Annotated in this window: 54 protein-coding genes, 1 tRNA gene and 1 pseudogene (2 of these 56 running past the window's edge); 15 read left to right on the forward strand and 41 right to left on the reverse strand. The window is 69.6% G+C overall.

From position 1 onward, the window contains the following. The 4 genes from modB to N5079_RS11930 form a co-directional block, all read right to left on the reverse strand. A protein-coding gene (gene modB, locus N5079_RS11915; protein ID WP_261583696.1) for a molybdate ABC transporter permease subunit crosses the window boundary here: on the reverse strand, positions 1-286 show its 5' portion. The gene continues 509 nt to the left of window position 1, outside the view; 286 of the gene's 795 nt are visible here — the first part of the coding sequence; it begins with the start codon at positions 284-286; its stop codon lies beyond the left edge, outside the window. Positions 287-293: 7 nt separating this feature from the next. Continuing rightward, positions 294-1,043: a molybdate ABC transporter substrate-binding protein gene (gene modA, locus N5079_RS11920; protein ID WP_410007774.1), complete on the reverse strand. Its 750-nt coding sequence runs from the start codon at positions 1,041-1,043 to the stop codon at positions 294-296. 176 nt (positions 1,044-1,219) lie between these two features. Next, positions 1,220-1,606, reverse strand: coding sequence for a molybdopterin-binding protein (locus N5079_RS11925; RefSeq protein WP_261583697.1), 387 nt, complete (start codon positions 1,604-1,606; stop codon positions 1,220-1,222). Between the two features lie 123 nt (positions 1,607-1,729). Continuing rightward, a complete protein-coding gene (locus N5079_RS11930; protein ID WP_261583698.1) occupies positions 1,730-1,879 on the reverse strand; it encodes a hypothetical protein in 150 nt (49 codons plus the stop codon). A 272-nt stretch (positions 1,880-2,151) separates the two neighbouring features. On the opposite strand from N5079_RS11930, the gene N5079_RS11935 reads away from it, so the two are divergent. Then, on the forward strand, positions 2,152-2,742 hold the full coding sequence (locus N5079_RS11935) for a Dps family protein (protein WP_261583699.1): 591 nt from the start codon (positions 2,152-2,154) through the stop codon (positions 2,740-2,742). Positions 2,743-2,862: 120 nt separating this feature from the next. On the opposite strand, the gene N5079_RS11940 is transcribed toward N5079_RS11935, so the two are convergent. From N5079_RS11940 to N5079_RS11975, 8 genes are all read right to left on the reverse strand, one after another. After that, entirely contained in the window at positions 2,863-3,108 is a 246-nt protein-coding gene (locus N5079_RS11940) for a type B 50S ribosomal protein L31 (RefSeq protein ID WP_261583700.1), read from the reverse strand. Beyond that, positions 3,105-3,269, reverse strand: a complete 165-nt coding sequence (gene rpmG / locus N5079_RS11945; protein ID WP_261583701.1) for a 50S ribosomal protein L33 — start codon at positions 3,267-3,269, stop codon at positions 3,105-3,107. Before rpmG ends, N5079_RS11940 begins: the two co-directional genes overlap by 4 nt. 257 nt (positions 3,270-3,526) lie before the next feature. Next, a complete protein-coding gene (locus N5079_RS11950; RefSeq protein ID WP_261583702.1) occupies positions 3,527-4,120 on the reverse strand; it encodes a DinB family protein in 594 nt (197 codons plus the stop codon). Positions 4,121-4,482: 362 nt separating this feature from the next. Beyond that, the gene (locus N5079_RS11955; protein WP_261583703.1) at positions 4,483-5,451 is read right to left on the reverse strand and encodes a CapA family protein; all 969 of its coding nucleotides are present in this window, start codon (positions 5,449-5,451) and stop codon (positions 4,483-4,485) included. 369 nt (positions 5,452-5,820) lie between these two features. Next, a complete protein-coding gene (locus tag N5079_RS11960; RefSeq protein WP_261583704.1) occupies positions 5,821-7,923 on the reverse strand; it encodes a phosphocholine-specific phospholipase C in 2,103 nt (700 codons plus the stop codon). Between the two features lie 252 nt (positions 7,924-8,175). Further along, positions 8,176-9,408, reverse strand: coding sequence for a YncE family protein (locus N5079_RS11965; RefSeq protein WP_261583705.1), 1,233 nt, complete (start codon positions 9,406-9,408; stop codon positions 8,176-8,178). Between the two features lie 111 nt (positions 9,409-9,519). Further along, a complete protein-coding gene (locus N5079_RS11970; RefSeq protein WP_261583706.1) occupies positions 9,520-10,041 on the reverse strand; it encodes a hypothetical protein in 522 nt (173 codons plus the stop codon). Between the two features lie 150 nt (positions 10,042-10,191). Further along, on the reverse strand, positions 10,192-11,394 hold the full coding sequence (locus N5079_RS11975; RefSeq protein ID WP_261583707.1) for a hypothetical protein: 1,203 nt from the start codon (positions 11,392-11,394) through the stop codon (positions 10,192-10,194). A 138-nt stretch (positions 11,395-11,532) separates the two neighbouring features. Here N5079_RS11975 and N5079_RS11980 point away from each other — a divergent pair, with 138 nt between their 5' ends. From N5079_RS11980 to N5079_RS11995, 4 genes are all read left to right on the forward strand, one after another. After that, positions 11,533-12,609, forward strand: a complete 1,077-nt coding sequence (locus tag N5079_RS11980) for a winged helix DNA-binding domain-containing protein (RefSeq protein ID WP_261583708.1) — start codon at positions 11,533-11,535, stop codon at positions 12,607-12,609. Positions 12,610-12,735: 126 nt separating this feature from the next. Beyond that, on the forward strand, positions 12,736-13,635 hold the full coding sequence (locus N5079_RS11985) for an NAD-dependent protein deacetylase (protein WP_261583709.1): 900 nt from the start codon (positions 12,736-12,738) through the stop codon (positions 13,633-13,635). Positions 13,636-13,859: 224 nt separating this feature from the next. Then, the gene (locus tag N5079_RS11990) at positions 13,860-14,330 is read left to right on the forward strand and encodes an SRPBCC family protein (protein ID WP_261583710.1); all 471 of its coding nucleotides are present in this window, start codon (positions 13,860-13,862) and stop codon (positions 14,328-14,330) included. A 333-nt stretch (positions 14,331-14,663) separates the two neighbouring features. Continuing rightward, entirely contained in the window at positions 14,664-15,935 is a 1,272-nt protein-coding gene (locus N5079_RS11995) for an MFS transporter (RefSeq protein ID WP_261583711.1), read from the forward strand. Between the two features lie 22 nt (positions 15,936-15,957). Here N5079_RS11995 and N5079_RS12000 read toward each other — a convergent pair whose 3' ends face one another. The 18 genes from N5079_RS12000 to N5079_RS12085 all read right to left on the reverse strand — a co-directional run bounded on the left by N5079_RS12000 (position 15,958) and on the right by N5079_RS12085 (position 33,279). Next, positions 15,958-16,152 carry a hypothetical protein gene (locus N5079_RS12000; RefSeq protein ID WP_261583712.1) on the reverse strand — a complete coding sequence of 65 codons (195 nt, stop codon included), beginning with the start codon at positions 16,150-16,152 and terminating at the stop codon, positions 15,958-15,960. After that, positions 16,152-16,574 carry an HIT family protein gene (locus tag N5079_RS12005; protein ID WP_261583713.1) on the reverse strand — a complete coding sequence of 141 codons (423 nt, stop codon included), beginning with the start codon at positions 16,572-16,574 and terminating at the stop codon, positions 16,152-16,154. Before N5079_RS12005 ends, N5079_RS12000 begins: the two co-directional genes overlap by 1 nt. Beyond that, positions 16,567-18,093: a glycoside hydrolase family 3 protein gene (locus N5079_RS12010; protein ID WP_261583714.1), complete on the reverse strand. Its 1,527-nt coding sequence runs from the start codon at positions 18,091-18,093 to the stop codon at positions 16,567-16,569. The genes N5079_RS12005 and N5079_RS12010 overlap by 8 nt, the downstream gene beginning before the upstream one ends. A gap of 117 nt (positions 18,094-18,210) precedes the next feature. Further along, a complete protein-coding gene (locus N5079_RS12015; protein WP_261583715.1) occupies positions 18,211-19,347 on the reverse strand; it encodes a glycosyltransferase family 4 protein in 1,137 nt (378 codons plus the stop codon). After that, complete coding sequence (locus N5079_RS12020) at positions 19,344-19,868, reverse strand: dCTP deaminase domain-containing protein (RefSeq protein ID WP_261583716.1); 525 nt, start codon at positions 19,866-19,868, stop codon at positions 19,344-19,346. The genes N5079_RS12015 and N5079_RS12020 overlap by 4 nt, the downstream gene beginning before the upstream one ends. Further along, positions 19,865-20,392, reverse strand: a complete 528-nt coding sequence (dcd, locus tag N5079_RS12025; protein ID WP_261583717.1) for a dCTP deaminase — start codon at positions 20,390-20,392, stop codon at positions 19,865-19,867. Before dcd ends, N5079_RS12020 begins: the two co-directional genes overlap by 4 nt. Positions 20,393-20,413: 21 nt before the next feature. Continuing rightward, complete coding sequence (locus tag N5079_RS12030) at positions 20,414-21,382, reverse strand: diiron oxygenase (RefSeq protein ID WP_261583718.1); 969 nt, start codon at positions 21,380-21,382, stop codon at positions 20,414-20,416. 157 nt (positions 21,383-21,539) lie between these two features. Further along, positions 21,540-22,598 (reverse strand): polysaccharide deacetylase family protein, encoded by a 1,059-nt coding sequence (locus N5079_RS12035; RefSeq protein WP_261583719.1) that lies wholly within the window; start codon positions 22,596-22,598, stop codon positions 21,540-21,542. 1,024 nt (positions 22,599-23,622) lie between these two features. Next, a complete protein-coding gene (locus N5079_RS12040) occupies positions 23,623-24,504 on the reverse strand; it encodes an ABC transporter substrate-binding protein (protein ID WP_261583720.1) in 882 nt (293 codons plus the stop codon). Further along, positions 24,501-25,676, reverse strand: coding sequence for an LLM class flavin-dependent oxidoreductase (locus N5079_RS12045; protein ID WP_261583721.1), 1,176 nt, complete (start codon positions 25,674-25,676; stop codon positions 24,501-24,503). Before N5079_RS12045 ends, N5079_RS12040 begins: the two co-directional genes overlap by 4 nt. Further along, on the reverse strand, positions 25,666-26,526 hold the full coding sequence (locus N5079_RS12050) for an LLM class flavin-dependent oxidoreductase (protein ID WP_261583722.1): 861 nt from the start codon (positions 26,524-26,526) through the stop codon (positions 25,666-25,668). The genes N5079_RS12045 and N5079_RS12050 overlap by 11 nt, the downstream gene beginning before the upstream one ends. Further along, positions 26,523-27,530, reverse strand: coding sequence for an ABC transporter substrate-binding protein (locus tag N5079_RS12055; protein ID WP_261583723.1), 1,008 nt, complete (start codon positions 27,528-27,530; stop codon positions 26,523-26,525). Before N5079_RS12055 ends, N5079_RS12050 begins: the two co-directional genes overlap by 4 nt. A gap of 47 nt (positions 27,531-27,577) precedes the next feature. Continuing rightward, positions 27,578-28,363, reverse strand: a complete 786-nt coding sequence (locus N5079_RS12060) for an ABC transporter ATP-binding protein (RefSeq protein WP_261583724.1) — start codon at positions 28,361-28,363, stop codon at positions 27,578-27,580. Further along, a complete protein-coding gene (locus N5079_RS12065) occupies positions 28,360-29,196 on the reverse strand; it encodes an ABC transporter permease (protein WP_261583725.1) in 837 nt (278 codons plus the stop codon). The genes N5079_RS12060 and N5079_RS12065 overlap by 4 nt, the downstream gene beginning before the upstream one ends. After that, positions 29,193-30,176: an ABC transporter substrate-binding protein gene (locus N5079_RS12070; protein ID WP_261583726.1), complete on the reverse strand. Its 984-nt coding sequence runs from the start codon at positions 30,174-30,176 to the stop codon at positions 29,193-29,195. Before N5079_RS12070 ends, N5079_RS12065 begins: the two co-directional genes overlap by 4 nt. Positions 30,177-30,807: 631 nt before the next feature. Then, positions 30,808-31,554 (reverse strand): SDR family NAD(P)-dependent oxidoreductase, encoded by a 747-nt coding sequence (locus tag N5079_RS12075; RefSeq protein WP_261583727.1) that lies wholly within the window; start codon positions 31,552-31,554, stop codon positions 30,808-30,810. A 156-nt stretch (positions 31,555-31,710) separates the two neighbouring features. Further along, positions 31,711-32,070 (reverse strand): DUF4276 family protein, encoded by a 360-nt coding sequence (locus N5079_RS12080; RefSeq protein WP_261583728.1) that lies wholly within the window; start codon positions 32,068-32,070, stop codon positions 31,711-31,713. 105 nt (positions 32,071-32,175) lie between these two features. Then, entirely contained in the window at positions 32,176-33,279 is a 1,104-nt protein-coding gene (locus N5079_RS12085; RefSeq protein WP_261583729.1) for an AAA family ATPase, read from the reverse strand. A 319-nt stretch (positions 33,280-33,598) separates the two neighbouring features. Between N5079_RS12085 and N5079_RS12090 the strand changes: the two genes are divergently transcribed. Further along, complete coding sequence (locus N5079_RS12090) at positions 33,599-34,411, forward strand: DUF1707 domain-containing protein (protein ID WP_261583763.1); 813 nt, start codon at positions 33,599-33,601, stop codon at positions 34,409-34,411. Between the two features lie 268 nt (positions 34,412-34,679). Here N5079_RS12090 and N5079_RS12095 read toward each other — a convergent pair. After that, positions 34,680-34,756, reverse strand: a tRNA-Lys gene (locus tag N5079_RS12095). A gap of 85 nt (positions 34,757-34,841) precedes the next feature. On the opposite strand from N5079_RS12095, the gene N5079_RS12100 reads away from it, so the two are divergent. Continuing rightward, entirely contained in the window at positions 34,842-35,690 is an 849-nt protein-coding gene (locus N5079_RS12100) for an AAA family ATPase (RefSeq protein ID WP_261583730.1), read from the forward strand. Beyond that, positions 35,687-37,090, forward strand: a complete 1,404-nt coding sequence (locus tag N5079_RS12105; RefSeq protein WP_261583731.1) for a vWA domain-containing protein — start codon at positions 35,687-35,689, stop codon at positions 37,088-37,090. The genes N5079_RS12100 and N5079_RS12105 overlap by 4 nt, the downstream gene beginning before the upstream one ends. A gap of 259 nt (positions 37,091-37,349) precedes the next feature. Here the strand turns inward: N5079_RS12105 and N5079_RS12110 are convergent, their stop codons facing one another. Next, on the reverse strand, positions 37,350-38,111 hold the full coding sequence (locus tag N5079_RS12110; RefSeq protein ID WP_261583732.1) for an NERD domain-containing protein: 762 nt from the start codon (positions 38,109-38,111) through the stop codon (positions 37,350-37,352). 203 nt (positions 38,112-38,314) lie between these two features. On the opposite strand from N5079_RS12110, the gene N5079_RS12115 reads away from it, so the two are divergent. Continuing rightward, on the forward strand, positions 38,315-38,926 hold the full coding sequence (locus N5079_RS12115) for a TetR/AcrR family transcriptional regulator (RefSeq protein ID WP_315967819.1): 612 nt from the start codon (positions 38,315-38,317) through the stop codon (positions 38,924-38,926). Here N5079_RS12115 and N5079_RS12120 read toward each other — a convergent pair. From N5079_RS12120 to N5079_RS12135, 4 genes are all read right to left on the reverse strand, one after another. Beyond that, positions 38,889-40,106 carry an acyl-CoA dehydrogenase family protein gene (locus N5079_RS12120; RefSeq protein ID WP_261583733.1) on the reverse strand — a complete coding sequence of 406 codons (1,218 nt, stop codon included), beginning with the start codon at positions 40,104-40,106 and terminating at the stop codon, positions 38,889-38,891. The two genes, N5079_RS12115 and N5079_RS12120, sit on opposite strands and share 38 nt — an antisense overlap. 106 nt (positions 40,107-40,212) lie before the next feature. After that, on the reverse strand, positions 40,213-41,385 hold the full coding sequence (locus N5079_RS12125) for an acyl-CoA dehydrogenase family protein (protein WP_261583734.1): 1,173 nt from the start codon (positions 41,383-41,385) through the stop codon (positions 40,213-40,215). Between the two features lie 102 nt (positions 41,386-41,487). Beyond that, positions 41,488-42,693, reverse strand: coding sequence for an acyl-CoA dehydrogenase family protein (locus N5079_RS12130; protein ID WP_261583735.1), 1,206 nt, complete (start codon positions 42,691-42,693; stop codon positions 41,488-41,490). After that, the gene (locus tag N5079_RS12135) at positions 42,694-43,686 is read right to left on the reverse strand and encodes a phosphotransferase family protein (RefSeq protein ID WP_261583736.1); all 993 of its coding nucleotides are present in this window, start codon (positions 43,684-43,686) and stop codon (positions 42,694-42,696) included. Between the two features lie 52 nt (positions 43,687-43,738). On the opposite strand from N5079_RS12135, the gene N5079_RS12140 reads away from it, so the two are divergent. The 3 genes from N5079_RS12140 (at position 43,739) to N5079_RS12150 (ending at position 46,397) form a co-directional block, all read left to right on the forward strand. Beyond that, positions 43,739-44,320, forward strand: coding sequence for a YdeI/OmpD-associated family protein (locus N5079_RS12140; RefSeq protein ID WP_261583737.1), 582 nt, complete (start codon positions 43,739-43,741; stop codon positions 44,318-44,320). A gap of 167 nt (positions 44,321-44,487) precedes the next feature. Further along, positions 44,488-45,081: a GNAT family N-acetyltransferase gene (locus N5079_RS12145; RefSeq protein ID WP_261583738.1), complete on the forward strand. Its 594-nt coding sequence runs from the start codon at positions 44,488-44,490 to the stop codon at positions 45,079-45,081. 134 nt (positions 45,082-45,215) lie between these two features. Further along, positions 45,216-46,397, forward strand: a complete 1,182-nt coding sequence (locus N5079_RS12150; RefSeq protein ID WP_261583739.1) for an FAD-dependent monooxygenase — start codon at positions 45,216-45,218, stop codon at positions 46,395-46,397. On the opposite strand, the gene N5079_RS12155 is transcribed toward N5079_RS12150, so the two are convergent. Further along, complete coding sequence (locus N5079_RS12155; protein ID WP_261583740.1) at positions 46,375-47,811, reverse strand: DUF2079 domain-containing protein; 1,437 nt, start codon at positions 47,809-47,811, stop codon at positions 46,375-46,377. The genes N5079_RS12150 and N5079_RS12155 overlap by 23 nt on opposite strands. A 964-nt stretch (positions 47,812-48,775) precedes the next feature. Here N5079_RS12155 and N5079_RS12160 point away from each other — a divergent pair. Further along, positions 48,776-49,132, forward strand: a complete 357-nt coding sequence (locus tag N5079_RS12160) for a MerR family transcriptional regulator (protein ID WP_261583741.1) — start codon at positions 48,776-48,778, stop codon at positions 49,130-49,132. A 100-nt stretch (positions 49,133-49,232) separates the two neighbouring features. Next, positions 49,233-49,391, forward strand: coding sequence for a hypothetical protein (locus N5079_RS12165; RefSeq protein WP_261583742.1), 159 nt, complete (start codon positions 49,233-49,235; stop codon positions 49,389-49,391). A gap of 83 nt (positions 49,392-49,474) precedes the next feature. On the opposite strand, the gene N5079_RS12170 is transcribed toward N5079_RS12165, so the two are convergent. After that, complete coding sequence (locus N5079_RS12170; RefSeq protein WP_261583743.1) at positions 49,475-50,353, reverse strand: DMT family transporter; 879 nt, start codon at positions 50,351-50,353, stop codon at positions 49,475-49,477. 99 nt (positions 50,354-50,452) lie between these two features. Further along, positions 50,453-50,812 (reverse strand): VOC family protein, encoded by a 360-nt coding sequence (locus N5079_RS12175; protein WP_261583744.1) that lies wholly within the window; start codon positions 50,810-50,812, stop codon positions 50,453-50,455. Positions 50,813-50,950: 138 nt separating this feature from the next. Here N5079_RS12175 and N5079_RS12180 point away from each other — a divergent pair, with 138 nt between their 5' ends. After that, a complete protein-coding gene (locus tag N5079_RS12180; RefSeq protein ID WP_261583745.1) occupies positions 50,951-53,386 on the forward strand; it encodes an accessory Sec system translocase SecA2 in 2,436 nt (811 codons plus the stop codon). A gap of 551 nt (positions 53,387-53,937) precedes the next feature. Here the strand turns inward: N5079_RS12180 and N5079_RS12185 are convergent. Continuing rightward, positions 53,938-54,324, reverse strand: a pseudogene (locus N5079_RS12185) (hypothetical protein); the annotation flags it as partial. A gap of 412 nt (positions 54,325-54,736) precedes the next feature. After that, positions 54,737-56,291: the 3' portion of a hypothetical protein gene (locus N5079_RS12190; protein WP_261583746.1), read on the reverse strand. 5 nt of this gene lie beyond the right edge of the window; the window shows 1,555 of its 1,560 coding nt (coding positions 6-1,560); its start codon lies beyond the right edge, outside the window; the stop codon is at positions 54,737-54,739.

Below are 56,291 nucleotides of genomic sequence, written 5' to 3' on the forward strand. Positions count from 1 at the left end.
CCAGCGCCCGCACAAGCCCGCGCCCCCGAAAACGGGCCCGCGCGAGGAGCCAGGCCAGCGGGACCCCGAGCGCCAGACACACGACGGTCGCCGTCGTGGCCGTGATCAGCGACAACCGCAGGGCCTCCAGCACCCTCGGCTCCGTCAGCCGTGCGGGCAGCGTCGTCCAGGGCGCCCGTACGGCGAGGCCGACGAGCGGCAGCACAAGGAACGCCATCCCGGCCACGGCCGGAACCGCCAGCCCCCACGGCGCCGCGCCTCTCACACCTGGCCCCTCCACCCCCATGACTGGATCAGACCGCGGTGAAGCCCGCGTCGGTCAGCACGCGGCGGCCCTGGTCGGACAGGACGAGGTCGATGAACTCCCTCGCGAGGACCAGGTGGGCGGTCTTCGGCACGGCCGCGATGGGGTAGTCGTTGATGGCCTTGTCCGCTTCGGGGAACTCGATCCCCTCCACCGCGCCCGCCGCCGCCTTGACGTCCGTACGGTAGACCAGCGCGGCGTCCACCTCGCCCAGCCTGACCTTGGACAGCGCCGCCTTGACGTCCTGCTCCTGCGTCACGGGCTTGACCGTCACGCCCCCGGCGGCGAGAGCCTTGACGGCGGCGGCGCCGCAGGGCACCTGCTCGGCGCAGAGAGCGACCTTGACGGCGGGGTTGGCGAGATCCTTCAGCGCGGCCACGTGCGCCGGATTGCCCTTCGGCACGGCGATCTCCAGCCTGTTGCGGGCGAAGATTCTCGGCGAGGGCGCACCTGACTGCTTCATGGTTGCCGGGCTCGCGGCGGCGAAGACGTCGGCCGGAGCGCCCTGGACGATCTGCTGGGCCAGCGTCGAACTGCCGCCGAAGTTGAACTTCACGGTCACGCCCGGATGGGACTTCTCGAACGCCTTGCCCAGCGTGCCGAACGACTCGGTCAGCGAGGCCGCCGCGAAGACCGTGAGCGTCTCCGGCTCCTTCTTCCCGCCGGCGCATCCCGCCGCGGCGAGCAGCACCATCAACAGCAGCGCGGAGACGAGGCTCCTGACCGCCGAACCGCTCATTACGGGGCCCCTGACAACCGGGCTTCCGACCGCCGAGCCGCCGACCAGCCAGCCCCTGCGACCTCGGGTCCTGGCGTCCGGCCTCCCGAGAATCGGACGCTTAGTCGCCGGCTTCACCCTGCCTCGCACCTTCACCCTGGCCCCACCTTCACATCGATCTCCTCGGAGCGGCCGCGTCAGGCGCTGGGAATCTCGACGACCACGTTCGTGGACTTCACCACGGCGACCGCCACGACGCCGGGCTCCAGGCCCAGCTCCTCGGCGGACTCCCGGCTCATCAGCGAGACGACCCGGAACGGCCCCGCGGCGATCTCCACCTGGGCCATGACGCCGTCTCTGACCACCTCGGTCACGATGCCGCGGAACCGGTTGCGGGCCGACGACGTGGCGCCGTGCTCGTCGCGGACCGCCTGTGATCTGGCGAACGCGGCCAGGTCGGCGCCGGAGATAATCCGGTGCCCGTTGGCGTCCCGCTCGGCGGCCAGCCGCCCCGCGTCCACCCACCGACGGACGGTGTCGGCGCTGACTCCCAGCAACGCCGCCGACTCGCTGATCCGGAACATGGCTCCACCCTAGACATGGTGAGATCAAGGGGCAAGCCCGGTATTGGTTTGGTAATGCGAGGGTTGCTCTCGTACAAGGCTCGCAAACGCGATGCCATCGTCACCCTTCTCCCTGGGCCCGCGTCACCGGGGAGCGGGGCTCTTCGTGCTGTGGTCCTTGAGGTGCAGGTCTCCCCCGATCCTTTGCCGCAGCCGATCCAGCACGGCGCGAGGGGCGAGGGCGGTCCACAGGTTCCCGACGAGGTGCGGGCTGTACTCCGGAGCCTGGTCCATCCACTCGCCCTTCCCCTGCTGGGTGGCGAACGTGCGGCGGGGGCAGCGACCCGGACGGCGAGCGTCCGGCGGCCCCGGAGGGTGAGCCCCCTCTGGCGTGAAAGTCGCACCTTCGAGGTACGCGGCTTTCGCCGCTCCGGTTCATCGCCAGGTCTTTACCAGAAATGAACACATAAGGGCATGTTCGGGGGTCCGGTAGGCGTGGCCTGCGGGAACACTCAGCAGGGTGGCTCTGAAGCCACCGCCAGCCCCCGAGAGTGAGGAGAGACGCCTTGGGTGTCAAGCCTTCCGCCAAAGCACAGCACCGTGGAAGCAGCCAGCCGTGGCTGCACCAGAAGGGGATCGAGATCCAGGAGTTCGGGACGGTACGGCAGTTTCCCATCGGCCTCTCCATGGAGACCCGGGCATACTCCTGCCAGCGGCTCAACCAGATCCTGGCCGACACCCAGATCCTCTACAGCCTCTACAAGAAGCATCACTGGCTGATGCGTGGCCCGACGTTCTACCAGCTGCATCTGCTCCTGGACAAGCACGCCACCGAGCAGCTGCCGCTGATCGACATGATCGCCGAGAGGGTGCAGACCCTCGGCGGGGTAGCGATCGGAGATCCCCGGCAGGTCGCCGAGGTCACCGTGATCCCGCGTCCTCCGGATGGCGTGGAAGAGGTTCCCGCCATGCTGTCGCGCCTGCTGGAGGCGCACGAGACGATCCTCGTCGCCGCGCACGACGCCGCCGCGCGGACCGCCGAGATGGGCGACGACGGAACCAACGACCTGCTCGTCTCCGAGGTCATCCGGACCGGCGAGCTTCAGGCGTGGTTCCTCGCCGAGCATCTCGTCGACACTCCGCTCGTCCACGCCTGACAGCCGCCGACGCCGCCGACGCCGCCTGGACGGCGACGGCGTTGGCAGCGCCAACGATCCGGTGTCTGCCCGGTCACCAGAAGCGTCCCATCCTGAACGCGCCCAGGCCGGCCGTGGTCGTCAACGACGTCCGTACCGCTGGTTGAAGCGCTCGACCCGTCCGGCGCTGTCTAGCACCCGGTTGCGGCCGGTGTAGAAGGGGTGGCTCGCCGAGGACACGTCGACGTCGACCACCGGATACGTCCTGCCGTCCTGCCACTCGATTGTCTTCCCACTGGTCATGGTGGACCTCGTCAGGAAGGCGAAGCCGGCGCTGGCGTCGCGGAACACCACGGAGTGATAGGCCGGGTGGATGTTCTTCCTCATCGCGCCTCCTTGAAGACGACGTGCTGGCGGACGATCGGGTCGTACTTGCGCAGGCTCAGCCGGTCGGCGTCGTTCCTGCGGTTCTTGCGGGTGATGTAAGTGAAACCGGTGCCCGCCGTCGATCGCAGCTTGACCACCGGTCGCAGCTCGTTCCTGGCCAATCCAGCTCCCTCCGGGACGATAGGCCGTTCGACGGGAGCGATAACCGTTTTCACCCAAGAAATAATCCCGCTCCGGCCGCGACATCCCACGCAGGTGGAGCCACGAAGGCCATGCAGGCGCCCGTTCGCGGTGCGGGCCCGGTCGAACGTCGTTGGACGCCATGCAGGCGGCCGCGACGCCTACCGCTGAGGCTGAGGCTTCGGCTGCCGCTGAGGCTGCGGCTTCGCTGAGGCTTCGGCTGCCGCTGAGGCTGAGGTCAGCGCGCCGGGGGAGGCGACGGCTTCCAGGGCTGGAGCCAGGGAGTGGCGGGCCAGCCCTCCGCCGCGGCCATCAGCGGGAAGGCGGTTGCGCCGTCGACCGCTTCGCGGATGATGTCGGCATGCCCGGCGTGACGGGCGGTCTCCTCGATGAGGTGGAGCAGGACCCAGCGCACCGACCATGCCTCGACGTCGTCAGGGAACCACGGCACGCCCTTCGGAACGGGGACCGCCTGACCGAGATCGGGGATGCCCGCGACGATCTCCTCCGTCTCCGCCGCCACCTCGGCGTAGAGATCGAGCACCCCGGCAAGGGTCTCTCCGGGCTCCAGCCGGAAAGCGGCGTGGTAGTTCTTCTCCCGCTCCGACCGGGAGAGCCTCTCGCGCCCCAGCACGGTGTCCATCCAGCTTCTCTCCGTCGTGGCGACGTGCTTGATGAGGCCGCCGACGCTCAGCTCACTGGCGGTCGGCGTGGCCCTGGCCTGCTCGTCGGTAAGCCCATGGGCGGTGACGCGTAGCGTGTGACGCTGCTGGGCGAGGTAGCCGAGCAGCCCCTCGCGCTCGTCCGCGACTGGAGGGACATATGCGGGCATGTGATCAACCCCCGGTTCGAAGCCATCGAGAACGTCGATGCCGGCACGTGCCCATCCTGTCGAACCCCTGCTGCCGGCACCTGCTCGATGCTGACATCCGGCACCGACAAGTTTCGGAACCATCACGCGTGCCATACCGTTCCCGCCGCGGTCTCACCCCGTACCCCCGGCTGCGGCACCTGAGCCGCCCGTTCCGGTGTCACGATCACACGTTCAACGAGATGCATGATCGCGATGGAGGTCTTCCCACTTCATAGGGCAAGTGCCGGAGCCTGTGCATGATCACGACGGGCGTGTTTCCAGCTCGCGCGGCATACCGGGGAAGCTGTGCATGATCACGCGCATGGGGGCGGAGGCGGGGGTCACCTCATCTCGACCACCAGCAGGCCGTCCTCCTCCGTGGAGGAGCTTCCCAGACCCGTGCAGGCCGCGCTGAACCGGTCGCGGATCCAGCGCCAGTCCTCATCGCGGGCCAGCCGCGTCCGGCAGTACCGCAGCTCGATCGGCACCGCCCGCAGCCGGATCGGCCCATGCTCGTCGAGCGTCACGAGGAACAGCAGCCCCAGGTCGTTGCGGAGCCGGGCGTCCACGATGTAGTCATCGAGGAAGTCCCCGAGGTCGTAGAGCACGGGCGGGGCGACCCCGTGGAACACATGGGCCGAATGACCCGCGACGAGCGTCGCCCCGGCAGTGGTCAGAGCCCGCGCGGCGGACCGGATGTAGGCCCGCGGCCGGTCCCTCATGTTGGGCCCCCAGTGCGGCGTCACCAGCACGACATCGGACCGGTCCCGCAGCCGCCGGACCTGCGCGACCAGCCAGGGCGGCACACCCGTGACCAGATCGGCATAGGCCACGCCGGGCCGTACGGCTGACGCCGCGAAGTCGGCGGGATGGTCGGTCACTCCGAGCACCCCGACGCGGACGCCGTCGACCGTGATCACCTCCGGTCGGCGTGCCTCGGCCTCGTCGGCGCCGGCGCCGACGCTGCGGATTCCAGCACGGAGCAGATGCTCGCGGGTGTCTAGCAGCGCTTCGGGGCCGTAGTCCAGCGCGTGGTTGTTGGCCAGGGTCACACACCCCACACCGAGCTGCGCGAGCAGGTCGGCGGCCTCCGGCGGCGCGCGGAAGTGGAATGGCTTCCCCGGCGCGTCCCATTTGTAACCCCGATCCGAGATACAGCATTCGAGGTTGAGGACGAAAAGGTCAGCCTCCGCGAGCCGTTCGCGAAGGTCGGCGGAGAAGAACCGGGCGGGGTCCGCCGACTCGGCCAGGACATCGGCCACGCCACGTCCCAGCATCGTGTCCCCCGCCATCGCCAGAGTCACCGGCATCGCACATCACCTACCAGCCCGATCGCCCCCTACCCGGCCATCGGCCTGCGAATCGGGATGTCCCGGGCACGCCGGAGGACCGACCTCAAGGATCAGACGAGGGAGCGCAGCACGCCGGGACGAGGACCGCAGCGGCCGGCCAAGCGAAGCGACCGACGCGAGGACCGCACGTTCCGGTGAGGCGCGGCGACCGACGCGAGGACCGCACGTTCCAGCGAGGCGCGGCGACCGCCCGCCCCGCAACGCGGTTCGCGTGACCTCCAAGGCGCTCCTCCGGCCCCGCGACGAAAAACGATCATGACGATAGTGCTGCAATACGGCCGGACAGCTTTGAGACAGCACTTTCGCCATGATCGATCGCGGTGCCGGTCAGCCTGTGACGCTCGGCCTGCCGTTCTCGATGTGGCCCATCAGCCGGCGGGCGAACGTGGTGTTCCCGGCGACGATGACCTTCAGGTCGTACCAGCCGGTCTCGGTCTTCCATGGGAAGTGCCCAGTGGTCCCCGACGCCACTTGAATGGCCTCGGGAGCCCCGCCGTACGCCAGGGGTGAGATCGTGACGTGCGCCGGCGAGTCGCCGGTGTTGCGGACGTGGAAAGTGATCGTGCGCGTGGCGGCGTCGATCTCGCTGGTGACCTCGACGGGGTCCTCGACCACGCCGCGGAACTCCCGGCGGAAGCCGTTCGGCCCGGTGAGGACCAGGTCGTACGCGTCGGTCGGGAAGTAGACCACCTCCCGGAGGTCGCCGAGCACATCGAAGTGCTGGGGACGGACGAGCTCGCCGAGGTAGCTGTACAGCGTCAGGTGCGCGCTCGCCGCACCGCCGTTGCTCATGGTGATCTCGACCGCACGGCCGGTGGTCCGCGCGGAGGCGTCCGGCTGGTACGGCAGAGCGCGGGCCCGCCTGGTGCCCGGCTCCTGGACGGGCATCCGCTGCTCGGCCGGGACGGCGGGATACCACCGCTCACCCGAGGGAGTCGCCGCCCGGGAAGCCGCGCCCCCCAATGCCACCACGCTCGAAGCCACCACGCCGGGGTCCGCCGCGCCGGATGCGGGAACACCGGAGGCGGCCACCTCAGACGCGGGAAGGTCGGCTGCAGGGCTCTGCGGGGCCGGTGTCTTCCCGACCGGGTGCGCCGGCGGCGCGTCGAAGTCGAAGGCGGAGGTGAGGTCGCCGACGACCGTACGCCGCCAGGCGCTGATGTCGGGCGCCTTGATGCCCAGCCAGGACTCCAGGAAGCGCACGGTCGAGCTGTGGTCGAACGTCTCGGAGCAGACGTTGCCTCCCACGGTCCACGGCGACACCACGATCATGGGCACGCGGACGCCGAGCCCCAGGGGACGCCCGTTGACGAACTCGCCGGGAGTCCCGTCCGGCGGGACGGGCGGAGGAACGTGATCGAAGAAGCCGTCGTTCTCGTCGTACGTGATGAAGACGGCCGTGCTCCCCCACACCTCGGGCTGCGAGGCGATCGCGTCGAGGACCTGATAGATGATCTTCCCGCTCTCGACTGCCGACGACCCCTCCGGGTGCTCGGAGTCCGCGAGCGAGGTCACGATGTAGGACACGGCGGGAAGGCGTCCGGCCGCCACGTCGGCGGAGAACCACTCCCCCAGGCCGCCCGTGCGCGTACGGCGGAGCGCCCGGTCGTAGAGCTCCCGGTCGGCGGGGTCGAGCCGGGCCACCCTCTCGTCGAGTCCGGCCAGCAGCGGCGCCGGGTCATCGGCCGCCCGGACCGCTTCGTAGAAGGAGTGCATGCTGGTCTGCCCCAGCTTCGCCATGACAGCCTTGAACGTCGCGAAGAACTCCAGGTTGTTGCACTGGTAGTTGTCCCACTCCTGGTAGACCTGCCAGCTGTGCCCGGCCTGGCTCAGCAGCTCGGGCACCGTGACCCAGGTGTAGCCGGCGTGCCCGTCCTCCTCGCAGGCGTCGTTGTCGACGGCCCGCTGCCCGGTGCCCGGCTCATAGCCGGTATAGCCGGAGATGTGGTAGTTGCGGTTGGGCGTCGTGGAAGTCAGCGCCGAGGAGTGGTAGGCGTCGCAGATGGTGAAGGCGTCCGCCAGTTCGTAGTGCAGCGGCAGGTCATGACGGTCGTAATACGCCATGGTGGAGTGGCCCTTGTTGGGCACCCAGGCGTCGTGCCAGCCCATCGCCCAGGCGTTCTGGGTGCCGAGCCAGCTGTGGTCGTGGGTGTCGAGCAGCATGGGATCGGCCCCCGCGTCCTCGGCCGCCTCTCGGACCGGGAAGGGCAGCACGCCGTCCTGCTCGAAGACCGATCGGCACGCCCGCGTCGCCACGGCGTTGCGGTCTCCGAAGCCCCGCACGCCGCGCATGCGCCCGAAGTAATGGTCGAACGACCGGTTCTCCTGCATGACGAAGACCACGTGTTCGATGTCGGAGAGGCTCCCGGCCGGAACGGGCCGCGCGAGCACACGCGACAGGGACGGCGGAAGCGAGGACCCGGCTGGCATGGTGATGAGCGTCCCTCTGAAGACGTAACGGTCAAACGCCCATAAACCTAACAGCGAGCTCACCTGTCGGGATAAGGGTGCCGCCGGGGGCCTCAAGGCATATGAGCTGAGAGGTCTCGGAGACCAGCACCCGCAGTCAATCCGTCCAGTGCCCATAGGGCAACCAGCGCGCGAGGACGCGGAGTCACCGGAACCATGGAACACGCCAAGGACGGCCTGACCACGGGCGTCTGGCCCGGCATGGGAAACGCCTTAGCCTTGCTCCTGGACCACGTGATTCCTGATCTTGACCTTGCCCCTGTGCTTGGCCTTGACCTTGGGCTTGGACTTCGTGATCGGACGGTCAACGTTGACGACACGCCGGATCGCCACCCCAAAGGGAAGGTCGCGGACGGCAATGGGGCCGGCCACGACCTGGTTGCTAGTGGTATCGATCACCAGCACATTGTCCGTATTGGTGTTGGTGACGTAGGCGTGTTGGCCGTCGGGCGTGATCGCTACGCCGACGGGACCGTTCCCGCCGAAGGGGGCGAGGTTGATGGTCGCGATGACGGTATCGGTAGCGGTGTTGATGACCGACACGTTGTTCGAGCCGCGGTTGGCCACGTAGGCGCGGCTGCCGTCGGGAGTGATCGCCACCCCGATGGGGTTGCTCCCACCGGAAGGGACCACGAGGTCGATGGTGGTGAGGACGGTGTTGGTAGCGGTATTGATCACCGTCACGTTGTTCGAGATGAAGTTGGGCACGTAGGCGCGGCTGCCGTCCGGAGTGATCACCACCCCTTGCGGAGCGTCTCCCAAGGGAGTGGGGATGGTGGTGAGGATGGCGTTGTCAGAGGTGCGGATCACCGTCACGTTGTCCGAGAAGGCGTTGCCCACGTAGACACGGCTGCCGTCCGGGGTGATCGCCAGCAAGAACGGGCCGTCCCCGCCGGACGGAACGACGTTGATGGTCGCGATGACGGTGTTGGTAGCGGTGTTGATGACCGACACGTTGTCCGAGTCGCGGTTGGCCACGTAGGCGCGGCTGCCGTCCGGGGTGATCGCCACCCCGACGGGAAAGAGCGCACCGGAGGGGGCCACGAGGTCGATGGTGGTGAGGACGGTGTTGGTAACGGTATCGATCACCGACACGTTTCTCGAAAACTGGTTGGTGACGTAGGCGCGTGTGCCGTCGGGGGTGATCGCCACGCCGGCGGGACCGTCCCCAGAGGGAGCGAGGTTGATGGTTTGAACGACGGCGTTGGTAGCGGTATTGATCACCGACACGGTGTCGTCGTCGATGTTGGCCACGTAGGCGAACTCCTGAACCTGCGCAGCGGCCACAGCCTGGGAAGGCGCGGCCATCAGCGGCGCCAGCCCGGCCGCGATGGCCGCCGCGGCCACCAATGACCGCAGCCGGGACCGCCACCCGCGCCCATGGCGCTGACCGGGACGTTCCGGATGGCGATTGTCTACCGGGTTTCTCGTCCAATGCGCCGGCATTGGGACCTCCCATGTCGATCGACGATGACAGGCCTGTTCTATGCGCGCATGGCACCGCGCCCTGGGAAACGGCGCACCGACTTGCGTTCTCGTTGCCGGTAGGTGGTCTGCTCATCGGTTTGCCGGCAGCCGGGCAAACCTGGCCGAGATGGAACAGAGGTGATCGTCATCGGCTTCCCGAATGGCGGACAGATGCACGGCGTGGTGAGGGTTCATGGCCAGCGACCCCGTCCGGAGCAACGGGCCGCTCAGCCCGTGCCGTGCGTACGAATAGCAGCCCGCGGGCAGGCGCTCGGGGTGGAAGCGCACCTCCAGGACGTACTGGGACACCGGGTGGCGGAAGCCGTAGCCGCACTCGGTGCCGGCCTGGCCGCTGTGGTCGACAACCGCGTGCTCGAACACCCAGGTCTCGCCAGCGCGCAGGACCACGTCGAACAGATACTCCGCTATGAGCACGGGCTCGGACGGATGGCGTTCCACCCGGCCGAGACGGTCCGCCTGCATGACGCGGCAGCGCAGCCGTTCGAGGGTGAGCGCGCTGTCGCGGATGGCGGCGCGCAGAGCGTGATGAAAGGGGCCTGAGAGCAGCAGGTCGGCGACTTCGACGTGGTCTTCACGGGCGAATCGGGTCATGACGGCACTCCTGGAGCGCGCGGGGCGCCGAGCCGACTCCCCGCAGTGTCATGCCGCCTCTCCAGCAGTGTGACATTACGACCTGCGTCGGCAACCCGAGCAGGCCCGGGGAGCAGGCCCGGGGAGGCGCCCTGACCGCGCTTCCCCGGGCTACAGCAGGATGCGGCGGCGCGCGGACGCGGCCCGAGGCAGGCGGACCCGGCTGAGCTCTCGCAGAGCTCGGGCGGCGCCGGTGCGGCGGGCCAGCGCGAGCGCCTCGTGAGCCAGGTCGGCCGACCGCTCCCGCTCGTGGGCGTCGGCGTACGCGTGGGCCATCAGCGCCATGGTGTACGCCCTGGCATAACCAGTCCGGGGCCGAGTGGGACCGTGCTCGAGGATCTCGATCGCGCCTCCGGCGTGGCCGAGATCGACGAGGCATCCGGCGCACAGCGCTTTGTGGGCCTCGGCTGAGGTGTCCACCTGGTACGGCAGGTCCTCCCCCGGCTCAGCGAGGGACTGGGCCGACTCCTCCAGGCACCGGTGGCACAGATCTTCCTCTCCCGCCAGCGCGTGACCCTGCGCCTCGTGCCACCGCGACAGGGCGTCCACCCGTGCGGGGATGTGCCCGTGCGCGCGGGCGGCGACGGCGATCTCGACCAGCTCGCGAGGACCGGCGGCCGTGTCCACGAGGCCGGCCCGCTGGGCCAGCGCGTAGGACTCGATCAGCGTGTCGGCGGCCTCGCGCGCATCCCGGACGGCCTCGTCCGACCACGCCAGCGCCCCCTCCGCGTCGCCCGCCTCGTGCCGCATGCGGCTGATCAGCTCCGCGTTCCGCGAGGCGAGCGGCAGCAGTGCCCGCCGCACCCGCGATCCGGCGTCCCGGTGGAACGTCTCGATCCCGGCGAGCAGTGGGCGCAGGACACCGGCCAGGTCGCCCGGCCGCAGGTCGGCGCGGGTGTAGGCGTCGAGGACCGCCTCGAAATAGCGGACCGTCGCGTCGTCGGCCCGCTCCGGTCTCTCGATCGCCCGGCCCGTCCGTTCCTCGTCTTCGGGGGCGAACATCGCCGGCAGCAGCGGGACGCCGGTCACATGGTGCCAGAAGGTGGTCCCGAGCGCCTCTCCGACGAACAGCTCCTGCTCGGTGACCCCGAAGGCCCGGCACAGCAGCTCGGCCTGCTCCTCGCCGGGCCGTCTCACCCCTGCCTCCCACTGCTCGATCGTCCGCGTCAGCGTCTCGAGCGGGGGCAGGTGGTCACGCGATTCCTCGTCCGCGGAGACGGCCATCCGCTCGCCCAGATCACGGCGGCGCCACAGCCGCCCCCGGCGCAGCGCGCGCAGCCGAGCGGCCCACGCCGGGACATCGATGGAGATCATTTGACGTACCCCTTAGCGTGCGTGTGACCTTCCTTTCTCGCACACTCTCATCTTCTCAAGCGGCCCCCCGTCTCCCGACGGAGGTGCGACGGCCGCCGGACGACGAAAATGTCGGCGGGGGTCCTTAAAGTTGGCGGCATGCTGACCCGTCGCGCGCTCAACAGGGCCTTCCTGGAGCGCCAGCTGCTGCTGCGTCGCCATCCCCTGAGGGCCCTGGACGCGATCGAGCACCTCGTCGGCATGCAGTCCCAGGCGCCGCTCCCGCCGTACGTCGGCCTGTGGACGCGGCTGCTCGGCTTCGGCCACGGCGACCTCGCGCGGCTCCTGCTCGACCGGACGGCGGTGCGGATCGCCTTGATGCGTGGCACGATCCACCTGGTCAGCGCCCGCGACTGCCTCGCCCTGCGGCCGGCCGTGCAGCCCGTCCTCGATCGATGGTTCCGCACCTCGTACGCGAAGCGGCTGGACGGGGCAGACATGGAAGAGGTCGTGGCCGCGGGCCGAAGGCTCGTCGAGGAGCGACCGCTGACGTTCAACGAGCTCGGCATGATGCTGGCGGAGAAGTGGCCGAATCCTGACGTGCTGTCGCGCGCCGTGCGGGTGGGGGTGCCGCTGGTCCAGGTCCCGCCGCGTGGCATCTGGGGCGCCGTCTCTCAGGCGAGGCACACCAGCGTGGAGTCGTGGCTCGGTGAGCCGCTGGGCGACGGCTCCGCGATCGACGCCATGGTCCTGCGATATCTGGCCGCGTTCGGACCGGCCTCTGTCAAGGACATGCAGGCGTGGTCCGGCCTGACCGGGTTGCGCTCGGTCGTGAAGAGGCTGCCGGATCTGGTGGTGCACCGCGACGAGCACGGGGTCGAGCTGTTCGACGTGCCCGACGGCCCGCTTCCTGATCCGGACACGGACGTGCCGGTCCGGTTCATCCCGGAGTTCGACAACCTGCTCCTCTCGCACGCCGACCGCGCCCGGATCATGTCCGAGGAGCATCGCAAGATCGTCTTCACGGTCAACGGGATCATCAAGGCCACCATCCTGGTGGACGGTTTCGTCGCGGGCCTGTGGCGGATCGTCCAGGGCGGGGGCACGGCCGTCCTGGAGATCGAGCCCTTCCAGCCTCTGTTCTCCGGCCCCCGCGACGCGCTGGCGGCCGAGGGTGCGGACCTGCTCCGCTTCGCCGCGGCCGAGGCCACCGCCCACGACATCCGCTTCGTGTGAGCGCCGCCTACCCCGCTGCGGTGGTGGGAGCCCTTCGCGGCATGAGAGAGCGTGTGATGACCTGAGCTTGAAGGGTGAGCCGGCGCCACGGCCTGTGCAGGTGCTTATGTCAGGCACCATGGAAGGATGACTCTGGCGATGGACGAGGGTCCCGGCGGCGTGTTCCGTGCGTTGCCTGACCCGTCTGATGTGCTCACCAGCCCCCCGTTCAGACTGCTGGTGGACCTTATCGCAGACGGCGACGTGCTGATCCTTAGCGGGGCCGGCCTATCGACAGAGTCAGGCATTCCGGACTACCGAGGGGAGAGCGGGCTCAAGCGGCGGGCCGAGCCGATGACGTACCAGACGTTCGTCGGCAGCGCCGCAGCCCGCCGGCGGTACTGGGCGCGCAGCCACGTGGGATGGCGGCACGTCGCTCGCGCAATCCCCAACGCCGGTCATCGCGCGGTCGCGGAACTGCAGGGCCGCGGACTGATTGCCGGGATCATCACCCAGAACGTCGACGGCCTGCATCAGGCCGCCGGCGCACAGCATGTGATCGAGTTGCACGGCGGCCTCGATCGCGTCAGCTGTCTTGACTGCGGTCAACGTACCTCCCGTCACATGCTCGACCAGCGCCTGCACGCGGCCAACCCCGGCTGGCACGCCCGGGTCAGCGCGATCAACCCGGACGGCGACGCCATCCTGGCCGATGACCAGATCGACGCCTTCCAGATCGTGGACTGCCACAGCTGCGGCGGCCTGCTCAAGCCCGACGTGGTGTTCTTCGGCGAGAACGTGCCACGACCCCGCGTCCAGGAGTGTTACACGCTGACCGAGCGCGCCAATACGCTGCTGGTTCTCGGGTCCTCGCTGACCGTCATGTCCGGCTACCGGTTCGTACGCCGCGCCACCGAACTCGCCATACCCGTCGCGATCATCAACCAAGGCCGGACCCGAGGCGACGCCCATGCCCTCCTGACCTTGGACGCTCCCCTCGGCTCGACCTTGACCGCGCTCCTTGCCGGGCTCGGCTCGACACGGTGACATGTCGCCTTCGTGGGGCACGCGGCGGGAGGGACGCCGCCATAACTTGATGGCGAGAGCGAGACCGCCTGCGGCACGGTGCTGGGCATGCCAGCGGCGCCCGACTCGAAGCGGCATCCGACCCCCAGCGGCATCCGACCCCCAGCGGCGCCTGGGTCCGGGTGCCGCCCCACCCCAGTGCGCGTGCCCGCGTCCGGCGGGGCCGGCCGTACGAAGAAGGGGGTATGACCTCGTTCTCGCGCCATCTTCGGCAGACCTCCGCAGGCCATCTCTCGGTGGCGGTGGACACCGACGCGGCCCCCGAGCGCGTCTTCGCCGTGCTTACCGACTGGCCCCGGCACGGTGAGTGGATGATGCTGACCCGCGCCCGCGTCGCCTCCGGCGACGGCCACAGCGTCGGCAGCCGCCTCGCGGCCTTCACCGGAATCGGGCCGGTGGGCTTCCTGGACACCATGGAGATCACCTCCTGGCACCCGCCGCACGAGGTCGCCGTCCGCCACACCGGCAGGCTCGTGCGCGGCACCGGGCTGTTTCGCGTGCTCCCCCGGGCCGGAGGGGGCAGCACGATCGTGTGGGAAGAAGACCTCGAGCTGCCCCTCGGCCCTGCCGTACGGCTCGGCTGGCCCGTGATCAGACCCCTCAGCGCGACGTTCCTGCGCCGGTCCCTGCGGCGCCTGGCCGAACTCACCCCATAACAACCCATAACCAACCCCATAACCAACCCACAGCTGAGCCGGCTCAGCGGCAGTTGAGCGCATCGGCCGTGGCCGTCCAGCAGCGCCCGCCCGGCCGTACGTCTCTGGTCATCACCGCACGCGGCATAACCACATCCCCTTTGCCTGGCGTTTGGCCGGTGCCACCGGCATGGACCGCGCCGGCGTGACCCACCCCTCGATGGTCTTCCCCGAACGGCGGGCACCCGGGTGCCTGCCGCAGATCAGTACGGACCGACGCCGAAATTGACGCGACATCACGACGCCGGGACGGCAGGATGGCACACTTCGGGGCGTTGTAAGGGGAGCCGGGAAGTGCACAGTTACCGTGGCGATCTCAGCATGCTCCGGGACAGGCGCTTCGCCATGCTGCTCGGCGCCCGGAGCATCTCCATGCTGGGCAGTTCCTTCGCTCCTGTGGCACTCGCGTTCGGGGTCCTCGCGCTGCCTGGGGCGACGGCCACGACCCTGTCGGTGGTCCTGGCCGCCGAGGCACTGCCGATGGTGGCGTTCATGCTGGTGGGCGGAGTGATCGCGGACCGGTTGCCCCGGCATCGGGTGATGATGGCCAGCGAGGCGCTCAACGCCACGGCGTATTTCTGCCTGGCCGCGATGATGCTCACCGGATGGACCCCGGTGCCCGCGCTGGTGACGGCGACGGCGGTCAGCGGGGTGGCGACTGCGATCCTCTTCCCCGCCCTGGCCGGCATCGTCCCCGACGTCGTCCCGGCCGACCGGCTGCAGACCGCCAACGCCCTGCTGGGGCTCGGCACCAACAGCTCGCGCGTCGCCGGGCTGGTCGCGAGCGGGGCCACAGTCGTCCTGCTCGGCGGTGGCTGGGCGCTCGCCGTCAGCGGCATGATGTTCGCCGTGTCGGCGGTGCTCATCGCGACGCTGCGCCTGGCCCACGCGGGACGCTCCGCGGATGAGAAGCACTCGGTGCTCGCCGACCTGCGCGGCGGCTGGCGCGAGTTCGTCTCCAGGCAGTGGCTTTGGGTGGTCGTCGCCCAGTTCTCGGTGCTCGTGATGGCCTTCCAAGCGGCGCACGGCGTGCTGGGACCGCTGGAAGCCAAACGACACCTCGGAGGGGCGGCCGCCTGGTCGGCGATCCTGGCCGGGGAGGCGATCGGCATGATCGGCGGTGTCTTCATAGCCCTACGGTTGCGACCCCGCCGTCCCATCCTGGTCGCGACGCTCCTCACCGGGCCCACGGCCCTGCCGTACCTGCTCCTCGGCCTGGGCGCTCCACTGTGGACCATCGTCGTCGGCGCGGCGGTGATGGGGGTCTGCTTCGACATCTTCGGTGTCCTGTGGACCACGACGATGCAGCGGGAGATCCCGGCCGAGTCCCTGTCGCGCGTCAGCTCTTATGACGCCCTCGGCTCACTGATGTTCGGCCCGATCGGCCTCCTGATCGCGGGGCCGGTGGCCATCCTGGTCGGCTCGAAGCCCGCGCTGGTCGGATGCGCTGTGATCATCGTGCTGTCCTGTCTCGCCGCGCTCCTCTCTCCGGGGGTGCGCGCGCTGGAGGCGCCGGCGCCCCTCCGAAGGAACCCGGTCGCACTGGCGACTGATGGCGAGCGCTGAACGGCCGCGGCGGCGAAGCGGCTTACAGCGGCGGCTCGGAGGCGCCGAGCCGCCGCGAGATCGCCTGGGAGGCCGCCTCCTCCGTGATCGGGAAGGCCTCCCACCAGACACCCCGTTCGAAGCTCGCCGCGGCATCCTGTGGCGGCATCCGGGCCGACACCGTCCGGTCGCGCCCAGCGTCGCCGCCGGCCCCCACCGGCCCGCCCGCTTGCGGCATCACCTCAAGGCGAGGCGGGCGCGGGTGGCCGCGAGGGCCTGTGGGTCGGCTCTGTCCGCCTTCCACGGCCGGCACAGGTGGTCGCCGTCCTTCCTCGGCACGAGGTGGACGTGGAGGTGGAACTGGTCCTGCCAGCCCGCGTCGCGGTTGGCCTGGAAGAGCGTCAGGCCGTCCGGGTCGAACACCTCCCGGATCCGCCCGGCCATCCGGTGCACCGTACGCATCACCGCGGCGGCGTCCTCCTCCGTGATCTCCCACAGGTCGGCCGCGTGACGCCTGGGGATGACGAGCGTGTGCCCCTCCATCACGGCGGTGTTGTCGAGGAACGCCACCGTCGCGTCGTCCTCGTAGAGGATTTCGGCGCCGAGCCGGCCCGCCACGATGTCGCAGAAGACGCACACGGTGGAGCCCGCGTCACTCATCGGCCGCGACTCCCTCGCCTGCCACCGGCCCCTCGGGCGACCCGGCGAGCGATCCGTCCGCCGACCCGGCACGCCGCCCGGCGAGCAGCTCGGCGGCGACCTGGGTGTTGACTCTGCCCGCGCCGTACGTCACGACGCTCGGGCCCGTCGCCGCCGCCGCGTCGTCCGGCATCCCCACGGCGACCAGGATGGTGTCGGGCCGCGCGGCCAGGACCTTCCCGACCCACGCGCCCTGCCACGGGATGCGGTAGGCGTCGCGGACGACGACCACCAGAGGCCCCTCCTTCGCGCCCTCCACGATCTCCTCGGCCGAGGCCCCGTGCTCGTCCACCCGGTGGCTGTGGGCCACCAGCCCCAGCTCGGCGAGCCGTTCGGTCATGCTCCAGTGTGCCTCGCCGACCGCCACGTTGGCCGGGGCGCGCAGCTCCACGACGGTCGCGGGGCCGCTCAGGACGACGTCGCCCGTCACGCGGACCGCGCGGCGCGCCGCTTCGAGGCCCACCGAGCGGTCGGGGGCGGGGCCGGGGCGTGGAGCGGCCCCGGCGCGCATGGCGTCGACCCGCGCGGCGGCCGTCTCCAGCACCGACACGTCCAGCTCTCCCGCACGGACGGCATCGGCGACCCCGGCCCGGATGGCGGCGCAGAACGGTTCGCCGTCGAGGGGGCCGAGCAGCTGCAGGTCGGCGCCCGCCTGGAAGGCGCGAATGGCGGTGGCCACGATGCCGGACGGCCCGGCGGCGGCCTCCATGGCGACGGCGGTGCTGACCAGCACGCCCTCGTATCCGAGCTCGACCCGCACCAGGTCGTGCAGGATGCGGCGGCTCACCGTCGCGGGCGTGCCCGGATCCAGCGCTTCGAACACCACGTGCGCGGTCATGAGGCTCGCCGCCCCGGCCTCGATGGCCGCGACGAACGGGGCCAGCTCGCGCCGCCGGAAGGTGTCGAGATCGCAGTCGATCACCGGGAGTGAGTGGTGGGAGTCGCTGACGGTCGCGCCGTGGCCGGGGAAATGCTTGACCGCCACCGCGATGCCGGCGTCCCGCATGGCCCGGACGTAGGCGGCGCCGTGCGCCCCGACACGCTCGGGGTCCGAGCCGAACGAGCGCACGCCGATGATCGGATTGTCCGGATCGCTGTTGACGTCGACCGACGGCGCCAGGTTGTAGTTGACCCCGCTGGCCGCGAGGTCCGCGGCGATCGCCGCGGCGACCCGGCGGGTGAGGTCGAGGTCGTCGACCACGCCGAGCGCCAGGTTGCCGGGGTAGGCGCTGCCGGTCTCGTAGTCGAGCCGGGTGACGTCGCCGCCCTCCTCGTCGATCGAGACCAGCGCGTCGGGCCGGGTCTCGCGGAGGGAACGCGCGATCTCCGCGATCGACCCGGGGCGGCCGGCATGGTTGGCGGGGAAGATCGTGACCCCCGCCAGGCCGTGCTCCAGAGCCTCGTGCACCCAGGGCGGCGCCTCGGTGCCCCCGAAGCCGGGCAGCAGGCAGGCGTTGACCAAGCGGTCGAGCTCGTTCACTGGCTGACTCCTCGTCGTGATCATGGAGACGTACGGCTGCGCGGCCCCGGTGGGCAATGCCGGGCACCTGGGGTGGACGTTCGGGAGAAGAGGCAGGCACCCGCCATGCCCTGCCGGTCAGCCCTGGATCTGCTCCGACAGCGCCTGAAGCTCCTTCGCGGTGCGCGACAGGGGGAACCTGGCGGCGTTCCGGTAGCCGGCCGCCCGGATGTCGTCCAGCGCCGCCGGGTCCTTCCTGAGCCAGGCGACGGTCTCGGCGATGGCCTGCGGGCCCGCGGTCAGATCGACCGGGATGGCGGAATCCCCCAGCACCTCCAGCAGCCCCGGGACCGGCTGGTACAGCACGGGCAGCCCGCACGCCTGCGCCTCCACCGCGACGAGGCCGAACGCCTCCAGCCTCGTCGAGGGGACGATGAGCAGGTCGTGCTCGGCGAAGGCCCGCCAGAGGTCGGGCCGCGACAGCCAGCCCAGATAGCGGACCCCCGCGAGGCCGGACTCCTCGTCCAGCCTCCGATACTCCGCGGGCGGGGCCGCCACGCTGAGCGTGACGCCGTCGAGGCCGGCGACGGCTTCGAACAGGCCGCTCCCCGCCTTCTCGGCCGTGAGCCGGCCCGCGTAGAGGAGGCGCAGGTCTTCCCCGGCACGGCGGTGCCGTACGGGCGGCTCCGAAAGGAGGTGGTCGGGGATGCCCCAGGGGATGTGAGCGATGCGGCTGGAGTCGGCGGGGGCGAGGCGGCGCAGCAGGGTCGCCATCGCGGTCGTGGGCACCACGATGGCGCGGGCGGCGGCGACGGCCTCCTTCAGCACCTCGGCCTGGGTGGGGTGGTCGGCCGCGAAGAGCAGGTCCGTGCCGTGGACCAGCGCCAGATGCGGGTGCCGGGGGAAGGCGCGGAGCAGCGCCGGGGTGGCGCCGAAGGCGAGATGCTGGAGGTGGACCACCCCGTAGCCGGCGGCCGGGAAGCGCTCCCGGATGGCGGCGGCGAGAGCCTCCACGTAGGTCCAGAACCCGGCGCCGTCCACCTGCTTGCCCGGCACCGCGAGCAGCGCCGGACGGTCCGATCCGGGCGCGTCGGATCCGGGCGCATCGGGGGCGGGCGCGTCGGGGGCGGGCGCATCGGGGGCGGAGTCCGGCGGGGCGAGCATGAACACGTCGGCCGGGATCGGCCGGTCAGGCCCGAGGTAGAGGTCCCGGAGAAGTTCGACGCTGCCACCGGGACTGCCCGGAGGGAGGTCCACTCCGGTGATCGTGGTCACATCAGCTCCTCGTAGAGGCGGGAGATGTCGATGCCGCCGGTGCGCATGTACTTGCTGCCCATGCGCTGGTAACTGGCCGTCGACCCGAACGTGGTCAAGAAGATGATCTTTCCGAAGGTCATGTACGGGTAGACCCGCACCGGCCTGGCCACCCGGATCTCCAGCGTCCACCGGATCGCGTGGCCCACGTGGCCGAGCGGCGCCGAGACGTGCACCCAGATGCCCAGCGCCCCGATGGTGTGGTCCCCGTTGATCATCTGCGCGTACCGCTCGGAGGCGGTCCGCTCGTGGGTGACGCCGAGATACAGCTTCCCCGGCAGCAGGACCATCCCCTCGGGGGGGATATCCACCTCGGTGAAGGGGGTGGTGACGGCCGCGTCCAGGTCGGTGTCGCACACCCGGATGGTGTCGCCGAGGCGCCAGTCGTACGCGTTGGGAGAGATGCGGCCGGGGTCGAAGGGGTCGATGACGATGTCCCCCCGGCTGATTGCCGCCGCGATGGCCTTCGCGGTGAGGATCACAGCGTGGCCATCCTGTCGTGCCAGTAACGGGACGCCTGCGGGCCCTCCGACGCCTGGTACTTCCCGGAGTACAGGTCGATATCCCCCGAGGACACGAAGAACATGATCTGGCCGATCTTCATGCCCGGATAGACCCGCAACGGGCGGACCGGCGACAGCATCAGCGTCCACTGACCGTGGAAGCCGATGTCGCCGATCGGCGCGGTGATCTCTACGAACAGGCCCAGCCGCCCGACGGACGACCGGCCGAACAGCAGCGGAACGTAGACGTCCGACCCGACCCTCTCCTCCGTGTGCCCGAGGTAGAGCTGGTTCGGCTGGAGGACGTACCCCTCGTCACCGAGCGGGATGACCTCGGTCGGGTTGGGCTCGTACGCGTCGACCACCTCGCTGGTGTAGGTCAGCAGCGTGTCGCCCAGCCGTACGTTGTAGCTGTTGGGATTGACCTGGTCGATGCTGAACGGCGAGATGCCGATCCGCCCGTCCTCCGCCGCAGCGGTTATCTCTGGCCCCGTGAGAATCATCGAACCCTCTGTATGTCGGCGTCACGCGGTGATCTGGTTGGTCGAGAAGTCGAACTCGACGAGGTGCTCGATTTCCATCTCCCTGACCAGGCGGTGCACACCGGAGAAGTCGGTCACGAGCAACTCGTTGCCGGGCGTGGCCTGGCAGTCCTCGATGATCTCCCTGGCCTTCGGGATGCCGGCGAACTCCAGGATCTGCGGCCACAGCTCGTAGTCCTCGGCGCCGAACGCGATGATCGACGCGGGCAGGGCCCTGATGAAGAGCTCTTTCTGCTCCTTGTTGAGCTGGGGGTAGACCTCCCGCATCACCTCCAGCATGACCGGCCCGTGCGCCGCCTCGTCCCGGGCGTGCAGCCGCGCGACCAGGGCGTGCATGGGCTGGACCGTCTTGTCCCTGGCCATCAGGTCGAGGAACGCGTTGACGCTGATCTCCCCCACCGCCGTCCACAGCAGGTAGAGCAGGTCCCTCTCCCAGCGCTCGCTGGTCTCGGCCTCCAGCGCGTACAGCCTGCGGTTGGTCACCGGGTGGGAGTAGGCCTTCGGCTCCGCGGTGACCTGCCGCGCCTCCCTGGTCCGCTGCATGGCGATCATGTGCATGTACGTGTGCCACACCTCGTCGATGTGGGACTGCTGAACGGCCTCCCTGGCCTCGTAGCGGTCGACTCCGGGGAACACGCCGTGCGCGAGCATCTCGAACGTCGGGTTGGCGACGTACTCCTCGGCGGCGATGACCCGCTCGTTGTAGGCCAGCCACGCCAGGGTGTTCACCGTCATCCGCTGTTCCTCGGACGCGGCGAGGTAGTCCGGATGCTGCCCGAACGGCATGAGCCGGATCGGGTAGTCCAGCAGCTCCGGGTCGTACGGCTCGTCGGGGTTGGCCACCTTGTTCATGTCGGTGCGGATGGTCGCCCGCTTCGGCCACGCGGCGACGAGCCGCCGGAGCGTGCTGGGGCCGATGCTGGGCTCGGTGTCCTCGATGGAGATCGTCATGGTGCTCTCCTGTCAGATGAGGTATGGACTCCATAACAGGTGCGAGTCAGTGCATGCGCGAGACGTCTCACACCGATCGGCGGATGCCGGAGCGGGTGAGGCCGTCGATGGTCGTCGAGGTGGGAAGGATGACCCTCTGTAGGCGATCGGGGAAAGGTCAGGCGGTCTGGTGGGGGCTGAGCAGCTCGTCCACCAGGACGAAGCGGTAGCCGCGGTCGAGGAGTCCCTCGATCACCCCGGGAAGGGCCGCGACGGTCTGCGAGCGGTCACCGCCGCCGTCGTGCATGAGGACGATGGAACCGGGACGCGCCTGGGCCAGCACCTTCTCCGTGATGACGCCGGGCCCGGGGAGCGCCCAGTCGAACGGCTCGACGTCCCACAGCACGACAGTGACGTCCTGGGCGGACAGCCAGTCCATGACCTCGGGGGTGCGGGAGCCGTACGGGGGCCGGAACAGCCGCGACACGGCTCCCCCCGCGTTCACGAGCACCTCCTCGGTCCGCTCGATCTGCTCACCGAGCTGAGGGCGGGACAGGTCGGGAAGGAACGGATGCGACCATGTGTGGTTCCCCACGGCGTGGCCCATGTCGGCGATTCGGGCGATGTCCCCCGGCCGCGCGCTGGCGTGCAGCCCGACGCAGAAGAACGTGGCCGGCACGCCGTACCGCTCCAGGATGTCGAGGATCTGCCCGGTGTAGGGCGGGTTGGGGCCGTCGTCGAAGGTGAGCGCGATGTCCGCCCGCTCCCGCCCGCCGTGACGCAGGCAGCGTCCCGCCCGGGTCAGCGCGTCCTCGGCCGCCGCACTCCGGGCGATCCCCGCGTCGAGCTCGTCGATGCGGCCGGTGAGCGTGCCGCCGTCGATCTGCAACCTGGCGAGGGCGGAGAGGTCCTGCCGGGCGGCCTGCGCCAGCGCGTGGGCCGTGACCGAGCCGAAGAGCGGCCGCTCGGGCAGCACCCACGGATCGGCGCGATAGACGTCCAGCCCGGAGACCATCATGCCGCCGTCCAGAACCCCGTTGGTGCTCTCCACGACCGTGACGAGGGACTGCCCGGACGGCTTCGCGATCCCCTGCAGGTAGGCGATCATCTCGCGCTGCTGTCCCGCCCCGAACCGGACCGGTGGCGTGGCGTGCCGCCCGTCCTCGCCGACCACCTCTATCTCGTAGCCGTTGGATGTCCAGGCGATCCCGGAGTACAGCATCGATCTCCTCTCCATGTCACTCACGATCGTCGTTTCCGCCCGCCACGTCCGCCCCGTCAGCTCTGGCCCTGCGGACTTCGGGTTTCGGCTACGGCCACGAGTGCGGGCGGTCGCGTTATCGGAAACGTCGCTTATCGGACATCGCGTCGGACGTCGTTATCGGACGTCGCGTTATCGGACATGGGCGGCGGCCCCCTTCTCCACCTCGGTCACCCAGCGTGAGAACCCCCAACGAGCCGCCGACGCCTCGCCGCCGCCGAGGGCGCGAGAGCGCGACGTGGAACAGGTGGTACGGCCGGCACGGCGGCGGCCCCCCGGTGAGACCGTCCATGCGGCTGTAGTTAAGAACGTTTCCTAACTCCTCGGCCATCGTCCGCGTGCATCCGCCGTCCTGTCAAGGAGTCGGCCGAAATGAATTGCATCACGAGACGAGTTCCCAGGAAAGCCCCGAACGCCCGGAGGGGGCCATCCCGCGAGGAAACATCTCACGAACAGATCGAATGCCTGCTGACGCTGATTGCGGACCGCCCGGAACCGGCCAAATTTCGGATCAAAATAAAGTGATGAATAGAAGGCGAACATCGGGAAAAACGCCGGGAATTCGTCGAGGCAAAACCGGTGATTCATTTTTCCGGAATTCGGTACGGCAATTGACCGGATATCGCGGCAGCGGTCTCGGACTCGGCCCCGGCGGCCGGGGGCACTGCCCCGTCACCTGGGACTCCCGATTTAGAAAAAGGGAAATCATGTGCGAGTGCCCACAACCGGACGTTCCGCACGTCGATGGGAGGAGCGCGACAGGGCGTACCCTCCAGCGGGAGATCCATCACCCCGCGTTCACATCCGAAGGGCCGGAATCGCCCCATTCACCGGACCATTCACCCGCCTCCGGCGCTCCCAAAGCGAGCATCGGCGGACCGAAACCCCCGAAGCCTCCGGGACTGTGCCAGAACGCGCGGCGGCGCGCGCCGAAGGCCGCCGCCGGGCAGCCGTACGGCCCGGCGGCGGTCATGAGGTGGCGATCCGCGCTCGGCGGGGTCTACTTGAGCACGGCGTCGGCGACGACGATCTTCCGGTCGATGAGGCCGTTGGCGTAGAAGAGGTCGGCCGCGCGCTGCTGCTCCGCGACGAACTCCTCACTCACCGGGAGGACGCCGAAGGGCCTCTTGCGCAGGGCGTTCTCCCAGGCGTCGACGTCTCCCCCGTCGTCGGCGGCGAACAGCTCGGCCGCCTCGCGGTAGTTCTCCTGGATCCAGGCGTCCGACTCCTGGAGCGCGGCGACGATGGCCGCGAACTCCTCGGGGTGCTTCTCGGCGAAGTCCCGGCGGGTGAACCAGAGCGAGCGGTGGCTGAACAGGCCGTCCGTCGCGACCAGCTCGCGCGTGGCCGCCTCCTTCTCCACCGACGTCAGCGAGGGATAGGAGCCGACCCACGCGTCGACCTCCCCGTTCAGGAAGAGCCGCCCCGCGTCCACACCGGCGTCGACCGGCTCGATGTCCTTCCAGGTCAGACCGGCGCGTGCCAGGGCGAACAGGAGGAGCGTGGTCTGCCAGGAGCCGTGGGCGAGCGCGACCCGCTTGCCCTTCAGGTCCTCCAGGCCGACGATGGGCGAATCCTCCAGCACGATGAGCCGGCCGTTCTCGTGCCGGGGGCCGGAGATTCCGGCATAGACGATGTCGTGCCCCCTGGCCTGGGCGGTCACGGGCGGCGTGGAGCCCGTGCCGATGAAGTCGTAACCGCCGTCGAAGAGATGGTCGCCGTGCAGGGACGGCAGGCCGTCAGCCGGGGCGGGCCGCACGCCGGCGGGGAGGCTGCGCAGATCGACCCACTCGACGTCGGGGATCGACCGCTCCAGGATGCCCCGGTGCCGCAGCACCCACAGGGAGTTGTTGCTCGGGAAGTAGCCGACGCGGATGGTCATGAACGGGTCCCTTCCAAAACTGGCGATTCGTAGCGGATGTCATGGCCGCGCAGCAGCGGGAGCACCCGCTCGCCCACGCGGTAGGCCTCCTCCAGGTGGGGAACCCCCGCGAGGATGAAGGCGCCGACGCCGAGCTCGATCAGTTCGTCAAGCCGCCGCGCGACCTGCTCGTAGCTGCCGACGAGGCCGAAGGCGGGGCCGCCGCGGAGCAGATGGAACCCGCCCCACACGTTGGGCTCGACCTCGAGGTCGCGGTAGCCGGTGATCTTCCCGGTGACGAACGACTGGCTGCGCTGCCAGCCGATGGAGTCACCGGTGGCGTCCCGCAGCACCGAGGGATCGATCCCGTCCCACCCCCGCCGGATCTCGTCCCAGGCCTCCTCCTCGGTCTCGCGGGCGAGCACGTCGATGCGGACGGCGAACCTGGGCGAGCGGTCCAGGGCGGTGCTGTGCGTGCGCACCTGGTCGAACTTCTCGGCGAGCGGCCCGAACGGCTCCAGCCACGACAGGTAGTAGTCGGCGTGCCTCCCCGCCGCCTCGATGGCGGCCTTGGAGGACCCCGAGAAGTAGATCTCGGGGAACGGCTGGCGGGCCAGCGGCTCCGGCAGGCGAGCGCCCTCCACCCGATAGAAGCGGCCCTCGTAGTCGAACGGCCCGCCGCTCCACACGCCCTTGAGCACGTCGAGGAACTCGGAGGTGCGCGCGTAGCGGTCGTCGTGGTCGACCTTGTCGCCCCACCACAGCTGGCCGGGCCCTCCGCCGCCCGAGATGATGTTGTAGACGACCCGGCCGCCGGTGGCCCGCTGAAGGCTGGCGGACATGCGCGCCGCCTGCACCGGATGGAGGAAACCGGGCTGGAAGGCGATCATGAAGCGGTAGGTGGTGGTCTCGCGCGCCAGGCTGGCCGCCGCCGCCCACGGGTCGTCGGTGAAGGGGAACGACGGCAGCAGACCGCCGACGAACCCGGAGAGCTCCGACGCCCTGGCGATGTCGGCCATGTGGTCGAGGTAGCTGTACCCGTCGGGCGCGCCGCCCCTGAGGCCCGGTGTCACGCCGCCCGGTGTCACGCTCCCGGCGACCGTGGGCGCGAAGTCGCCGCGGGTCGGCGTCCGGTGGCGCAGCAGCGGCTGGTCGCCGTGGGTGGGAATGCGCCAGTAGATGTCAATGGGCATGCGCGCCCTCCTTCACGAGCAGCGGGAGCACTCGCTCGCCGAAGCGGTAGGTCTCCTCGATGTACGGCTCGACCTCCAGGAAGAAGGCCGAGACGCCGCGGTCGATGTAGTCGCGGATCACCGCCGCCTGCTCCTCCTCATCCCGCCCGGCGGGACTGGGCAGGCGCAGGCCGTACCGCACGCCGGGAAGCTGCGGGATGGCCGACTCCAGGTCGTCGCCGGGGTCGAAGACGTGCACGTCGGCGTGGCGGGCGGACAGGGCGAGCGCCTCGGGCGAGGTGCCCGACAGGTGGACACGGGGGAAGGTGTGCCCGATGAACGGCGGTTCGGAGAAGCCGCCATTGAGGACCTCGTAGAAGCGCCCCTCGAACGTGTAGCCCGGCTCGTGCCACACGCCCTTCGCGACGGTGAGGAACTCACCGGCCCTCGCGTAGCGGTCCTCCAGGGGGTAGCCCTGGGACCGGGCGACGTCCGGATCGAGATCGACGGCAAGCCGCCAGTCGAGACGCCCGCCGGAGAACCGCTGGAGCGAAACCGCGATCTTGGCGGCGTACACCGGAGTGGCGATCCCGGGGTGGAACTCGGCCTGCACCCGCAGGTGCCGGTTCTGCCGCAGCAGACCGGCCGCGACCACGGTCGACTCCTCCCCTCGAGGATCGAACGGCGCGAGCACGCCCGTCAGGCCCGCGATCTCGGCCGCCCGGCCGATCTGGGCCAGGTGGTCGAAGGGGCCGTAGACGCCCTGCCGTACGTCGGTGAAGGGCGGCGGGAGCGGACGCTGGAAGTCCGGGTGCCAGTCGCCTCGGACGCCGTCCCCGCGCGTGGGCAGGGTGATGAAGAACTCGGTCATGCGGCCGCCTTCAGCGTGAGCCGTGCCTGCTCCAGTGGCTCTGGCGCGACCCAGGCGTCGAGGTCCACGTCGGCGGCGAGGAATCCGTGGACGAGGAGGAAATCCTTCTGGACGCGGAGGAGATCGAGCCGCTCCTGGGACAGGTCCGGATGCAGCGACGTGTGAAAGCCGTTCCGGTAGGCGGTGGCCACGCCCTCCGCCCCGGACCGTGTCTCCTGGGCCAGGATCGTACGGACTCCGTCGAGGTTGTCCGCAGCCCAGTCGGCCGCCCGGAGCGTCTGGGCCAGGAAGGCGACGACCACGTCCGGATGGTCGGTGAGGAGCTCCTCGTGGACGGTGATCGGCCGCGGCGTGCCGTTGTTGACCCTGGTCCGGCGGTCCGGATGCGCGTCCAGGTCGACGGCCACCACCGCGCCGATCTCCCTGGCCTGGTCCACCGCCCGCGCGCCCTTGGCGTACACCGCGTCGACCTCACCCCGCGCCAGCTCCGCGATGCCGGGCCAGGAGAACGAGCGCGGCCCGGCGCCTACGGACGGGTCCGGCTGCGGGACTTCGACGAAGGTGACGTCGTCGAGGGTCAGCCCGGCCTGGGAGAGAGCGCCCTTGACGCCGTGCAGCGCCATGGCCCGGGGGAAGCTCGTGGCCCGCGTCGCGGCCCAGGCCGGGAGCGCGACCCTGGCCCCCTTGAGGTCGGCGGCCCCCGTGATGCCGGAGCCGGGGCGGACCAGGATGACCTGCCACTCCTCGATCCACGTGAGGCCGATGAGCCGGGTCCGCGCCCCCTCCGACCGGGCGGCCAGCGCGGGCACGTTGCCCCCTTCGCGGAACAACCCGAGAAGCTGGTGGTCGAAGTGGCGGCCGGCCAGTTCGGGAGGGGCGTCCTGGAGGACACCGACGTCCCCCAGCTCCTCGGTCAGCCAGCCGAGGTTGTAGGCCAGTCCGCTGGCGGTGGGCACGGGGCAACGCGTGAACCAGATCTTGTCGATCTTGTCAATGGAGGACACAGGACTCCTTACTGAATGACTGTGCGACCGGAGTGATCAGTGGTTGATCAGTGGGCGGCGGCGGCCACGCCGAGCCGGGAGAGGAACAGGCGCCGGTAGGCCACGAAGGCGGGATCGTTGCGGTCACGCGGAGAGGGCAGGTCGATGCGCTCGTCGACCACGAACTCCCCGTCGCGGAGGACGAGGACCCGGTCGGCGAGCCGTACGGCCTCCTCGACGTCGTGGGTGACGAGCACGACGGCGGGGCGGTGCCGGGCGCACAGCTCGGCGACGAGCTCCTGCATCTGCAGCCGGGTCAGCGCGTCGAGGGCCGCGAACGGCTCGTCGAGCAGCAGCACCTCCGGGTCGCGCACGAGCGCCCGCGCGAGCGCGACCCGCTGCGCCTCCCCGCCCGACAGCGTCGCGGGCCAGGCCCTGCCGTACCCCTCCAGGCCGACCTCGGCGAGCGCGCGCAGCGCGGCGGCGCGCGCCGAGCGCGGCAGCCCGAGTGTGACGTTCGCCAGCACCCGCCGCGCCTGCACCAGCCTCGGCTCCTGGTAGACGGTGGTACGCCGAGGGGGAACCAGCACGGTTCCCTCGTCCTGACGCTCCAGCCCAGCCAGGATGCGGAGCAGCGTGGTCTTCCCGGTGCCGCTGGGCCCGAGCAGCGCGAGGAACTCGCCCCGCTCGATGTCCAGGTCGATCCCCGCGAGCACACTCTTGGGGCCGAACGACTTGCGGAGACCGCGGATGCTCACCGCCAGACCGTTCACCGTCGGACCGTTCACATTGAGATCGGGCGTGCCCGCGTTCGGCGCGGAGTCTTCCACCGCTTCGGTTCGGGTGTCGTTCATCGCGCCGCCACGTGTCCGTGCCACGGCATGGCCAGCCGTTCAACGCCCCGGATGAGCAGGTCGAAGGTCAGGCCGAGCAGCGCGTAGATCGCGATGCACAGCACCATGTAGTCGCTCCGGTAGTACTGCTGGGCCAGCGTGACGAGATATCCGATCCCTTCGGTCGCGCCGATCTGCTCGGCGGCGATCAGGCCGGTGAGCGAGACCGACAGGCAGATGCGCAGGGCCATCAGGATGTTCGGCAGGGCGCTGGGCAGGACCACCGCGACCGCGAGCCGGATCCCGGTGAGCCCGAACCCGCGTGCCGCCTCCACGACCTTCCGGTCGACTCCCCGGACTCCCAGGTAGGTGTAGGCGTACATCGGGGCGGTGGCCGCGACCGCGATCAGCACGATCTTGAAGGTCTCGCCGACGCCGAACCACGAGATGAACAGCGGGACCAGCGCCAGGAACGGGACGGCCCGCTTCATCTGCATCACCGGGTCGATCAGCTCCTCGCCGAGCGCCGACAGCCCCGAGGCCACGCCGAGCAGCAACCCGGCGCCCGCCCCCACCAACACGCCCAGCCCGGCACGCCGGCCCGAGGCCAGCAGGAAATCTCCGAGCTGGCCGGTCGCGATCAGCTCGCGCAGCGCTCCGACGACCGCGCCGGGAGACGCCAGCACATCGGCCGGGATGCGGCCGCTGCTCGATCCGTACCACCACACGGCCAGCAGCAGGAAGGGGACGACGAACCGTAGCCCGATGGACAGCGCCCGGGACCTTCCCGCCGAGCCGAGGTATTCGGGTGGCTCCAGCCCGACGGCGTCCGGCCGCACCGCTTGGAGCGTCATGACTTCTGCAGGTCGAAGGCGACGTCGGCCGGGTTCACGTCGACGGACAGCACGCCGTACTTGCGGAACACGCCCGCCACGTCGGAGATGTACGCGTAGTCGGCCTGAGTGATGGGACGCGGGATGGCGGCGGTCCTCGTCTTGGCGATCTCCACCTCGAGGCGGGGGCCCGAGACGGCCGTCGGGCCCTGGGACAGGAAGACGTTCTGGAACTTCTCCGGCTCCTTCTTCGACTGCTCGGTCAGCTCCTGAAGCACCTGGAGGAAGACGCGGACCGCGTCGGGGTGCTGCTGCAGCAGGTCGGTGCGCGCCGCGTAGATGGTGAGGTCGCGGTCCGGCAGGTCACGGCCGTGCACCAGGACGCGGGCGCCCTTCGCCACGACTTCCGGATAGGCCCGGACGATGGCCCACCAGGCGTCCACCTTGCCCGTGGCGAAGGCGGAGGCGGCCTGGTCGGGGTTGAGGTAGACCCGCTTGACCTGGTCCACCGGCACACCGGCCTGTACGAGGGCGAGCAGCAGCAGGTATTCCCCCTTGCCGCCCTTGTTGACCGCCACCTGCTTGCCGACCAGGTCCTTGACGCTCTTGATCGGACTGGTGGGCGGGACGACCAGCCCGTCCGTCTGGGGCGCGGCGGGGTCGGTGACCGAATCCGTCACCGAGAAGATCTTGATGTCCTTGCCGTTCGCCAGGTAGCCGAGCGCCGGAGAGATGGCGCCCTGAAGGAGGTTGATGGAGTTCGAGCGGACGGCGTCGAACGTGGCGGTGAACGAGGCGTAGCTGCCGCCCCACTCGACGGACGCGCCGACGGACGCCAGCCGCTTCTCGAGGATGCCCTCGCGCTTGGCGTACGCCAGCGGACCGGAGTTCCCGGGGTCCTGCAGCTTGAGCACCGCGCCGCCGGGGGCCCGCCCGCCCGCCGCGTCGGTCGAGGAGCCGCAGGCGGCGGCCAGGGAGAGGGCGACGAGGGAGAGTGCCACAAGTGCACGACGCCGGAATTTGGACATGGCGTTGAAGCCCCTAACACGATCGAGGACACGGCGGGAAGAGGAGGGGTGGAGGCGCGATCAGGAGCGGCGAGAGCCGCTGAGGTGCATGGATCACCTCGCGCCGAGCCGTCAGGGGTAGTGCGTTTCGGACATTCCCAGTATTTCAAGTAGGAATAGAAGGAGTCAACCATGAGGTCGCACCGAGTCCCAAACGTGGCGGCGGTCACACCCGGCGGGCTGCCGGATCTCAGTGTCGAGGGCGCGGGCCCTCTGGCCGCTCGTTCTTGAGGCTCCGGCGGGCATGCCGGTGAAGCCTGTGTCCACCGAGGCGAGGCTCGCGATCCCAGTCGTCTCTGAAGGCCTGGGGGTCGGACCACCCGCGCAGGTGCCGCTGTGGGCGCGAAAGAGGCACGTCAGCGACCGCCGCGCGGAGCGCCAGGCGGGCGGAGGCACCTTTCGGAATCGTCCGGGCGATTTCGACATCGTCAGGGCGACATCGTCAGGGACGTGAGGTGGCGCGGCTCTGCCGGAACGGCGCGTCCACTGAGCGGCCCCGCACGGAACCCGTGGGCCGGAGCCTGTGTGGTCCCGGCCCACTATTGGGCGATTGGGAGATTGGGCGTCAGCGGCCCAGCATGGCACCACCGTTGATGTGGAGGATCTGACCGGTGATGTAGGCGGCCTCAGGCGAGGCCAGGTACTTGATGGCCGCCGCGATCTCGTACGGCATGCCCGGCTTTCCGGTGAGGCTCTGCTTGATCCGCGCCTGGACGAACTCCGGTGTCGCCCTGTCGCCGAAGAATTCGGTGTCGGCCACGAATCCCGGCGCCACCGCGTTCACGGTCACTCCCTCGGCCCCGAGCTGCTGCGCCAGGTCGAAGGTGTAGGCGTGGATCGCGGCCTTGGAGCCGCCGTACGAGCCCGGGCCGCGGAGCGCCGCGATCGACGAGAGGTGGACGACCCGGCCGCCCGGTCGGTTGAGGTGCGGCAGGAGCCCTTCGGTCAGCAGCACGGCGGTGAGCACGTTCGCCTCGAAGTTGCGCCGGTACGCGTCGGCGATGCCGGCCAGAGTGCCGTCGTGGCTGGAGGCGACGTTGCCGCCCGCGTTGGTCACGATCACATCGACGGGGCGCTGCCCCGCGATAGCCTCCACCGCCGACTGGGTCTGCTCTGGGTCGGACAGATCTGCGGTGATCCAGCTCACCAGCTCACCGTCGTAGGCGCTGTTCAGCTTGGCCGCCGCCTCGCTGAGCACGTCCCTGCGGCGGCCCAGGATGATCACCCTGTCGCCGTCCGCCGCGAAGGCCTCCGCCGTCGCGAGCCCGATCCCGGTGCCTCCGCCCGACACCACGACACGACGCTGCTCCATGTTGTGCCCCCTTTATGGTGTTGTTAGATCATTTCAGGCTGTCGTACGGCGCCGCCCACGGCAAGTGCCATCTCACACAGGATCCGATGAGGCCCCGGAGCCTGGGCCACGGCGGAGGCGACTGTCAGCGTCGCCATCTTCTGGCTGGCCGCACAGTCATCGGTCCTGCGCCAGAGCCTTGCGAACCGCCTCGAACCAGCTATTGGCATGAGGACAAGCACTGCGAATAGCGTCGATACCGACTTCCGCGATCACGAGTGGGCCATCGGAGGTCTTGCGATACTTGGGGTAAAGATCCAGCATGCGCTTGGAAGGCGCGGTCGCCACACCGTCGTTGACGAGTTCGGCACCGCCGGCCTCGGAGACGATCGTTCTCATGGCGCGGGCGAGCGCTGCCTCTCCTGCCAGGTCCGCAAGCGCCTCATGGCCCAGGAGAACCCACGCTTCAATCTCGTGCAGCACAAAGTGAGGAAGAAACCTGCGGTCTCCGATGGCTTGCCCCGTGGCCCGCTCCACATGGGCGACCCTTGGTCGTCAACAGCGTGATCGAGGGGGCGACCACATCCCGGACGATGGTGTCCTCGGTTTGGCCCTCGCAGAGAATGTGCAGGCGCACTCAGGTCACCCGTGCTCGGCTTGCGGCCTGCCACCAAGCAGATTCTTCTCCCAGAGCTCCCCCAGTGAGTAGTCGGCCAGCCAATCCTGAAGGCGCTCCGAATCGGGTCGATCGAATACCGATGCCCCGTCTACTCGCTCAACGACAATGAGGTCACTCAATTCGAATTGATTCATCAAGGTCACGGACTGCGTGGCGATCAGCACCTGGCTGTCATGGCTGGCCGCGCGAAGCATGTCGGCCAACTGCACGATGGCGTAGGGATGCAGACCGAGCTCCGGTTCGTCCAGCACCACAAGGTGGGGCAGCTCCGGCAGGCTCAGAAGCGTCGTCAGACATATGAAACGCAACGTGCCGTCTGACAGGGCATCGGCGGGAAAGACGACGTCAGAGCCCTCTTGCCGCCAGCGAAGGCGAAGGCGGTCGTTCTCCTCGATCAGGACGAAGTCCCGGAAGAAGGGGGCCACCTGCCGGATCGTGCGCACGATACGCCGGTAGGCCGACGTATGACTCTCGCGAAGACGGAGCAGGACCGCTGCCAGATTGCCCGCGTCAGGGTGCAGTGCGACGTTGTCGGATGCGTATCCCGTCTGCTTGACGGGGGCGTTTCCACTGGTGTCGTGGAAGTGGAAGACACGGCAGCCACGCAGCACGTCCACGATCCGCCCCGGGTCCGCCATCCCGTTCCGCTCAGAGACGTCGACCAGCCGGCTTTCTCGGTGCCCTCGGCCCAGAATCGACACATCGAGACGCTCCGCGGGGTCATGCCCGGGGAACCGTACACGCTCCTCGCCGAAGATCAGCTCATCGCCCGCAGCGGGGATGAGCACCGCTTCGTAGCCTTCCGATCCCAGATCGAGCCCCAGGGTGATGCGGGGCGCGCCCTTGGGTCCACCGTGCAGCAGAGCGGATCCTCCACCTGCCTGGCCGACGAAGAGATTGAGTTGCCCTTCGACGATACGGCCCATCATGGCCAGAGCGGAGATGAGATTGCTCTTGCCCGCGCCGTTCGCACCGACGAGAACGTTCAGGTCACGCAACTCGACCCGCGCCGAACGAATTGAGGTGTAACCCTCAACACGGACGGCCTCCAGCCTTGGGCGGGTCATGTGCCCAGCTTAACCTGGATCATCGCCCGCGCACCGTCCTCTCATCCGGGATCCCCCAGGCGACGCCGGTCGAGGTGCGCTCATCCGCGGATCCGTCCGAGGGGAAGCGGCACGCTCAACGTGGCTGTATTGATCTGCCGGCAGGCGCGGCCTCGGCGTGTGGTCATTCTTCATGCGGCGGGGAGTCGTAAATGGGACGGCCGGCGAATCAGCGATAGGCGGATAAAGATATGCCGGCGCCCTTTGAAGCTTTCCTTGGATAGGTTGTTCACGGAGACGAGGCCCCGAGCAGCGTGGAGAAGTTCTGGTGAACCCTCAGATGCGCGTCGCGGACATGGAGCGGGATCGGGCCTGTGCGATATTGCGGGAGCACTTCGCTGTCGGGCGGCTGTCCAAGGACGAGCTGACGCTCCGAGTGGCCGCGGTGGAGTACGCGATCACATGGGGCGATCTCGATGAGATCTTCGCCGATCTGCCCCGCATCCCCGGGATGGAAATCAGCCCGACACCCCCGCCTGTGCCGTCTCCCGCGCCACCGCCGCCCGGCGTTTACCTCGCGCCTCCGATCCTCGTGGCCGCCAACGATCCGGGCAGTGGCCAGCGCGCAGCGGCTTGGGCCTGTTTCATTCTCGGATTCTTCACCGGTGGACTCACCTGGATCCCGGCCATCATTCTCGCCATTGTGGCGGCCGGCTCACGCAGAAGATCTGTCCAGCTCTACCCAGCGGGGGCGTTCCCCACTGCACCGCGCGCCCGGAGCCATACCGGTGTCGTCGTCGCGTCCGTCATCGGCACAGTGGCCCTCGTCGGCGTGGGTGTGACCGTCATTCATCAGAACGCTCAGCACACGGTCGAGGTGGAGATTTCGAGCGCCGGAGGGGCCGTCGCCGGGCAGACGGACGTCACAACCCCCGGTGGAGGTTCGTCCGCGGCCGTCAAGCTTCCTCACGAGGCGACCTATACCTTCTCCGGTTCCGTCTCGGACGTCACCGTCTCCGCCAGCGAGGCCCACTACGTGAGCGGAAAGAAGAAAGGGAAGAAGGCGCCCGTAACCTGCACGATCATCGTGGACAGGAACATCGTCGACCAGTCGACCAGCGACGGGAATTGCTTCGCCTCCTACTCCGAATAGCCGCCCCATATTCGGGCCGCCGATGAACGGCGATCGGACACGGAGCGGAGGCCGATGGCATCGCGGACGAACCGAAACGATCTCAGACAAGGGGTGGGCGAGCCGCTTCCGGCTCCGGCGAACAGGTCCGATCCTCCGCCTGCGTTCCCTGACTCGTGGCTCTGTGGACTCACAATACGCCGCTGAGCAGTCATAGCACGTGAGCCGGGGACCCATGGCGCCCGGAACGAAGAAAGCCCAGATCAACCGTATGACCTGGGCTTCTTGGTGGTGCGCCGCCAGGGACTCGAACCCCGGACCCGCTGATTAAGAGTCAGCTGCTCTAACCAACTGAGCTAGCGGCGCAGAGCTCTTAGAGATTATCGCACCGCCCGAACCAGTCAAACCAGGCTACGCTAGAACAACGTTCGGTCTACGGTTGGGAGCGCAGATGTGGTTCGCCTCGCCTGACGAGGTCCGGGAGCGGCTGACCGCCGTGGACTACCTTGCCGACGACGGCATCTCGACATCGGTGTTCCTTGCCGGGGCGCTCGGCAAGCCGTTGCTCACCGAGGGGCCCGCGGGCGTGGGAAAGACCCAGCTCGCCAAGGCCGTCGCGGAGGCCACGGGCGCCCGCCTCATCCGGCTCCAGTGCTACGAGGGGCTCGACGAGGCGCGGGCGCTCTACGAGTGGAACTACAAGAAGCAGCTTCTGCGCATCCAGGCCGACGACGACGCCTGGGACGACATCTTCTCGGAGGAGTTCCTGCTGGAGCGCCCTCTCCTGAAGGCGATCAGGAGCGACGAGCCGACCGTGCTGCTCATCGACGAGACCGACAAGGCCGATGTCGAGGTCGAGGGACTGCTCCTGGAGATCCTCTCCGACTACCAGATCACGATCCCCGAACTGGGCACCATCAGCGCGGCGCGCAAGCCGTACGTCGTGCTGACCTCCAACGCGACCCGCGAGCTGTCGGAGGCGCTCAAGCGACGCTGCCTCTACCTCCACCTCGACTACCCGACGCCGGAGCGCGAGCGGGACATCGTGCTCGCCCAGGTCCCCGGCCTTCCGGGGAGCATCGCCGAGCAGCTCGCCCGTACGGTCGCCACGCTGCGCGGCCTGGAGCTGAAGAAGTCGCCGTCGATCGCCGAGACCATCGACTGGGCCCACACCCTGCTCGCGCTGGGCCGTACGGAGCTTGACGAGGCGGCGATCGGCGAGACCCTGGGTGTGGTCCTCAAGCACAACTCCGACCAGGTCCGGGCCGCCAAAGAGCTCGGATTGCCCGCTCGGTCATGACGCCGCCATCGCTGGTCGACCGGCACATCGGGTTCATCCACGCGCTGCGGCAGGCCGGGCTGCCGGTCTCACTCGCGGAGGGGCTCGACGCGGCCAACGCCCTGACTGTGATCGACCTCGCCGAGCGCGAGACGCTCCGGGAGGCGTACGCGGCGACGCTGGTGAAGCGGCGGACGCATCGGCCCGGCTTCGACGCGCTCTTCGACCTGTGGTTCCCGCCCGTCGTCTCCGGCTCGTACGACTCGTACGGCTCCCGCGAGGACGCCGCCCCGGATGAGGACAAGGGCAATCTCGGCATCGATCTGGAGCGCGCGGAGCTGCCCGAGCTGAGGGACCGGCTCGCCGAGCTTCTCATGGGCGACCCCGGTGATCCGGCGTTCCGGGAGTTCGCCAGGGCCATGGTGGGGCGGTTCGGGCGGGTCCAGGCGGCGGCCGGACGGCAGTCGTGGTTCTCGTACGCGGTGCTGCGCGCGCTCTCCCCCGACACGCTGGTGGCCAGGCTGCTCGATCGGACGCTGGAGGCGCGCGGCGGCCTTCCCGAAAAGGTGGCCCGCCAGCAGATAAGGCGAAATATCGCTGCGTTTCAGGAGGCTGTCGCTTCCGATGTCAGACGCAGGATCGCGGAGGAGTCGGGCATCGAGAAGATCGCCCGTACGACGGTCAAGCCGCCCATCGACAAGATCGACTTCCTCCGGGTCACGCATGCCGAGCTCGCCCAGCTCCGCAGGGAGGTCCATCCCCTCGCCCGCAGGCTTGCCACCCGGCTCACGATCAAGCACAAGCTGGGACATCGTGGGCGGCTCGACTTCCGCCGGACGGTCCGGGCGTCGCTGTCCACGGGCGGCGTACCGCTCACCACCCGGCTCCGGCCGAAGCGCCCGCACAAACCCGAGCTGGTCGTGCTGTGCGACGCCAGCGACTCGGTCGCCACGTTCTCCCACTTCACGCTGCTGCTGACGTTCGCGCTCCGCGAGCAGTTCACCAAGGTGCGGGCGTTCGCGTTCGTCGACGTCGTGGACGAGATCACCAAGCTCTTCAGCCCCGGGGCCGACGTCCTTGACGTGATCAGCCGGATGGCCAAGGAAGCCGACATCATCCGGTTCGGCCGCACGAACTACGGCCAGGTCTTCGAGAGGTTCGCCGAGCGCTACCCGGACGCCATCGGCCCGAAGACCTCGCTCCTGATCCTCGGCGACGCACGTTCCAACTATCAGGCGCCCGCCGTCGACACGCTCAAGCGGCTGGCGGGAGAGGCCCGCCACGCCTACTGGCTCAACCCCGAGCCGCGCCGGCAGTGGGACACCGGCGACTCCGTCGCTATGGCCTACGGCGCGGTCGTCCCGATGTACGAGTGCCGCAACGTCGCCCAGCTCGCCGAGTTCATCGAGACCCTGGCCTGATTCGCCCTCTGGAACCTCCGTCGCGCCCACAGCCCCCGGGCCACCGGCCACGCATGATCACGAACGAGAAGTGGCCAGGCCGCGGGGGCTGTGCGGGAATCTCCGCATGATCACGATGAGGGATGGCGCAGGCAACGGCCGCGCTCAGGGAAGGTGTGCATGATCATCATCATGGCTGGCGCAGACGACAGGCCGTACGCGGGAACCTGTGCATGATCACGGCATAATCACGGCATGATCACCACATGATCACGGCGCATCACCGGAGGATGCGGGCGGCGGTGCGGGACAGGAGCTCGATCTCGTCGGCCGTCAGGGCGGCGGTCCGCTGCGACCGGATCCACCGGGCCACCCTGCGCGGGTAGGCGACGGTCAGGCCCTCACCCGTGAGCATCCCGCCGCGCGCCCCGATCTTGCCGCTGTGTACGGCCAGCACAGGGGAGATCGTGACCTGGATGCCGGTCTCCCGGCTCAGCATGTCCGCCATCGACGTGGCGGCCCCGATGAGCCCCTTGGCCACCGTGGTGCCGAACTTCTCGTCGAAGAAGAGGCGCTCGCCGTACCGCGCGATGTAGGTGTCCGGCGCCCACGCCTCGTTGTCCACGATCCAGACCCCGCCCGGCCCGATGATGAGGTGGTCGATCGACGCCTCGCCCGGTACGGCACGGCCGTCCATGACGCGATAGCCGTACCGGCGCAGGCCGCGCCGGAGGAGCCGTCCGGTGAGGACCTCGCCGCGGCGCCTGCCGCGCCACACGGCGGTGCGCTCGTGGAGACGCCAGACGACCAGGAGATGGGTGAGCCCCGCCGCCGCGCCGAGCGCCAGGCCGGCGAAGAACGCGGCAGCCGCCCCGGACCGGTATGCGAGCGCGTTCCCCACCACGAACCCGGCCACGGCGAGGGCCACGCGGACGCGGATCCGGTTCTTCCGCCCGGCGAACCAGAACGTTTCATAGAGGTTCTGGGGCGAGGCCCCGGTGAACTTCTCGTCACGCGGCACATAGATCGACCCGCTGGGCACCGCAACTCCCCGACACTAGGACCCGGCACTAGGAAACGACCGCACGAAGGTATACGCGGAATACCCGAGTGGGAACCCCAGATCACCTAAGGTGAGGGAAGTAGCGCATTTCCGCCACCCGTACCGGGGAATCTCGCGCATCGCCGACCCTCTTGACCGACCAGTCGGTATGCTGGTGTCGCACAGTCGAGAAGGAGGTCACGATGGCGCGCAGCGCAGCCACCATGGAGGAGCCGGTGCGGCAGCGCCTGCTCGCCGAGGCTACCCGGCTTTTCGCCGAGCGGGGCTTCGAGAGCACGTCCGTCCAGGAGATCGTCGCGGCGGCCGGCGTCACCAAGGGCGCTATGTACCACTATTTCGGCTCAAAAGATGATCTGCTCCATGAGATCTACGGCCGCGTGCTCCGCATGCAGATGGAACGCCTGACCCGGTTCGCCGACGCGGAGGGCCCGATCGCCGAGCGCCTGCACGCCGCGGCGACCGACGTCGTGGTCACCACGGTCGAGAACCTCGATGACTCGAAGATCTTCTTCCGGTCGATGCACCAGCTCGCCCCCGAGACCTACAAGAACGTCCGGGCCGAGCGCCGCCGCTACCACGAGCGCTTCCGCGACCTGGTGATCGAGGGCCAGCGCGCCGGGGACTTCCGTGACGACATCCCCGCCGAGATGGTGGTCGACTTCTTCTTCGGCTCGGTCCACCACCTCGGCACCTGGTATCACCCCGACGGGCCGCTCTCCGGCCCCGAGGTCGGCCGCCACTTCGCCGACCTCCTGCTCAGCTCACTGGCCCCGGCAGGTCGGCCGGCTCCGTGAGGGCCTGGCGGTGGTCGCCCGGCGTGCCCAGCGCGATCTCGTCGGCCTTGGCCCGCTTGAGATAGAGATGCGCGGGGTGCTCCCAGGTCATCCCGATCCCGCCGTGCAACTGCACGCACTCCTCCGCGGCGTGTACGGCTACCGCCCCGCAGTACGCCTGCGCCACCGCGACCGCCACGGCCACCTTTGAACTGTCCACCTCTGCGTCTGTCCCGAGGAGGTCGGCGGCGTTCCGGGCGGCGGCCCTGGCGCCGACGACCTCCAGCCACAGGTCGGCCAGCCGGTGCTTGATCGCCTGGAACGAGCCGACGGGCCGGGCGAACTGCTTGCGCTCATTGACGTACGCCACCGTGGTGTTCAGGCACCACTCGGCCACCCCGAGCTGCTCGGACGCGAGCAGTCCCGCGCCCAGCAGCAGAGCGTCCCGGACGCCGGCGACGGTTCCGAGGACCTCCGCCCTGGCACCGGAGAACGACACCGTCGCGACAGGCCGCGTGAGATCGAGCGATGGCAGGGTCGTGACCTGCGCCGCCGAGACGTCCACGGCGCAGAGGGCCACGCCGTCTCCGGGCGAGAGCCGTACCGGAACGAGCAGCACGTCGGCGGCCTCCGCGCCGACCACACCGGTGACCCGGCCCGTCGCCGTGCCGTCCACGCCGGGCGTCATGGGCGAGACCGGAGCCACGGTGGAGGCCGCACCCGCCCCATCCGGCATCGGCGCCGCTTCCGGGCTCGGGTCCAGCGTCACCGCCGGGCTCAGGGGCTGGTACGGCGAGGCGGCGAACGACACCGCGAGTGCCGCCGTGGTCTCCCCCGACGCCAGCCGCTCCAGCAAACCCCGGACCGCGACGCCGTCCCCGGCGCCCAGCAGGGCTGTCGTGGCAAGGACCGCGCTGCTCAGGAACGGTACGGGAGCGACCGCGCGGCCCAGCTCCTCCAGCACCACGGCGACCTCGCGGGCCGACGCCCCGGCTCCCCCCAGCTCCTCCGGAACGAGCAACCCGGCCACGCCGATGTCCCGAGCCAGCGCCTTCCACAGATCCATGTCGTACGGCATGCCGCCCGGCGAAGCGGCCCCGTCGACCCGGGTCAGCACCGCCGACGAGGAGCTCTTGTCGGCGAGCAGATCGCGGACCGCCGCCCGCAACTCCTCCTCGACCTCGGTATAGAGCAGAGTCACGGGCTTCCCACTTCCTCACTCATCACAACTCCTCGACCGTGGAGATTTCGGGCGGCGGAGAGAACGCGGCGGGGCGCCGCGCGGCGTCCTCGCGGGGAGGAGGCCGTCAACGGGGAAGGTCCTTCCAGGGGACATCCTTGTCGGCACGGGGCTCCGACGGCAGCCCGAGGACGCGTTCGGCGAGGATGTTGCGCAGGATCTCCGAGGTGCCGCCCTCGATGGAGTTCCCCTTGGCCCGCAAGTAGCGATAGCCGGCCTCGCGTCCGAGGAAGTCGACGCTCTCGGGGCGGCGGAAGGTCCAGTCGTCGTAGGCCAGGCCGTCCTCGCGCAGCAACTCCACCTCCAGCCCGGACAGCTCCTGGTGGAGCCGGGCGAAGGCGAGCTTCATGCCCGACCCCTCCGGCCCGGGATGTCCGGCGGCGAGTTGTTCGCGCAGCCGCGCGGCGGTGAGCCGCATGATCTCTGAGTCGACCCAGAGCCCGAGGAGCCGCTGGTGCAGCGCATGCGTGCGCAGCTCCGGCCGGGAGCGCCAGGTCTCGGCGACGACGTCGATCATCGCCCGTTTGGTGGGCGTGCCGCCGATGGCCACGCGCTCGTTCATGAGCGTGGTCTGGGCGACCCGCCAGCCGTCGCCGACCTCGCCGAGCCGCAGCGAGTCCGGCAGGCGCACGCCGGTGAGGAAGACCTCGTTGAACTCGGCCTCACCGGTGATCTGGCGAAGCGGGCGCACCTCGACACCGGGCGCCCGCATGTCGCACACGAAGTAGGTGAGCCCCCGGTGCTTGGGGACGTCCGGGTCGGTGCGGGCGACCAGGATCGCCCAGCGGGCGAAGTGGGCGACCGACGTCCACACCTTCTGTCCGTCGACGATCCACTCGTCGCCGTCCCTGACGGTCCGCGTGGCGAGGGTGGCGAGGTCGGATCCGGCGCCCGGCTCGCTGAAGAGCTGGCACCAGACCTCCTCCCCCGTCCACAGCGGCCGCAGGAACCGCTTCCGCTGCTCGTCCGTGCCGAAGGCGAGGATCGTGGGCGCCGCCATGCCGAGGCCGATGGCGATGCGCCCCGGCCGGTTGCCCGGCGTGCCCGCCAGCTCCCGCTCCACGACGGGCTGGAGATCACGCCGCGCCCCCAGGCCGCCGAGGCCCTCGGGGAAGTGAACCCAGGCGAGCCCCGCGTCGAACCGGGCGCGCAGGAAGTCGAGCCGGTCCATCTCCGCCGGATCGTGCTCCGCCAGAAACGCGCGGGCCCGCTCCTCTACCGCCGCCTCATCCCATGCCACGAAATATCACCCCAAAGTCGTCGCCTGCGGTCGCGCTGAGCCTGCTCTGTGCCTCACGAGGGCTGGGCCGTACGACATGATCCGGCATGAGAACCGGGCTTGTCAGGACATGTGCTTCTTAAGCTCGCGGTAGGCCAGGGAGCGCTTGTGGACCTCGTCCGGGCCGTCGGCGAAGCGCAGGCTCCGCGCGGCCACCCAGAGGCCGGCGAGTGGGAAGTCCTGGCTGAGCCCTCCGGCGCCGTGCACCTGAATCGCCTTGTCGAGGATCCACTCGACGGTCACCGGAGTCGCGATCTTGATGGCCTGGATCTCGGCGTGCGCGCCGCGGTTGCCCGCCGTGTCCATCAGCCATGCCGTCTTGAGGACGAGCAGGCGGAGCTGCTCGATCTTCACGCGGGATTCCGCGATCCAGTCCTGCACCACGCCCTGCTGCGCGATCGGCTTGCCGAACGTGCTGCGTGACAGGGCGCGCTCGCACATCATGTCGACGGCCCGCTCCGCCATGCCGATCAGCCGCATGCAGTGGTGGATGCGGCCCGGCCCGAGGCGGGCCTGGGCGATGGCGAAGCCGCCGCCCTCCTCGCCGATCAGATGGTCGGCGGGCACGCGCACGTCCTCGAAGAGGATCTCGGCGTGGCCACCGTGGTCGCCGTCGTCGTAGCCGAGGACCTTCATGCCGCGCCTGACCGTGACCCCGGGGGTGCCGCGCGGCACGAGGATCATGCTCTGCTGGCGGTGCGACGGGGCGTCCGGGTTGGTCTTCCCCATCACGATGAAGATCTTGCAGTTGGGGTTCATCGCGCCGGTGATGAACCACTTGCGGCCGTTGATGACGTACTCGTCGCCGTCCCTGGTGATGGACGTCGAGATGTTCGTCGCGTCCGAGGAGGCCACGTCGGGCTCGGTCATCGCGAAGGCCGACCGGATCTCGCCGCCCAGCAGCGGTTCGAGGTATTCCTTGCGCTGCCACTCACTGCCGAACTGGGCGAGCAGCTCCATGTTGCCGGTGTCGGGCGCGGCACAGTTCGTCGCGGCCGGGGCGATGGCGGGCGATCTCCCCATGATCTCGGCGAGCGGCGCGTACTGCAGGTTGGTGAGCCCGGCGCCCTCCTCCCCTGGCAGGAAGAGGTTCCACAGGCCGCGCTTGCGCGCCTCGCCCTTCAGGTCCTCCAGAAGGGGCGGCGGGCTCCACCCGCTCGCGGCCGACTGCTCCTCGAAGGCGTGCTCGGCCGGATAGACGCACTCGTCCATGAAGGCCCGCAGCTTCGCCTGAAGCTCGATCGTGGTGTCGTCGAACGCGAAATTCATTCAGACCTCCCTGAGACCTCGGGCGACCAGCGGGGCCACCTGCTCGCCGATCTCGGCGAAGCCGTCCCCGACCGTGAGCCCCTGGGTGTAGCGGAAGTGGATGCCCTCGGCGATCACCGCGAGCTTGAAACAAGCGAGGCCGACGTACCAGCCCAGCCGGGACAGGTCGCGGCCGGACGCCTCGGCGTAGTGGGAGGCCAGCTCGCCGGTGTCGGGCACCTCGCCGGGGGCTCCGTTGTCGAGCGTGGTGAACTCGCCGTACAGCAGAAACAGCGCGAAGTCGGTGAGCGGGTCGCCGAGCGTGGACATCTCCCAGTCGAGGACGGCCCTCACCCGGCCGTCGCCGTCGATCAGGGTGTTGCCGAGCTTGAAGTCCCCGTGGACGATGGCCGCCTTGCCCGAGCCGGGGATCGCCTGCGAGAGCCGTACGTACAGGTCGTCGATCCCGGGGACGTCACGGCTGCGCGACGCGTCGAGCTGGCGCTTCCACCGGCCGACCTGTCGCTCCAGGAAGCCGTCCGGCCTGCCGAAGTCGCCGAGGCCGACGTCGTCGGGCGCGATGGAGTGCAGCGCGGCCAGCACGTCGACCAGGCCGTGCGCCAGCCGGGGAGTGAGCGGCGGCTGGTCGCCCTCCACGTATTCCATGACGTAGAAGGGCGCGCCGATGACGTCCGGGTCCTGGCAGAGGTGGTAGGTCCGGGGCACCGGCACGGGGGTGTCCTGGAGCGCGCTCATCACGCGATACTCCCGGCCCATGTCGTGCGCGGTGGCCAGCACGTGCCCGAGCGGCGGCCTGCGCACGACGAACGTCCCAGGTCGTGCCGGCGACTGCCCAGCGCCCTGAGAGTGCCCAGAGCCGTCTCGGACGACGTAGGTCAGGTTCGACTTGCCGCCCGTGATCATCTCGGCGGTGAGCGGCCCTTCGGTGAGCCCCTCCCTCTGGAGGTGGCCGGCGAGACGGGCAAGGTCGAGGCCGGGCGGATGAGCGTTCACGTCCGTAGCGTACCGACCAGACGGTATGCCTGTCGAACGGTACCCTCGGCTCATGGAACCGACGTTCTTCGCCACCCCCGACGAACTGCGCGCCTGGTTCTCGGCCAACCACGTCACCGAGAGCGAGCTGTGGGTCGGCTACTACAAGAAGGGCACGCGCAAACCGAGTATCACCTGGCCCGAGTCCGTCGACCAGGCCCTGTGCTTCGGCTGGATCGACGGCGTCCGCAAGAGCGTGGACGAGCACTCCTACAAGATCCGCTTCACCCCCAGGAAGCCGCGGAGCATCTGGAGCGCGGTCAACATCGCCAAGGTCGGAGAGCTCACCGAGGCCGGGCTCATGCAGCCTGCAGGCCTCAAGGCGTTCGAGAACCGGGCCGAGGACCGCTCGGCCGTCTACTCGCACGAGCAGCGTCAGCCGGCGGAGCTCCCCGAGGAGTTCGAGGCCGAGTTCCGGGCCAACCCGGCCGCGTGGGAGTGGTTTGAGAGCCGGCCCGCCTGGTATCGCCGGGCCTCGACCCATTGGGTGGTCAGCGCCAAGCGGGAGGACACCCGGCGCCGGCGCCTCGCCCAGCTGATCGACGACTCGGCCAACGCCCGGACCATCCCCTCCCTCACCCGGAACTCCCGCTGACGTCATGCCCGGGACCGCCGGGGAAGCGGTGTGGCCGAGTGGCCGGGGAAAGCCCCGAAGAGCGCCGGAAGGGTGGTTCTGTGAAGCGCTGCGGGAAAAGTGGTGCGGGGAAAGCGGCGTTAAGTGGCTATCCCGAAGTGCCGCCGCGTCTCACTACGGTATCGCGCATGACCGCGAAGATGCCGGACCCCGTTGTCCTCGAAGGCGATTCCGTACGGCTCGCGCCGCTCACGCTCGACCACGTGCCCGACCTCTACGCGGCGGGCGGCGGTGACGAGGAGGTCTGGCGCTGGCGGTCGTCCCCCATGCCCGCCTCCGAGGCCGGCCTGCGGCGCCAGGTCGCCGGCCTCCTGGGCCGGCCTGAGACCGTCCAGTTCGCCGTCATCCTGCGGGAGACCGGCCGGGCCATCGGCTCGACCGGCTTCTGGGACGTCGGCGGTTTCGACACGAGCGTCGAGATCGGCTCCACCTGGTACGGCCGGGCCTATTGGCGAACCGCCGTCAACACGGAATGCAAGGTGCTGCTGCTCGACCACGCCTTTCACGCCCTCGGATTCAGCCGTGTGGTGCTCAAGACCGACATCCTCAACCTCCGGTCGCAGGCGGCCATCGAACGCATCGGCGGCGTCAGGGAGGGCACCCTGCGCCGGCAGTACCGCCGTCCCGACGGCACCTGGCGGGACAGCGCCTACTACTCGATCCTCGACGACGAGTGGCCGTCTCACCGGGCCCGCCTGACCGACCGGCCCCGACCTGCATGATCATGGAACGGGAGTGAGCAGGTCAGCGGACCGACGCCGGAATTCACGCATGATCACGAACGCGAGAAGGCCAGATCAGAGGGCATTCCGGGGAACCTGTGCATGATCACGGCGGAGCGGAGGGGGCGGGCGGCATGGCGCACGCGGTGGTGATCGGGGCGGGGATCGGCGGCCTGACGGCGGCGGTCGCCCTGGAGCGCGAGGGCTGGACGGTGACCGTCTTCGAGCAGGCGGCGTCCATCGAGCCGGTCGGCTCGGGGCTCGCCGTCGCGCCCAACGCGCTGCGGGCGCTGGACACGATCGGCGTCGGCGACCAGGTGCGGGAGCTGTCCGCCATACAGGGCGAAGCGGGCATACGGCGGCCCGACGGCCGTTGGATCTCCCGGACAAGCGCCGAGGACGCGCGGGCGCGTTACGGCGACCCCACCGTGCTGCTCCTGCGTTCGACGCTGGTCGATCTCCTGTCCGCACGGCTCTCGCCCGGTGCGCTGCGCCTCGACTCCCGGGTGGAGTCGGTCGACGCCGGCAGCGGCCGGGTCACCACGAGCGGCGGCACGGTCGGCGCGGACCTTGTCGTGGCGGCGGACGGCATCCGGTCGCCGGTCAGGAAAGCGCTGTTTCCCCATCACCCGGACCCGGTCTACGCGGGTGTGACGAGCTGGCGCGTCGTCGTTCCGGCGGCCGGGCCCGTCCGGGCCTCCGAGACCTGGGGCCGCGGCCTGGTGTTCGGCGTGATGCCGCTGGCCGACGACCAGGTGTACTGCTACGCCACCGCCGTGGTCCCCGCGGACCAGGTCAACGGTGACGAGAAGGCGGAGCTGGTGCGGCTGTTCCGGCGCTGGCATGAGCCGATCCCGGCGCTGCTCGCCGCCGCCGATCCCGGCGCGGTGCTCCGCCACGACATCTACTCCATGGACACGCCTCTCCCCGCCTTCCACAGAGGAAAGGTGGCGCTGCTCGGGGACGCCGCCCACTCGATGACGCCGCACCTCGGCCAGGGCGCCTGCCAGGCCATCGAGGACGCCGTCGTCCTCGCCCACCACGTGGGCGAAGCCCACCACGCCGGCCGTACGAGCCATGCGGGCTCCGGCGGTGGCGATCACCTCACGGCGGGCCTCGCCGCCTACACGGAGGCCAGGCGGGACAGGACGACTCGGATCGTCCGGCGGTCGCGGGCGATCGGCCGGCTCACCCTGTGGACCAACCCACTGGCCGTGTTCGCCCGTGACGGTGCCATGTCGCTGGCGGGGAAGCTCGGGCCCAACGTGGCGTTCCGCCAGTTCGACGAGGTCTTCAACTGGCGCCCTCCGGCGTGACCGGCGGCGGGTCGGTCCGGTAGAGGACGACGTAGCCCTCGCGGTCGAAGACGGCCTGATAGCCCATCGCCTTCAGCTCGTCCACACGCTGCCGCATCCGGTCGGTGGAGCCCCAGGGGAAGGCCATGCGGCTGGTGTCGGCGACGATCCACTGCGCCACGGGAGGCCGGTCCGACCAGAGCAGCACCGTCGTGCGGGCGGACAGGTGCGGGCCCACGTGGTTGACCGCTTCGACCACCACCCCGCTCGGCACCGTCCTGACCGCCTGCTCCGCCGCGACCACGTCCGGGTGGGTCTCGTAGAACTCCGGGCGGATGAGCTGGTCGAACGGGAATCGCGGGACGAGCGTGAGCGCCACGACGAACACCCCGCCCGCCCACACCAGGGCGCCGGTCCGCGCGTCCAGGCCGGGACGGCGCCGCCGTACCCATCCGGTGAGCCGTACGGTCCCGTCGACGCCCGCGCACAGCAGGACGGCCACCGTGAAGGCGCTGTGGTGGAAGTCGGTGACCCACCACACGGGCCGGTCCGAGAGCATCCGCTCCAGGAACTGCGGCAGCGCCATCAGCGTCAGCGGTGAGAACAGGCAGGTCAGCAGCGCCGGCCAGAGCAGGAACATCCACGTGTCGATCTTCACTTGTGGGCTGACGAGCGTCTTCAGCACGCCGAGGGGGTCGGTGACCAGCGTGGTGAGCACCTCCGGCGCAGTCTTCCCGAGCTGGTCGTAGGCCCAGTAGAGCTCCGGATCGCCGCCGACCGCGGGGATGAGCACCTGCCGTGCCAGGACGGTGTAGACGAGCCCGGCCACGACGTACATGACCCCGTCGAAGCGACGCCCGCGCAGGAAGGCGAAGCAGCCGAACCCAGCGACCATGAGACCCATGTCCTCCTTGATCAGGAGGAGCCCGAAGGCGGCGACCGCTGTCGCGCCGTGCCTGCCCGCGTGGAACCGTTCGATCATCACCGCTGTCAGGAGCGGCGCGAAGGCGACCTCGTGGAAGTCGAAGTTCACAGCCCGCGCGATCGGCCAGGAGACGGCGTACGCGATGACGAGCAGGTAGGCCGGCGCGGTGCCGAGCACCCGGCGGGTGAACAGCCACAGCGGTGGGATGGCGAGCGCGAACAGCACCGCCTGGGCGACGATGAGCGTCTCGGGGCCGTTGTGGATCCAGTAGAGCGGGGCGAGCAGCGCCAGGATGGGCGAGAAGTGCTCGCCGAGCTGGTTGAACTCCATGCCCTGCCCCAGGTCCATCCCCCTGATCGGGCTGGTGGGCGCGCCCAACGCGGCGAAGCCCCGGACCGCCTGGTCGAAGAGGGTCAGGTCGAGGCTGGTCGCCCGATAGAGGTCGAAGCGGACCAGGCCGAGCAGCGCGTAGACGCCGGTCGCCGCCACGGTGAGCGCCGTGACGGACACCAGATGCTGGTCCGGCCACCGCCTCGGCGAGACCGGTCCCACGCCCGGCCCAAGAGGCGCGCGGGTCCGCGTGCGCGTCCCGAGAAAACCGTTCAACCCCGCCATCACGTCGGCCGGTGTGGCACGGCGTCCTGTCTTGCCCCCAACATGCTCACGGACGCGAATCCCCCCATGTGATCGCCGATCCCCCAACCGAGGTGACGCTACCCCGGATCGCCCCAGGCGGCTGGGGAAACGGGGATGGAACGTCGCCATAGCGGCGGCAAATATCCGCCCAGATCTGCTCCGCGGCGCCCTGCTCGACGACCCGCCCGGGCTCGTCTTTGGCCACCAGGAAGAAGGCGCAGTGCTGGGAGACGCGCTGAACCTGCCGCAGGTTGTGGGTGACCGGGCGTCGAGCAGGACCTTGAGGGTGCCCAGGTTGTCCGGCCGCGGCCTGCTCCCCCAAGGAGAGAAAATCTGTTGCGGCTGAGGTAGACATTTGAGGTTGATGAAGCTAGGGTTTCTGACATCACAGGGAACGGTTCCACAAGGGCAGAGCATGAAGCGTCAGCATCACGACGAACTGCCCAGATGAAGGTGGATGTACTGAAGTAGCGCATGGCAGAAGGTCGGACATGCCGGGGCCAGAGCAGTTTCAAGGGGTCCTGGCCGTGGACACGCTGCCGAGACGGCCTGAGGTCGTCGCAGATGAAGTGCAGTTCGAAATGTTCAGAGAAGAGAAGGGAGTTGAACGCCATCAGGATCGCCCGTTGCCGGCTGTGTTCTTGCCGCTCGGGTACCGCAGTTCCACGGATAGGACGGTGGTCTCCGGTCACGCATTCGCGATCCCCGCGTCCCCGCTCACAGGGTGGTCGACGCGGAAATAAGGAAGTCGGCCAGATGGCCGGTAGATGGTGTTGAACCTCTTTCGGGCCCCGGTGCAACTGGCACCGGGGCCCCTGTCCGCATTCCGGAAGGGTTTATGGATAGAGCGCAGCTAGCCGCGGCCGACCCCACGTCGGCCGGCAGATCCGATGACAAGTTCGACGATGACGACTACCCCGCCTACAGCATGGGCCGCGCCGCCGAAATGGTCGGAGTCACACCAGCGTTCTTGCGCAGCCTGGGCATCGCCAAGCTGATCGAGCCGCAACGCTCCGGAGGCGGTCACCGCCGCTATTCCCGTTACCAACTCCGCCTCGCAGCCAGAGCCAGGGAACTGGTTGACCAGGGCACGGCCTTGGAAGCGGCCTGCCGCATCCTCATCCTGGAAGACCAACTCGCGGAGGCCCAGCGCATCAACGCTGAACTGCAGCGCAACGCGACGCCCCAAGGATGACGATGGAAGCGGCCCGGTAGAACTCTGCGCGCCCGCCGCTGCGCCACCAGTGCGGTGGGCGAGCTGAGGTCGTACAGTGACGCGCTCTGGGGACCGAGCGATGCTCATCGCGCTGGCGCACCTGCTGCCTGCCGCCCCTCGCCTGTGGCTGTTCACCCCCGACCGCTATGCCAAGCGCTGGGTACGCACCCGACGAATCGGACTCGCCGACCGCCTGCTGATCTACCCCTGTGAAGCACGGGCCGTGACAGGCCGGTGATCCCAGGTGGACGGCAGGCGTATCGAGGGAAGTCGGTAGCGCCTGAACGGTCAGAAGGCGGCAATCCCCATAAAGCGCGCCTTTCAGGTGCGGGCGGCCTCGACCGCCGTGCCGGAGACCTCCTCGGCGACGGGAGCCGCGCGCAGATGGTCGGGGGTCAGGCGGCCGAGCGTTATTGTCCCGGCGATGAGCACGGCGGCGGCGAGCAGGGCCGGGATGACGTTCTCCGCTCCCGTGGGCAGCGACTCGCCCAGCAGCAGGGCTCCCGCCGTGACCGAGGTGATGGGGTCCACCACCTGCACTCCGGCGTAGGCGATGCCGAAGTAGCCCACGGCGTACGACTTCTGCAGCAGCACCACGGCGCAGACCAGCAGCACGGGGACGGCGAGCGTGAACCAGTGGAGCAGCCGGGTGAGGTCGCCGCCGAGCCCGCCTCCTACGACCCGCACGAACGTGGAGACCGTGGCGGTGACCGAACCCGCGCCGATCGCCATGGACAGCGCCTTCAGCGGCCCTCGCAGCCACCGCGCGATGGTGAACGTCACGGCGACGATCAGAGCGACGCAGCCGATGAGCCCCAGCGCGGAGCGGTCCGACAGCACGGGGGTCACGTTGCGCGCCGGGATCAGCAGCATCAGCCCCAGCAGCCCGGCCGCGACCGCGACCGACCCGAGGATCTCGGCGCGGTGCGGGCGTCTGCCGTGCAGCAGCGCGGACAGCGGCACGGCGAAGACGAGCGTCGCCACGCTGACCGGCTGCACGACGACGAGTGGCGCGAAGCTCAGCGCCACCGCGTGCAGGGACGCCCCGGCGAAGCCGATGACGCCGCCGATCCACCAGCGTGGCCGCTTCACCAGCTTGAGCGTGGCGCCCTCACTGACCGCCTCGAACTGCTGTAGGGCGGCGCCCAGCGCGTATCCCAGGGCGCCGACGAGGGCGATCGAGATTCCCACCCAGATCATGGGCGCCGACCGGTGAGTCGCGAGTCGAGGGTCACCACGCAAGCTTAGGGACTAAGTGGACTGTCCCGGCCCTCTCGACCGGGACAGGACACGTGAAAGCTACGACCTTTCCGGACAGACGCAGAAGAGATGGCCCTCGGGGTCGGCGAGCACGACCCATCCGTCCCCGGGCTGGAACTCGGGCTTGGTGGCGCCGAGGTCGAGATACTCCTGTACGGCTTTCGCCACGTCGGGCACCCGGAAGTCGAGGTGGAACTGCTTGCCGGGGCCGGGCCAGCCGGCGGGCTTCCGGTCCGGCACCCGCTGGAAGAAGATGTTGACCGTGCCGTCGCTGATTCCGGCGTACTCGTCCTCGGCGTACTGCACCTCGTATCCGGTCACCTTGGCGTAGAAGTCGGCGAGCTTGCGCGGCTCGGCACAGTCGATGGTCACGGCGATCAGCTTCGCGGTCGTTGTCATGGCGGCCATCCTGCCCGCCATACCTGCCAACCGGTGTCAGCTATGCCGGGGCGGCCCTGCACCCCGGCCACGCCCGGATAGTGGGACCATGAATCGGGCAGACGGAACCAGTCCGGCAGGTGAGTCGTTGGAGCGTGCATGGCCTCGGTAGTTGGGTTCGTCCGGCGTTTCCTCGACAAGCCCGGAAGTGTCGATCTTTCGCCGTTCGAGCGGATCGTCGCCGAGGCGGGCGAACTGGAAGGCGAGGTCCGCCTGCGCGCCGACCTCCGCCCGGAGACGGTCGGGACCGCCGAGTTCTGCGCCGTGGTCCGCGAGGCCGCCCGCCGGACGCTGGGTCAGCGGCCGTTCGACGTCCAGCTCGTGGGCGTGCTCGCCATGCTGAACGGTCACGTCGTCCAGATGGCGACCGGCGAGGGCAAGACGCTGGCGGGCGCCCTGACCGCGGCCGGCTTCGCCTTGCAGGGCAAGCGGGTCCACGCGGTCTCGGTCAACGACTACCTGGCCCGGCGTGACGCCGAATGGATGGCCCCGCTGTACGAGGCGCTCGGCCTCACCGTCGGCTGGATCGCCGAGACCTCGGCCTCCGAGGAGCGCCGCGAGGCCTACTCCCGGGACGTGACGTACGCGGCGGTCAGCGAGCTCGGCTTCGACGTGCTGCGCGACCGGCTCCGCACCGACCCCGCCGACCTGGTCGTTCCCGCGCCGCAGGTCGCCCTGGTCGACGAGGCCGACTCGGTGCTCGTGGACGAGGCGCGCGTGCCGCTCGTGCTGGCCGGCGCCGCCGATCCGGGTGCGGCGGTGCCGGAGATGGCCGCTCTGGTCCGCCGGCTGTCGAGGGGCTACCACTACAAAATCGACGAGGAGGGGCGCAACGTCTTCCTCACCCCCAAGGGCACCGACACGGTGGAGAAGGCCCTCGGCATCGACCTCTACCACGACCCCGGCATGGTGACCGAGGTCAACCTGGCCCTGCACGCGCACGCGCTGCTCACCCGCGACGTCGACTACATCGTCAGGGACGGGCGGGTCCACCTCATCAACCCGTCACGGGGGCGGGTCGCCATCCTGCAGCGCTGGCCCGACGGTCTCCAGGCCGCCGTGGAGGCGAAGGAGAAACTGCCCGCCTCGGAGACCGGTGAGATCCTCGACTCGCTGACCATCCAGGGCCTTATCCGGCGTTATCCCGAAATATGCGGCATGACGGGTACGGCTGTCGCGGTGGGCGAGCAACTCCGCGAGTTCTACGACCTGCGGGTCGCCGTGATCCCCCCCAACAAGCCGTGCGTCAGGCTCGACGAGCCCGATCGGATCTATGCCACGGCGGAGGAGAAGGAGCGCGCCCTGCTGGACGAGATCGCCGCCCAGCACGCCACCGGCCGCCCCATCCTGATCGGCACGCTCGACGTGGCCGAGTCGGAGCATCTGGACGAGTTGCTCCGAGCCCGGGGCCTGCGGCCCGTGGTCCTCAACGCGAAGAACGACGCGGAGGAGGCCGCGATCATCGCCGGAGCCGGCGCCCGTGGAGCGATCACCGTCTCCACCCAGATGGCCGGCCGCGGCACCGACATCCGCCTCGGCGGCCAGGCCGTACCGGACAAGGCCGCACAGGCGACCGCACCTGTCGCCCCGGAGCCTCATCCCGACGGCCAGGCCGCGCCGGATCCGTACGACGCCGGACCCGGCGCCCCGGACGAGGTCGGAGCCGGCGCTTCCGGGGCGGCCGCCACCACCCCCGGCGGCCAGGCCGTACCGGAGCAGGATGGGGACGCGGCCGCGCGGGAGCGGGAGGTCGCGGACCTCGGCGGGCTTTACGTCATCGGCACCGGGCGGCATGACAGCAGCAGGCTCGACGACCAACTCCGGGGGCGGGCGGGGCGGCAGGGCGACCCCGGCGGCTCGGTCTTCTTCGTCAGCGGTGAAGACGCGCTGCTCACCGCCTACGCGCCGGACGAGTCACTGCCTCCCGCCGACCCCGACGGCGTCGTACGGCACAAGCGGGCCGCCGAGCTGATCGCGCACGCCCAGCGGGTGGCGGAGGGCGTCAATCTGGAGATCCACCGGAACACCTGGCGCTACACGCGGCTGCTGGAGCAGCAGCGGGCCCAACTGCTCGAACGTCGCGATCGGGTGCTCCACGGCGACACCGCGGCGGAGGCGCTGAAGGAGGCGTGCCCGGACCGGTACGGCGAGCTGTCCGAAGCCGCCGGTGAGGACCTGGTGAAGAGGGCCGCCCGGCAGATCGTGCTGTTCCATCTGGACCGCTGCTGGACCGAGCACCTCGGCTACCTGGCCGACCTCCGCGAGGGCATCCACCTCCGGGCGCTCGGCCGCCTCAACCCGCTCGACGAGTTCAACCGCGAGGCCGTCCCGGCCTATCGGAGCCTCCTTGACGAGGTCGAGCGGCGCTCCAAGGAGACCTTCGAGACCGCCGACATCACTCGCGACCTGGCGGACCAGGGCCTCAAGCGGCCCACCGCCACCTGGACGTATCTCGTTCAGGACAACCCGTTCGGCTCGGAGTGGGACCGGATCCTCCAGCGCGTGTCCGGAGCCCTCAAGCGCCGCAAACGCTAGCCCCTTTCACCTTCCCCGTGATCATGCACAAGTTCCCCGATGTGCCTCGCGACCCCCACACACCCTGCTCGTGATCATGCACGGATTCCCTGCAACGCACGACGACGTGCGGAAACCGCTACGTGATCATGCGCGAATTCCTCCCCGAGCCACTGACCTGCGGCAGTCCGTTCGCGACCTTGCAACAGAGCATGCGATGCCAGATCACGAAGAGAGATCTCGCAGGTCAAAGCGATAGACGGGAATGTGTGCATGATCACCGGGAGGGGTGGGGCGGTCCTCTGAGAGAGGGGCGGCGGTTAGGCGTTTGGCCTGTTCACGGCCCGAGCGGTCGCGGCGCGGCGGACGACCATCTTGGTGGCGGTCACGGCGAGCGCGCCGACGACCAGAGCGGCCGAGACGACCGGAAGCGGCATGTCCTGTTCCGTCTGGGGACCGGACGCCGAGACGGTGCTGAAGCCCAGGGTGGTGCTCTCCTGGGCCGCCACGGGGCAGGGGCTCGCGCTCGGGGCGGTCTGTGACGAGTCGTTCTTGGTGCGGTAGGCACCCGAGGAGAACGGCATCGGGGCACCCTTCTTCCCCGGCCCCGGCCCCCACTCCGTGACGACGTACTCCACCGGGATGTGGCCCATACCGCCGGCACCCTCGACCGTCAGCGACGAGCTGTCCCAGTTGCCGCCCGTGAGGTCCGCGAAGGTCTTGCCGTCGAGGTCGAGCATGACGCCCTTGTTCGACGGGATTCCCGGGCCGCGGTCCCCGATGAAGAAGTCGGCCTTCTTGCCCTTGTAGACGACGTAGCCCTTGGTGCCCATCGGCCAGCTGGGGCTGGCCGCGAGGCCCTTCTGCATGGGCTCGCCGGAGGCGGGAGACCCGGTGTCGCCGTTGACGCCCGAGCCGTCGTCCCAGAAGTACGACGCGATGGTGCTGCCCTTGAGCAGCGGCTGCTGGCTGTCGCCCTTGGCGCCGCAGTCACCGGCGTCCTGGCGCTCCGCCAAGCTCAGCAGCTGGTGTGCGGGGGTGGCGGGGAGGTTGTCCGCGATGCTGGAAATGGGGGATCTCCTGACTGGTCACGGTTGGGTAATCGGACACTAAGTCAGGAACCACATCAAACTCAAAGCTTGGTGAGCAAATTTTACTTTCGGGGGAATAAACGATCATAACGGGGCAAAAAGGTAGGACGACCCGACGGCTTTGCCGTACCGCAGGCCCGGCTGTGCAGGGGATACAGCGGCGAGGGCCGCGACGCACGGTCGCGGCCCTCGAACATGACACCGGTCGGCCCTTTGACGTGACACAGACCCTTGGACGTGACACCGATCACCGGTCGCGGCCCTCGGACGTGCGGGAGGGTCACACCTCGGCCGGTTGCGGTGCCTCTATCTCCTTGGTGCGCGCTTGCCATAACCCGAAGGCGGCGAGGACGACGGCCGCGAACACGTATCCCAGGGCGACCTGTCCGCCGACGTTCCACCCGACCTTCTCGGCGTGCAGGAGCCCGACGAACGACAGCGCCCCGCCGAACAGCGCGTACCCGGCGGCCCAGTAGAAGTTGCGGTCGATGATGAACGCCACGATCGCGCCCAGCACGAGACCCGCCAGGATGGCCCCGCCTCCGAGCAGGACCGTGCCGCGATAGACGGTCCCGGCGCCCGCTATGGCGTCGTTCCCCACCTTCTCGGCACTGGTCCCCGCCGCGGCCAGCACGTTGTTCATCTGCCCGGCCGCCCATGAGGCGATGTTGGGGATGATGGCCATCACCACGGCCACTGCGTGGACGCGCGGCACCGCCTGGAATGCCTGGGCACCGATGAGGAGCCCGATGTAGAGCAGGATCGGGACGATCGCCGGGGTCGGGAGCAGCGCGCCGAGCAGGCCGAACATGCCCAGGAAGCACAGCAGGGCGATGACGACCCCGCTGGCCATGGAGTAGCTCGTCCGGCCGCCGGCCTCCTTCCACCCCGGGTGGCCGATGTAGACGGCCGGCGGGAAGGGCGAGCCGAGCGCGGAGCCGACGACCGCTCCCGCGCCGTCCGCGAGCAGCACGGCGCGCAGGTTGAACTTGTCGCCCGCGACCGCCGCGCTCTCCACGTTCGTCATGCCCTCGGTGAAGTTGTAGATGCCGAGCGGGATCGCGGTGGCGAGCAGCGGCGCGACCTCCTTGAGGCCGGTCACCAGCAGATCGATCTTGAGCGTCGGCAGGGCCAGGCCGATGTCGCCGAACGCGGCGGACACGTTGGCCGGGTCCATGTAGCCGCCCGCCCAGCCGATGGCGGAGCCGACCAGCAGGGCGGCCAGCCCGATCGGGATGTTGCCCGGAAGCTTCAGGTTGGTGAAGAAGCCGACCAGGATGATCACGAGCACGGGGAGCGCGATCCACAACGCCTCCCACATCTGGGCGGCCGGGCGCATCGAGATGAAGGCGATCGAGATGCCCGCGAGGGTGCCCAGCATGGCCGCCTGCGGGGTGTACCTCCGGATGACCGGCCCGGCGAACGCGCCCGCCAGCACGATGAGCCCGATGATGAAACACCAGGCCAGCCCCGCCTGCCAGGCCCGGATCGGGTCCTTGGTGGCCAGGTAGGTCGGCAGCATGATGACGAAGACGACGATGAACATGTGCGGCACGCTCGGGCCGTACGGCATGGCGGCGACGTCGGCGCGGTTCTCCTTCCTCGCGAGCCGCCGCGCCAGGAAGGTGTAGTAGACGTTGCCGATCAGAAGCTGGATGCCGAGCGCGGGGAGGATGACGCCGTAGACGTCGTTCTGCGGGAGATGCACCACGCCCAGACAGAGCGCGGTGAGCGTCAGGACGTTCACCAGCACGTTGAAGCCCAGGCCGAAGAAGGCGTTGGTGTCCCCGGCGACCCACCACGGGAGCTTCAGGGTCTTCTCCTCGGTGAGGACG

The organism is Planotetraspora sp. A-T 1434 (assembly GCF_025420585.1).
GTDB lineage: Bacteria > Actinomycetota > Actinomycetes > Streptosporangiales > Streptosporangiaceae > JAOEGB01.

Bases quoted from the DNA above. Each gene is read 5' to 3' on its own strand.
- N5079_RS12005 (WP_261583713.1), bottom strand. From the start codon at position 16,574: ATGAGTGACGCGGGCTCCACCGTGTGCGTCTTCTGCGACATCGTGGCG.
- N5079_RS12085 (WP_261583729.1), bottom strand. From the start codon at position 33,279: ATGACCCGCCCAAGGCTGGAGGCCGTCCGTGTTGAGGGTTACACCTCA.
- N5079_RS11970 (WP_261583706.1), bottom strand. From the start codon at position 10,041: ATGACCCGATTCGCCCGTGAAGACCACGTCGAAGTCGCCGACCTGCTG.
- N5079_RS12075 (WP_261583727.1), bottom strand. From the start codon at position 31,554: ATGGAGCAGCGTCGTGTCGTGGTGTCGGGCGGAGGCACCGGGATCGGG.
- N5079_RS11980 (WP_261583708.1), top strand. From the start codon at position 11,533: ATGCTGACCCGTCGCGCGCTCAACAGGGCCTTCCTGGAGCGCCAGCTG.
- N5079_RS12160 (WP_261583741.1), top strand. From the start codon at position 48,776: ATGGATAGAGCGCAGCTAGCCGCGGCCGACCCCACGTCGGCCGGCAGA.
- N5079_RS12100 (WP_261583730.1), top strand. From the start codon at position 34,842: ATGTGGTTCGCCTCGCCTGACGAGGTCCGGGAGCGGCTGACCGCCGTG.
- N5079_RS11955 (WP_261583703.1), bottom strand. From the start codon at position 5,451: ATGCCGGTGACTCTGGCGATGGCGGGGGACACGATGCTGGGACGTGGC.
- N5079_RS12180 (WP_261583745.1), top strand. From the start codon at position 50,951: ATGGCCTCGGTAGTTGGGTTCGTCCGGCGTTTCCTCGACAAGCCCGGA.
- N5079_RS12065 (WP_261583725.1), bottom strand. From the start codon at position 29,196: ATGACGCTCCAAGCGGTGCGGCCGGACGCCGTCGGGCTGGAGCCACCC.
- N5079_RS11940 (WP_261583700.1), bottom strand. From the start codon at position 3,108: ATGAGGAAGAACATCCACCCGGCCTATCACTCCGTGGTGTTCCGCGAC.
- modA (WP_410007774.1), bottom strand. From the start codon at position 1,043: ATGAGCGGTTCGGCGGTCAGGAGCCTCGTCTCCGCGCTGCTGTTGATG.
- N5079_RS12175 (WP_261583744.1), bottom strand. From the start codon at position 50,812: ATGACAACGACCGCGAAGCTGATCGCCGTGACCATCGACTGTGCCGAG.
- N5079_RS11975 (WP_261583707.1), bottom strand. From the start codon at position 11,394: ATGATCTCCATCGATGTCCCGGCGTGGGCCGCTCGGCTGCGCGCGCTG.
- N5079_RS12050 (WP_261583722.1), bottom strand. From the start codon at position 26,526: ATGACCGAGTTCTTCATCACCCTGCCCACGCGCGGGGACGGCGTCCGA.
- N5079_RS12060 (WP_261583724.1), bottom strand. From the start codon at position 28,363: ATGAACGACACCCGAACCGAAGCGGTGGAAGACTCCGCGCCGAACGCG.
- N5079_RS12145 (WP_261583738.1), top strand. From the start codon at position 44,488: ATGACCGCGAAGATGCCGGACCCCGTTGTCCTCGAAGGCGATTCCGTA.
- N5079_RS12000 (WP_261583712.1), bottom strand. From the start codon at position 16,152: ATGCCGCAAGCGGGCGGGCCGGTGGGGGCCGGCGGCGACGCTGGGCGC.
- N5079_RS12045 (WP_261583721.1), bottom strand. From the start codon at position 25,676: ATGCCCATTGACATCTACTGGCGCATTCCCACCCACGGCGACCAGCCG.
- N5079_RS12140 (WP_261583737.1), top strand. From the start codon at position 43,739: ATGGAACCGACGTTCTTCGCCACCCCCGACGAACTGCGCGCCTGGTTC.
- N5079_RS11950 (WP_261583702.1), bottom strand. From the start codon at position 4,120: ATGCCCGCATATGTCCCTCCAGTCGCGGACGAGCGCGAGGGGCTGCTC.
- N5079_RS12030 (WP_261583718.1), bottom strand. From the start codon at position 21,382: ATGACGATCTCCATCGAGGACACCGAGCCCAGCATCGGCCCCAGCACG.
- N5079_RS12105 (WP_261583731.1), top strand. From the start codon at position 35,687: ATGACGCCGCCATCGCTGGTCGACCGGCACATCGGGTTCATCCACGCG.
- N5079_RS12165 (WP_261583742.1), top strand. From the start codon at position 49,233: ATGCTCATCGCGCTGGCGCACCTGCTGCCTGCCGCCCCTCGCCTGTGG.
- dcd (WP_261583717.1), bottom strand. From the start codon at position 20,392: ATGATTCTCACGGGGCCAGAGATAACCGCTGCGGCGGAGGACGGGCGG.
- N5079_RS12150 (WP_261583739.1), top strand. From the start codon at position 45,216: ATGGCGCACGCGGTGGTGATCGGGGCGGGGATCGGCGGCCTGACGGCG.
- N5079_RS12130 (WP_261583735.1), bottom strand. From the start codon at position 42,693: ATGAATTTCGCGTTCGACGACACCACGATCGAGCTTCAGGCGAAGCTG.
- N5079_RS11960 (WP_261583704.1), bottom strand. From the start codon at position 7,923: ATGCCAGCCGGGTCCTCGCTTCCGCCGTCCCTGTCGCGTGTGCTCGCG.
- N5079_RS11990 (WP_261583710.1), top strand. From the start codon at position 13,860: ATGACCTCGTTCTCGCGCCATCTTCGGCAGACCTCCGCAGGCCATCTC.
- N5079_RS12090 (WP_261583763.1), top strand. From the start codon at position 33,599: ATGCGCGTCGCGGACATGGAGCGGGATCGGGCCTGTGCGATATTGCGG.
- N5079_RS12040 (WP_261583720.1), bottom strand. From the start codon at position 24,504: ATGACCATCCGCGTCGGCTACTTCCCGAGCAACAACTCCCTGTGGGTG.
- N5079_RS11930 (WP_261583698.1), bottom strand. From the start codon at position 1,879: ATGGACCAGGCTCCGGAGTACAGCCCGCACCTCGTCGGGAACCTGTGG.
- N5079_RS11985 (WP_261583709.1), top strand. From the start codon at position 12,736: ATGACTCTGGCGATGGACGAGGGTCCCGGCGGCGTGTTCCGTGCGTTG.
- N5079_RS11925 (WP_261583697.1), bottom strand. From the start codon at position 1,606: ATGTTCCGGATCAGCGAGTCGGCGGCGTTGCTGGGAGTCAGCGCCGAC.
- N5079_RS12170 (WP_261583743.1), bottom strand. From the start codon at position 50,353: ATGATCTGGGTGGGAATCTCGATCGCCCTCGTCGGCGCCCTGGGATAC.
- N5079_RS11965 (WP_261583705.1), bottom strand. From the start codon at position 9,408: ATGCCGGCGCATTGGACGAGAAACCCGGTAGACAATCGCCATCCGGAA.
- N5079_RS12115 (WP_315967819.1), top strand. From the start codon at position 38,315: ATGGCGCGCAGCGCAGCCACCATGGAGGAGCCGGTGCGGCAGCGCCTG.
- N5079_RS12035 (WP_261583719.1), bottom strand. From the start codon at position 22,598: ATGGAGAGGAGATCGATGCTGTACTCCGGGATCGCCTGGACATCCAAC.